54 protein-coding genes, 3 tRNA genes and 1 pseudogene (2 of these 58 running past the window's edge) are annotated in these 56,425 nt (G+C 72.4%); 28 read left to right on the forward strand and 30 right to left on the reverse strand.

The features are described 5' to 3' along the window. Positions 1–811: pseudogene (locus AB0C04_RS01895) on the reverse strand (hypothetical protein) (it extends 1,339 nt beyond the left edge of the window). Positions 812–913: 102 nt separating this feature from the next. Between AB0C04_RS01895 and AB0C04_RS01900 the strand changes: the two are divergent. From AB0C04_RS01900 to amcA, 5 genes are all read left to right on the forward strand, one after another. Then, on the forward strand, positions 914–1,267 hold the full coding sequence (locus tag AB0C04_RS01900) for a sterol carrier family protein (RefSeq protein WP_357046953.1): 354 nt from the start codon (positions 914–916) through the stop codon (positions 1,265–1,267). Between the two features lie 168 nt (positions 1,268–1,435). Then, on the forward strand, positions 1,436–2,977 hold the full coding sequence (gene purF, locus AB0C04_RS01905; RefSeq protein WP_357046955.1) for an amidophosphoribosyltransferase: 1,542 nt from the start codon (positions 1,436–1,438) through the stop codon (positions 2,975–2,977). Positions 2,978–3,038: 61 nt separating this feature from the next. Beyond that, on the forward strand, positions 3,039–4,193 hold the full coding sequence (purM, locus tag AB0C04_RS01910; protein ID WP_357046957.1) for a phosphoribosylformylglycinamidine cyclo-ligase: 1,155 nt from the start codon (positions 3,039–3,041) through the stop codon (positions 4,191–4,193). 130 nt (positions 4,194–4,323) lie between these two features. Further along, entirely contained in the window at positions 4,324–5,427 is a 1,104-nt protein-coding gene (amcB, locus tag AB0C04_RS01915; protein WP_357049044.1) for a cyclophane-forming radical SAM peptide maturase AmcB, read from the forward strand. Further along, positions 5,396–5,632, forward strand: a complete 237-nt coding sequence (amcA, locus tag AB0C04_RS01920) for a multiple cyclophane-containing RiPP AmcA (protein WP_357046959.1) — start codon at positions 5,396–5,398, stop codon at positions 5,630–5,632. Before amcB ends, amcA begins: the two co-directional genes overlap by 32 nt. 134 nt (positions 5,633–5,766) lie before the next feature. Here the strand turns inward: amcA and AB0C04_RS01925 are convergent, their stop codons facing one another. Together AB0C04_RS01925 and AB0C04_RS01930 are read right to left on the reverse strand one after the other, a co-directional pair. Beyond that, positions 5,767–5,982 (reverse strand): DUF3073 domain-containing protein, encoded by a 216-nt coding sequence (locus tag AB0C04_RS01925; RefSeq protein ID WP_357046961.1) that lies wholly within the window; start codon positions 5,980–5,982, stop codon positions 5,767–5,769. Between the two features lie 303 nt (positions 5,983–6,285). Next, complete coding sequence (locus AB0C04_RS01930; protein WP_357046963.1) at positions 6,286–7,368, reverse strand: Glu/Leu/Phe/Val dehydrogenase; 1,083 nt, start codon at positions 7,366–7,368, stop codon at positions 6,286–6,288. Between the two features lie 173 nt (positions 7,369–7,541). On the opposite strand from AB0C04_RS01930, the gene AB0C04_RS01935 reads away from it, so the two are divergent. Together AB0C04_RS01935 and AB0C04_RS01940 are read left to right on the forward strand one after the other, a co-directional pair. Then, entirely contained in the window at positions 7,542–8,381 is an 840-nt protein-coding gene (locus tag AB0C04_RS01935; RefSeq protein ID WP_357046965.1) for a hypothetical protein, read from the forward strand. Between the two features lie 251 nt (positions 8,382–8,632). After that, positions 8,633–8,842: a BldC family transcriptional regulator gene (locus AB0C04_RS01940; protein ID WP_007073996.1), complete on the forward strand. Its 210-nt coding sequence runs from the start codon at positions 8,633–8,635 to the stop codon at positions 8,840–8,842. A gap of 56 nt (positions 8,843–8,898) precedes the next feature. On the opposite strand, the gene AB0C04_RS01945 is transcribed toward AB0C04_RS01940, so the two are convergent. Further along, entirely contained in the window at positions 8,899–9,288 is a 390-nt protein-coding gene (locus tag AB0C04_RS01945; RefSeq protein WP_350868345.1) for a PPOX class F420-dependent oxidoreductase, read from the reverse strand. 53 nt (positions 9,289–9,341) lie between these two features. On the opposite strand from AB0C04_RS01945, the gene AB0C04_RS01950 reads away from it, so the two are divergent. After that, positions 9,342–10,121, forward strand: a complete 780-nt coding sequence (locus AB0C04_RS01950; RefSeq protein WP_357046967.1) for a methyltransferase domain-containing protein — start codon at positions 9,342–9,344, stop codon at positions 10,119–10,121. A 69-nt stretch (positions 10,122–10,190) separates the two neighbouring features. Here AB0C04_RS01950 and AB0C04_RS01955 read toward each other — a convergent pair whose 3' ends face one another. Next, on the reverse strand, positions 10,191–10,487 hold the full coding sequence (locus AB0C04_RS01955) for a hypothetical protein (protein ID WP_357046969.1): 297 nt from the start codon (positions 10,485–10,487) through the stop codon (positions 10,191–10,193). Positions 10,488–10,732: 245 nt separating this feature from the next. Between AB0C04_RS01955 and AB0C04_RS01960 the strand changes: the two genes are divergently transcribed. Further along, positions 10,733–11,590, forward strand: a complete 858-nt coding sequence (locus tag AB0C04_RS01960) for a 3-hydroxyacyl-CoA dehydrogenase family protein (RefSeq protein ID WP_357046970.1) — start codon at positions 10,733–10,735, stop codon at positions 11,588–11,590. 52 nt (positions 11,591–11,642) lie between these two features. Next, positions 11,643–12,386, forward strand: coding sequence for an enoyl-CoA hydratase/isomerase family protein (locus tag AB0C04_RS01965; protein ID WP_357046972.1), 744 nt, complete (start codon positions 11,643–11,645; stop codon positions 12,384–12,386). Positions 12,387–12,459: 73 nt separating this feature from the next. Here the strand turns inward: AB0C04_RS01965 and AB0C04_RS01970 are convergent, their stop codons facing one another. Further along, positions 12,460–13,809 carry an ABC transporter substrate-binding protein gene (locus AB0C04_RS01970; RefSeq protein ID WP_357046974.1) on the reverse strand — a complete coding sequence of 450 codons (1,350 nt, stop codon included), beginning with the start codon at positions 13,807–13,809 and terminating at the stop codon, positions 12,460–12,462. A gap of 165 nt (positions 13,810–13,974) precedes the next feature. Here AB0C04_RS01970 and AB0C04_RS01975 point away from each other — a divergent pair, with 165 nt between their 5' ends. Together AB0C04_RS01975 and AB0C04_RS01980 are read left to right on the forward strand one after the other, a co-directional pair. After that, complete coding sequence (locus AB0C04_RS01975; RefSeq protein WP_350868334.1) at positions 13,975–14,364, forward strand: hypothetical protein; 390 nt, start codon at positions 13,975–13,977, stop codon at positions 14,362–14,364. Between the two features lie 52 nt (positions 14,365–14,416). After that, positions 14,417–15,124, forward strand: coding sequence for a DUF2786 domain-containing protein (locus tag AB0C04_RS01980; RefSeq protein ID WP_357046976.1), 708 nt, complete (start codon positions 14,417–14,419; stop codon positions 15,122–15,124). Between the two features lie 25 nt (positions 15,125–15,149). On the opposite strand, the gene AB0C04_RS01985 is transcribed toward AB0C04_RS01980, so the two are convergent. Beyond that, on the reverse strand, positions 15,150–15,674 hold the full coding sequence (locus AB0C04_RS01985; protein ID WP_357046978.1) for an SRPBCC family protein: 525 nt from the start codon (positions 15,672–15,674) through the stop codon (positions 15,150–15,152). A 188-nt stretch (positions 15,675–15,862) separates the two neighbouring features. Here AB0C04_RS01985 and AB0C04_RS01990 point away from each other — a divergent pair, with 188 nt between their 5' ends. Both AB0C04_RS01990 and AB0C04_RS01995 read left to right on the forward strand, forming a co-directional pair. After that, on the forward strand, positions 15,863–16,993 hold the full coding sequence (locus AB0C04_RS01990) for a hypothetical protein (protein WP_357046980.1): 1,131 nt from the start codon (positions 15,863–15,865) through the stop codon (positions 16,991–16,993). Between the two features lie 112 nt (positions 16,994–17,105). Then, the gene (locus AB0C04_RS01995) at positions 17,106–17,432 is read left to right on the forward strand and encodes a hypothetical protein (RefSeq protein ID WP_357046982.1); all 327 of its coding nucleotides are present in this window, start codon (positions 17,106–17,108) and stop codon (positions 17,430–17,432) included. Positions 17,433–17,484: 52 nt separating this feature from the next. Here AB0C04_RS01995 and AB0C04_RS02000 read toward each other — a convergent pair whose 3' ends face one another. Further along, positions 17,485–18,483 carry a DUF5937 family protein gene (locus tag AB0C04_RS02000; RefSeq protein WP_357046985.1) on the reverse strand — a complete coding sequence of 333 codons (999 nt, stop codon included), beginning with the start codon at positions 18,481–18,483 and terminating at the stop codon, positions 17,485–17,487. A 113-nt stretch (positions 18,484–18,596) separates the two neighbouring features. Between AB0C04_RS02000 and AB0C04_RS02005 the strand changes: the two genes are divergently transcribed. From AB0C04_RS02005 to AB0C04_RS02015, 3 genes are all read left to right on the forward strand, one after another. Further along, positions 18,597–19,103: a tetratricopeptide repeat protein gene (locus AB0C04_RS02005; protein WP_357046987.1), complete on the forward strand. Its 507-nt coding sequence runs from the start codon at positions 18,597–18,599 to the stop codon at positions 19,101–19,103. A gap of 65 nt (positions 19,104–19,168) precedes the next feature. Beyond that, positions 19,169–19,867 (forward strand): hypothetical protein, encoded by a 699-nt coding sequence (locus AB0C04_RS02010; RefSeq protein ID WP_357046989.1) that lies wholly within the window; start codon positions 19,169–19,171, stop codon positions 19,865–19,867. Continuing rightward, positions 19,864–20,226 (forward strand): transcriptional regulator, encoded by a 363-nt coding sequence (locus tag AB0C04_RS02015; protein ID WP_357046991.1) that lies wholly within the window; start codon positions 19,864–19,866, stop codon positions 20,224–20,226. The genes AB0C04_RS02010 and AB0C04_RS02015 overlap by 4 nt, the downstream gene beginning before the upstream one ends. Positions 20,227–20,343: 117 nt before the next feature. Here AB0C04_RS02015 and AB0C04_RS02020 read toward each other — a convergent pair. The 8 genes from AB0C04_RS02020 to AB0C04_RS02055 all read right to left on the reverse strand — a co-directional run bounded on the left by AB0C04_RS02020 (position 20,344) and on the right by AB0C04_RS02055 (position 25,909). Next, positions 20,344–20,417 (reverse strand) — tRNA-Phe (locus AB0C04_RS02020). Positions 20,418–20,519: 102 nt separating this feature from the next. Then, positions 20,520–20,593 (reverse strand) — tRNA-Asp (locus AB0C04_RS02025). 31 nt (positions 20,594–20,624) lie between these two features. Then, positions 20,625–20,697 (reverse strand) — tRNA-Glu (locus tag AB0C04_RS02030). 153 nt (positions 20,698–20,850) lie between these two features. Further along, positions 20,851–21,645 carry a polysaccharide deacetylase family protein gene (locus AB0C04_RS02035; RefSeq protein WP_357046993.1) on the reverse strand — a complete coding sequence of 265 codons (795 nt, stop codon included), beginning with the start codon at positions 21,643–21,645 and terminating at the stop codon, positions 20,851–20,853. Positions 21,646–21,722: 77 nt separating this feature from the next. Next, positions 21,723–22,652 (reverse strand): MerR family transcriptional regulator, encoded by a 930-nt coding sequence (locus AB0C04_RS02040; protein WP_357046995.1) that lies wholly within the window; start codon positions 22,650–22,652, stop codon positions 21,723–21,725. Further along, positions 22,642–23,250 carry an isopentenyl-diphosphate Delta-isomerase gene (gene idi, locus AB0C04_RS02045; RefSeq protein WP_357046997.1) on the reverse strand — a complete coding sequence of 203 codons (609 nt, stop codon included), beginning with the start codon at positions 23,248–23,250 and terminating at the stop codon, positions 22,642–22,644. Before idi ends, AB0C04_RS02040 begins: the two co-directional genes overlap by 11 nt. After that, positions 23,247–24,758: a phytoene desaturase family protein gene (gene crtI / locus AB0C04_RS02050; RefSeq protein ID WP_357049047.1), complete on the reverse strand. Its 1,512-nt coding sequence runs from the start codon at positions 24,756–24,758 to the stop codon at positions 23,247–23,249. Before crtI ends, idi begins: the two co-directional genes overlap by 4 nt. After that, positions 24,758–25,909: a polyprenyl synthetase family protein gene (locus AB0C04_RS02055; RefSeq protein WP_357046999.1), complete on the reverse strand. Its 1,152-nt coding sequence runs from the start codon at positions 25,907–25,909 to the stop codon at positions 24,758–24,760. The genes crtI and AB0C04_RS02055 overlap by 1 nt, the downstream gene beginning before the upstream one ends. 67 nt (positions 25,910–25,976) lie before the next feature. Here AB0C04_RS02055 and AB0C04_RS02060 point away from each other — a divergent pair, with 67 nt between their 5' ends. Beyond that, a complete protein-coding gene (locus AB0C04_RS02060; protein ID WP_357047001.1) occupies positions 25,977–26,897 on the forward strand; it encodes a phytoene/squalene synthase family protein in 921 nt (306 codons plus the stop codon). A 60-nt stretch (positions 26,898–26,957) separates the two neighbouring features. Here AB0C04_RS02060 and AB0C04_RS02065 read toward each other — a convergent pair whose 3' ends face one another. Next, the gene (locus AB0C04_RS02065; protein WP_357047003.1) at positions 26,958–28,034 is read right to left on the reverse strand and encodes a serine hydrolase domain-containing protein; all 1,077 of its coding nucleotides are present in this window, start codon (positions 28,032–28,034) and stop codon (positions 26,958–26,960) included. A 90-nt stretch (positions 28,035–28,124) separates the two neighbouring features. Between AB0C04_RS02065 and AB0C04_RS02070 the strand changes: the two genes are divergently transcribed. The 8 genes from AB0C04_RS02070 (at position 28,125) to AB0C04_RS02105 (ending at position 43,825) form a co-directional block, all read left to right on the forward strand. Then, complete coding sequence (locus AB0C04_RS02070; RefSeq protein WP_357047005.1) at positions 28,125–29,597, forward strand: NAD(P)/FAD-dependent oxidoreductase; 1,473 nt, start codon at positions 28,125–28,127, stop codon at positions 29,595–29,597. 82 nt (positions 29,598–29,679) lie between these two features. After that, positions 29,680–30,681: a LacI family DNA-binding transcriptional regulator gene (locus tag AB0C04_RS02075; RefSeq protein WP_357047007.1), complete on the forward strand. Its 1,002-nt coding sequence runs from the start codon at positions 29,680–29,682 to the stop codon at positions 30,679–30,681. Between the two features lie 606 nt (positions 30,682–31,287). Next, a complete protein-coding gene (locus tag AB0C04_RS02080) occupies positions 31,288–32,667 on the forward strand; it encodes an extracellular solute-binding protein (protein ID WP_357047009.1) in 1,380 nt (459 codons plus the stop codon). An 81-nt stretch (positions 32,668–32,748) separates the two neighbouring features. Continuing rightward, on the forward strand, positions 32,749–33,693 hold the full coding sequence (locus tag AB0C04_RS02085) for a sugar ABC transporter permease (RefSeq protein ID WP_357047011.1): 945 nt from the start codon (positions 32,749–32,751) through the stop codon (positions 33,691–33,693). Between the two features lie 12 nt (positions 33,694–33,705). Beyond that, on the forward strand, positions 33,706–34,593 hold the full coding sequence (locus tag AB0C04_RS02090) for a carbohydrate ABC transporter permease (protein ID WP_357047013.1): 888 nt from the start codon (positions 33,706–33,708) through the stop codon (positions 34,591–34,593). A gap of 169 nt (positions 34,594–34,762) precedes the next feature. Beyond that, entirely contained in the window at positions 34,763–36,415 is a 1,653-nt protein-coding gene (locus AB0C04_RS02095; protein WP_357047015.1) for a glycoside hydrolase family 13 protein, read from the forward strand. A 157-nt stretch (positions 36,416–36,572) separates the two neighbouring features. After that, positions 36,573–39,422, forward strand: a complete 2,850-nt coding sequence (locus tag AB0C04_RS02100; RefSeq protein ID WP_357047017.1) for a discoidin domain-containing protein — start codon at positions 36,573–36,575, stop codon at positions 39,420–39,422. Positions 39,423–39,535: 113 nt separating this feature from the next. Beyond that, positions 39,536–43,825 (forward strand): discoidin domain-containing protein, encoded by a 4,290-nt coding sequence (locus AB0C04_RS02105; protein ID WP_357047019.1) that lies wholly within the window; start codon positions 39,536–39,538, stop codon positions 43,823–43,825. A gap of 93 nt (positions 43,826–43,918) precedes the next feature. Here AB0C04_RS02105 and AB0C04_RS02110 read toward each other — a convergent pair whose 3' ends face one another. Further along, entirely contained in the window at positions 43,919–44,683 is a 765-nt protein-coding gene (locus AB0C04_RS02110) for a crotonase/enoyl-CoA hydratase family protein (protein ID WP_357047021.1), read from the reverse strand. Positions 44,684–45,272: 589 nt separating this feature from the next. On the opposite strand from AB0C04_RS02110, the gene AB0C04_RS02115 reads away from it, so the two are divergent. After that, positions 45,273–46,124, forward strand: a complete 852-nt coding sequence (locus AB0C04_RS02115; protein ID WP_357047023.1) for a Rieske 2Fe-2S domain-containing protein — start codon at positions 45,273–45,275, stop codon at positions 46,122–46,124. Positions 46,125–46,158: 34 nt separating this feature from the next. Here AB0C04_RS02115 and AB0C04_RS02120 read toward each other — a convergent pair whose 3' ends face one another. From AB0C04_RS02120 to AB0C04_RS02175, 12 genes are all read right to left on the reverse strand, one after another. Then, positions 46,159–47,391 (reverse strand): LysM domain-containing protein, encoded by a 1,233-nt coding sequence (locus tag AB0C04_RS02120; RefSeq protein ID WP_357047025.1) that lies wholly within the window; start codon positions 47,389–47,391, stop codon positions 46,159–46,161. A gap of 14 nt (positions 47,392–47,405) precedes the next feature. After that, positions 47,406–47,840, reverse strand: a complete 435-nt coding sequence (locus AB0C04_RS02125) for a hypothetical protein (RefSeq protein ID WP_357047027.1) — start codon at positions 47,838–47,840, stop codon at positions 47,406–47,408. Next, positions 47,837–48,316, reverse strand: a complete 480-nt coding sequence (locus AB0C04_RS02130; protein WP_357047029.1) for a TadE/TadG family type IV pilus assembly protein — start codon at positions 48,314–48,316, stop codon at positions 47,837–47,839. Before AB0C04_RS02130 ends, AB0C04_RS02125 begins: the two co-directional genes overlap by 4 nt. After that, positions 48,301–48,720: a TadE family protein gene (locus tag AB0C04_RS02135; RefSeq protein WP_357049050.1), complete on the reverse strand. Its 420-nt coding sequence runs from the start codon at positions 48,718–48,720 to the stop codon at positions 48,301–48,303. The genes AB0C04_RS02130 and AB0C04_RS02135 overlap by 16 nt, the downstream gene beginning before the upstream one ends. Before the next feature lie 134 nt (positions 48,721–48,854). Continuing rightward, the gene (locus AB0C04_RS02140) at positions 48,855–49,058 is read right to left on the reverse strand and encodes a hypothetical protein (protein ID WP_350868280.1); all 204 of its coding nucleotides are present in this window, start codon (positions 49,056–49,058) and stop codon (positions 48,855–48,857) included. A gap of 24 nt (positions 49,059–49,082) precedes the next feature. After that, a complete protein-coding gene (locus tag AB0C04_RS02145) occupies positions 49,083–49,952 on the reverse strand; it encodes a type II secretion system F family protein (RefSeq protein ID WP_357049053.1) in 870 nt (289 codons plus the stop codon). 112 nt (positions 49,953–50,064) lie between these two features. Further along, on the reverse strand, positions 50,065–50,967 hold the full coding sequence (locus tag AB0C04_RS02150; RefSeq protein WP_357047031.1) for a type II secretion system F family protein: 903 nt from the start codon (positions 50,965–50,967) through the stop codon (positions 50,065–50,067). A gap of 4 nt (positions 50,968–50,971) precedes the next feature. Further along, on the reverse strand, positions 50,972–52,513 hold the full coding sequence (locus AB0C04_RS02155; RefSeq protein WP_357047033.1) for an ATPase, T2SS/T4P/T4SS family: 1,542 nt from the start codon (positions 52,511–52,513) through the stop codon (positions 50,972–50,974). After that, positions 52,503–53,303, reverse strand: a complete 801-nt coding sequence (locus tag AB0C04_RS02160) for a ParA family protein (protein ID WP_357047035.1) — start codon at positions 53,301–53,303, stop codon at positions 52,503–52,505. Before AB0C04_RS02160 ends, AB0C04_RS02155 begins: the two co-directional genes overlap by 11 nt. Before the next feature lie 2 nt (positions 53,304–53,305). After that, positions 53,306–53,965, reverse strand: coding sequence for an SAF domain-containing protein (locus AB0C04_RS02165; protein WP_357047037.1), 660 nt, complete (start codon positions 53,963–53,965; stop codon positions 53,306–53,308). A gap of 37 nt (positions 53,966–54,002) precedes the next feature. After that, a complete protein-coding gene (locus tag AB0C04_RS02170; protein ID WP_357049056.1) occupies positions 54,003–54,899 on the reverse strand; it encodes a hypothetical protein in 897 nt (298 codons plus the stop codon). A gap of 89 nt (positions 54,900–54,988) precedes the next feature. Then, positions 54,989–55,555, reverse strand: coding sequence for a hypothetical protein (locus AB0C04_RS02175; protein ID WP_357047039.1), 567 nt, complete (start codon positions 55,553–55,555; stop codon positions 54,989–54,991). A gap of 591 nt (positions 55,556–56,146) precedes the next feature. Between AB0C04_RS02175 and AB0C04_RS02180 the strand changes: the two genes are divergently transcribed. Continuing rightward, positions 56,147–56,425: the 5' portion of an A24 family peptidase gene (locus AB0C04_RS02180; RefSeq protein ID WP_357047041.1), read on the forward strand. Its footprint extends 537 nt past the window's final position; 279 of the gene's 816 nt are visible here — the first part of the coding sequence; it begins with the start codon at positions 56,147–56,149; the stop codon falls past the right edge of the window.

Raw genomic sequence — 56,425 nt, forward strand, 5'->3', positions numbered from 1 at the left:
GGCAGCGCCTCCTCGGTGGCCGACGGGGTGGCACTCGGCGTCACCTCGACCTTGATCGCCAGATTGATCCGCTGGCCGGTGATCGACTGGCCGGCGGAGGCGTTGAAGCTCTTGACCGCCCGGATGTCGTCCTTGCTCGCGCCGAGGTCGAGCCGACCCGGGGCGATCGGGTTGTCGGTGCTCCCGTTGAACCGGAAGTTGCCGCTGCCGTCGCTGGTGGTGTCGAACTGCTTGCCCTTGCTGTCCCGAAGGATCACGATCGCGTTCGGTACCGCGCTGCCGTCGGCCTGGGCCACGACCTTGCCGGAGACCGACTTCACGGTCTGCACCTGCGGCGGCGGCGGTGCCGCCTTGGCCGTGAGGTTGACCGTCGTCGAACCCTGCCCGCTACCGAGCCCAGCGCTGGCCTTGACGGTGATGCGGGCGGACCCGTTCGACGCGTCGTCTGCCAGTTTGAACTTCGCGGTGTAGGTGCGGCTCTCGGTCACGTTCCCCTGCGAGCAGCCGTCGATGCACTGAAGCTTGGAGTTGTTGGAGCTGACGGTGACGTCGGCAGGCACCACCGGGTCGTCGAAGTCGAGCGTGTAGCTCACTGTCGTCTCGCCGCCCGCCTGGACGGTGCCTGGGGAGGCTGAGACGTTTGTGACGTTGGGTGCAGCCATTGCTGGTGTGGCGGGGAGGGCGAAGAGGGCGCCGGCAACCAGCGCTACGACCACACCGGCCCGCTGCTTCCAGGCACGTCGGTGTGTTGACACGTCCACCGCCTTCCGGGCTGACTTCCCTCACCGGCGGGCGCCGGGCCGGGGATCATCACGGTACGAATACGCCGTCGGCAACTATGCCTTGTCCGGCTGTCTCGGCGCGACCCAGGGCCAGCGTCGAGTCGCGCCGGCTCGGGTCGTATCGTCCCGTCGTGTCCTCTCCGCACATTAAGTCCGCCGCGGTAGCGGCGGCGTTGTCGGCGCTCGATGAGGGGCGTACGCCCGAACGGCCGGTCCTCCGGGAGGCGGTCCGGACGCTGTTGGTCGTCCTCGCGGAGCGCGCCCCCGGCCGATCGGTGGAGGTGCGGGTTCCACCATACGGCGCTGTGCAGTGTGTTCCGGGTCCTCGACACACCCGTGGTACCCCACCGAACGTGGTGGAAATGGACCCGGCGACCTGGCTGGCGGTGGCCACCGGCCGCCTCGACTGGGCGGAAGCGGTTACCGAGGGTCGTGTACGGGTGAGTGGCCCTCGGGGTGATCTCTCCGCCCATCTGCCGCTCTAGCTGCCTGGACGGGCCAGGAGATGTAACTGGCCGGAGGCAGATCGTGACTTTCTGTATCGACGGCGATTCGCGTACACTGTCAGGCGACGACAGCGGTCCCGGCCGAGGGTACGGATCTTGACCCGTGATCCCGCCCGGCCATTCAGACCCAGCATGAGGGAGCGGCAGGTGCCTCGAGGCGACGGCCGGCTGAGCCACGACCTTGATCCCCAACGACCCGGCCCCCAGGACGAGTGCGGCGTCTTCGGCGTCTGGGCTCCCGGGGAAGAGGTCGCCAATCTGACCTACTTCGGTCTCTACGCGTTGCAACACCGGGGCCAGGAGGCGGCGGGCATCGCGGTGAGCGACGGCTCGGGCGTGGTGGTCTACAAGGACCTCGGCCTGGTCGCCCAGGTCTTCGACGAGCCGACGCTGGCCAGCCTGCGCGGGCACCTCGCCATCGGGCACGCCCGCTACTCCACGACCGGCGGCTCGACCTGGGAGAACGCCCAGCCGACCATCCGCTCGACCACCGCCGGCACCACGATCGCCCTGGCGCACAACGGCAACCTGGTCAACACCGCCGACCTCCAGCGTGAGGTCGCCGAGCGGGGCCTGGTCGACGACGGCTCGACCAACGACACCTCTCTGGTGACCATGCTGCTGGCCAGCCGCCCGGATCTCTCGGTCGAGGCGGCCGCGCTGGAGGTGCTGCCGCAGCTGCGCGGCGCGTTCAGCTTCGTCTTCATGGACGAGTCGACGCTCTACGCGGCCCGCGACGCGCACGGCGTACGGCCGCTGGTGCTCGGCCGGCTGGAGCGCGGCTGGGTGGTGGCCAGTGAGACCGCGGCGCTCGACATCGTCGGCGCGAGCGTGGTCCGCGAGGTCGAGCCGGGTGAGCTGATCGCGATCGACGAGAACGGCCTGCGCTCCACCCGGTTCGCCGTGCCGGAGCCGAAGGGCTGCCTCTTCGAGTACGTCTACATCGCCCGTCCGGACGCCACCATCGCCGGGCGCAACGTGCACTCCGCCCGGGTGCAGATCGGCCGCCAGCTGGCCAAGGAGCACCCGGTCGAGGCCGACCTGGTCATCCCGGTGCCCGAGTCCGGCACCCCGGCCGCGATCGGCTACGCCGAGGAGTCCGGGATCACCTACGGCGCCGGCCTGATGAAGAACCCGTACGTCGGGCGCACCTTCATCCAGCCGTCGCAGACCCTGCGCCAGCTCGGCATCCGGCTCAAGCTCAACCCGCTGCGGGAGAACGTGCGGGGCAAGCGGCTGGTGGTGGTCGACGACTCGATCGTGCGCGGCAACACCCAGCGGGCCATCGTGCGGATGCTGCGCGAGGCGGGTGCGCTCGAGGTGCACGTGCGGATCTCGTCGCCGCCGGTGCAGTGGCCGTGCTTCTACGGCATCGACTTCGCCACCCGGGCCGAACTGCTCGCCAACGGGCTGGACAACGAGGGCATCCGGCGCTCGATCGGCGCCGACACGCTGGGCTACGTATCGCTGTCCGGCCTCATCGCCGCGACCGAGCAGCCGAAGACCCGGCTCTGCCGGGCGTGTTTCGATGGGGAGTACCCCATCGAGCTGCCGGCGGGAAACCTGATCGGCAAGCACGTGCTCGAAGGGGTGGGCCGGCGGGTCGCCAACGGCGGCCCGGACGCCCCGGAGCGCAGCACTCCTCCGCTCGTCGCCACTTCGGGCGGCTCAACCGTCCACCGCCCGTAGCACCGCCCGGCGCGGGCCGGCCACCTCCGGCGCCGCACCGAGAACCACAAAGGGGAGAACCGTGACGCACGTTTCCGAGCGCAGCGGCGCAGGAACCAGCCCGACGGGCGCCGGTGGCGACCGTCAGCCCTGGACGGCCGGCAGCGGTCGCCAGGCGCGCAAACGGGCGGTCTCGTACGCGGACGCCGGCGTGTCCATCGAGGCGGGCGACCGCGCGGTCGAGCTGCTGAAGTCCAAGGTGCGGCAGACCCGGCGCCCGGAGGTGCTCGGCGACCTGGGCGGGTTCGCCGGTCTCTTCCGGCTCGACACCCAGAAGTACAAGAACCCGATCCTGGCCTCCTCCACCGACGGTGTGGGCACCAAGCTGGTGATCGCCCAGCAGATGGACATCCACGACACCGTCGGCATCGACCTGGTCGCGATGGTCGTCGACGACCTGGTCGCCTGCGGCGCGGAGCCGCTCTTCCTGCTGGACTACATCGCGACCGGCGAGGTGGTGCCGGACAAGGTCGCCGAGATCGGCGCGGGTATCGCCGACGGCTGCCGCTACGCCGGCTGCGCGCTGCTCGGCGGCGAGACGGCCGAGCACCCGGGCGTGCTGCGCCCCGACGAGTACGACATCTCGGCCACCGGCGTGGGCGTGGTGGAGGAGAGCGACATCCTCAGCCCGGAGCGGGTCGAGGTGGGCGACGTGGTGATCGCCATGCGCTCCTCGGGCCTGCACTCCAACGGCTACTCCCTGGTCCGGCACGTGCTGCTCGGCGCGGGCCGGATGCGGCTCGACGTGGTGATCGACGACTTCGGCCGGCAGCGGACCCTCGGCGAGGAGCTGCTCACCCCGACCAAGATCTACGCCCAGGACTGCCTCAAGCTGATCGCCGAGGCCGAGGTGCGGGCGTTCGCCCACGTCACCGGCGGTGGCATCCCGGGGAACCTGGTGCGGGTCCTGCCCGAGCACGTCGACGCGGTGGTCAACCGCTCCACCTGGCGGCCGCAGCCGGTCTTCGACCTGATCCAGTCCAAGGGACGGATCGAGGACCCGGAGATGGAGGCGACGTTCAACATGGGCGTCGGCATGTTCGCGATCGTCTCCGCCGAGGACGCCGACCGCGCGCTGGCCACCCTCACCGGGCGGGGCGTCGAGGCGTGGCAGGCCGGCGAGATCATCGAGGGCTCCGGCAACGTTCAGATGATCGGGCAGCACACCCGCGGCTGATCACGCTCTGCTGATCATACGAGCACCTGATCAGGGGTTCACCCGAGTGGCCAATGCCGCCTAGCCTGAAGGGCACCCTCAGGCTAGGCAAGGGAGGGCAATGGCTGCTCGGGGACAGTCGTTCAGCGGGATGCGCGGTGTCGCCGCCGTTCCGTCGTACGTCGTGATGCAGCCGACCACCCTCTGCAACCTGGACTGCGCATACTGCTATCTGCCGTTCCGGGCCGCCGACCGGCGGATGCCGGTGCCGGTGGCCGAGGCGGTGGCGGTGGCGGTCAACCCGTGGGCGACCGCCGGCCGGTTCTCCGTGGTGTGGCACGGCGGCGAGCCGCTGGCGGCCGGCCGGGAACACCTGGCGGCCCTGCTCGCGCCGTTCGGCCCCGAGGTCGAGCACCACGTGCAGACCAACGCCACGCTCATCGACGACGCCTGGTGCCGGTTCTTCGCCGAGCACCGGGTCCGGGTGAGCGTGAGCGTGGACGGGCCCCGGGAGCGCAACGGCGACCGGGTGAGCCGGGCCGGCTCCCCGGCGTACGACCGGATCCTGCGCGGTGTCGGCGCACTGCGCGCGCACGGGCTGCCCTTCTCCGCGCTCGCGGTGGTCTCCCGGCCCGAGCCGGGGCTCGCCACCGAGCTGTACGACTACTTCCTCGATCTCGGCTGCGACGTGCTGGGGATCAACATCGAGGAGACCGAGGGGGTCAACACCCGCGACAACTCGCACGACCCGGCGGACGTGACCGCCTTCTGGGCCGAGCTGGTCGCGGCGTGGCGGCGGGATCCCCGGATCCACCTGCGCGAGGTCGAGTGGTCGCTGCGGTACGCCGCGGCGGTCCTGGACGGCGTGGCGGACGACGTGCTGCCCCGCCGGCTGGACCCGATCCCCACGATCGGGCACGACGGCTCGGTCACCGTGCTCTCCCCGGAGCTGGCCGGCTTCACCGACCCGAGGTACGGCGACTTCAGCAGCGGCAACGTGCTGGACACCCCGTTGGCCGAGATCCTGGCCGGCGCGGAGCGCACGCCGTGGGTGGGCGAGTTTCTCGCCGGCGTCGAGGCGTGCCGGTCCAGCTGCCCCTACTTCGGCTTCTGTGGCGGCGGTCACGCCGCCAACCGTTACTTCGAGCTGGGGCGTTTTGACGGTACGGAGACCGAGCACTGCCGCAACAGCAAGATCCGCCTATTGGAGGGAGTGTTGGAGCATGCCCGAGACCACCAGTCACCGGCAGTCTGAGCGGGTGGCGGACGCCGCCCCGGTCGGAGTCGCCGAGCGGGTGCTGGACGCCGCCCCGGGGCTCATCGCACTGCTGCGTGAGGCGGAGGCCGCGCGACGGCTCCGGTCGGAGGTGGCGGGCGGAAACGGCGAGGGCGCGGTCTGCGCCTGGAACCACTTCGAGAACATCCCGACGTTCTACAACTGGAACAACCGACCGCGCTGAGGGTGCGGTACCGGGATCAGGGACCTGTCTGGCGATTCTGCAGGGCAGGTCCCTGATCGTCGGTCGCTACGCCGCTGCGGCGGGCACATGCGTGAGCACGCGGGGGCTACCGCGTGCTCAGCTGCGTCGAGAGGTCAGCGGGTCGGACGGACCCAGGTGTCTGGGTCCTCGTCCGCGTGATCCTCATCATCGTCGTCGACGAACTCTTTGTAGTCGTCGTCGAAGTTGTGCTCAGACTTACCAGCACTCGCCAGTTCACGCTGCAAGGCGGTGAGGTCGGTGTTCGGGGAGTGGTACTTCAACTCCCGGGCCACCTTCGTCTGCTTGGCCTTAGCACGGCCGCGCCCCATGGCTCGACCCCCTCGCACAGAATGCGGGGCAGCCCGAAGGCGGGCCCCGATGACGTCAGGCATCTCTCGTGGCTCTTACGGTACATGGGGATGCCACCGTTCGGCACCTCGGGTTACCGTCAGCCGGCCCTGCGCGTCGCAGTGATCCGGCCGTCACCCAGTGTACCCGGTAAGGGGTGGAGCCATGAGCACCCGTGACACCGGACGAAACGGCACGAACCTGTCCCATCCCCAGCTTAGAACGCGGCCGGGGTCGGGATGGCCCCGGGAGCGGATCCGGACGGTCCGCTCCCGGGGACGGGGTCACCGGAGGTGGATGGTGCGCAACCGGCCGACGTCGGCCATCCGCCGCTCGGCCAGCCGGTCCGCCGCGACCGCCGGCGGGACGCCCTCGGCGTCGGCGAGCTGGAGGATCTCCCGGGTGGTGTCGTAGATCCGGGTGGCCCGCAGCTTGGCCCGCTCGAAGTTGAAGCCCTCGATCTCGTCCGCGACCTGGATGACGCCACCCGCGTTGACCACGTAGTCGGGGGCGTAGAGGATGCCCCGGTCGGCCAGCAGCTTCTCGATGCCGGGGTGGGCGAGCTGGTTGTTCGCCGCACCGGCGACCACCTTGGCGCGCAGCGCCGGCACCGTGTCGTCGTTCAGCGCGCCGCCGAGGGCGCACGGCGCGTACACGTCGATGTCGCCGGCGACCATCATGCTGGCGTCGTCGACCAGGGTGACCTGCGGGTGGTTGGTGCGCGCCCACTCCAGGGCCCGCGGGTTGACGTCGGTCGCCACCACCTCGGCCCCGTCGTCGAGCAGGTGGCGGACGAGGTACTTGCCGACCTTGCCCAGCCCGGCCACGCCGACCCGCCGGCCGGAGAGCGACGGGGTGCCCCAGACGTGCTCGGCGGCCGCGCGCATCCCCTGGAAGACGCCCCAGGCGGTGAGGATCGAGGAGTCGCCGGCGCCGCCGTGCTCGACGCTGCGGCCGGTGACGTAGCTGGTCTCCCGGGCGATCACGTCCATGTCGGCGACGTAGGTGCCGACGTCGCAGGCGGTGTAGTAGCGCCCGGCCAGCGATTCCACGAACCGGCCGTACGCGCGCAGCAGGGCCTCGCTCTTGATCTGCTCCGGGTCACCCCAGATGACCGCCTTGCCGCCGCCGAGATCCAGCCCGGCGAGAGCGTTCTTGTACGCCATGCCGCGGGAGAGGTCCAGCACGTCGGCGAGGGCGGCCTCCTCGCTGTCGTACGGGTAGAAGCGGGTGCCGCCGAGCGCGGGCCCCAGCGCGGTGGAGTAGATCCCGATGATCGCCTTGAGGCCGCTCTGCTTGTCCTGGCAGAACACGACCTGTTCGTGGCCGGTAGATCCCGGGTCGTCGGTGCTGGCGAATACGCCCATGACTGGCTCCTGGTGTCGGTGCGTCCTTGTGGGACGCGTGCCTGGTGGACGCCGGCGGGGATGCTGCCGGTGAGCTTGAGCCTAATATCGGCCGCCGGCTGCCCGTCGAGCGCGGCACGCGTGGTGGGCGGGCGCTGACGGCGACGGGGCGAGGTTCGTGGGAGGATCGCGCCGTGCCGTCGCTCTTCGCTTCTTACCTGCGCGTGTACGAGCCGCTGACCGCTTTCGACCGGGACCGCCAGTCGTACTGGCGGCGCTACGTGTCGGAGGGGCGGGCGGTCGCCCCGGTGGAGGGGCCCGGCCGGCAGCGGACGGCGGTGATCGAGGCGCTCGGCGCCGGCTGGACCCGCCTGCCCGACCTGCCCGAGGAGGCGTACGTCCTGGAGACGGACGACACGCTGCTGGTCTGCCCGTGGAACCTGCGGATCCGGGTGGCCGAGGCGGCGCTGAGCGCCCGCGACGGCGTGCCCTCGGTGCTCGCCGACGCCTTCGTGCCCCCGGTCCTCGCCGGTCAGGCCAAAGCCGTGGTGGACGACTGGCGCAGCGGCGCCCGGGTGCTGGAGCACGGCGTGCCGCGGGTGCACGAGCAGATCGCCACCTGGGGCGTGCCGCTGCGTTGGTTCGTGCTCTTCGACCCGGCGGAGCGGGACCTGGTCACCGAGTCCGATCGGCGGTCGCTGCGCTACCGCACCGAGATCTCCAAGGCCCGGCGCCGGTCGTCGCGGGCGCTCTCGGTGCTGCGCAAGTCGGTCGGCGAGGCTCCGATCACCGAGGCGGTCGAGGAGGCCGCCCGCTGGTTGGAGGAGTTCCACCCGCGCTCGGTGGTGGAACTCGACTACGGCGGCCTGGTCGAGCTGCTGCCCGACGAGACGCTCACCGCGGACGACTCGCCCGAGCTGGTCGCGGCGGGGCTGGCGGGGCTCTCCCGCGGTGAGGCGGAGGAGGCCTCGGCCGCGTACGACAAGCTGGTCGCGCGGTGGCGAGCGGTGCAGCTGCTCGAGCGGTGCAACTAGGGGCATATCGCCCGAGAAGCGCTCCCAAGGCGAGGGGTGCTCGTAGTTGACGCTTCACGAACCGTGATCATGAGTCCGAATAAGGTACTTTCTGCCGTGTAAAAGTCGCATAAATCGGGCATGGTTCATCCGTCCGTCTAGGGACGTTCGGCCGTTCGGCCCATGTCGGACATCGGGGACTAGCCGGACCATGGGAGACGCGTCGGCCGGCGGGACCCCGGCCGATGTCTATACATGTGGAGGAGTGACCGATGGCATCGCGAACGCATGAACCAGAGCCGCTACTCACGCCGGCCGAGGTGGCGTCGATGTTCCGTGTCGACCCGAAGACGGTGACCCGGTGGGCCAAGGCGGGCAAGCTCTCCGCCATCCGCACCCTCGGCGGCCACCGCCGCTACCGCGAGTCGGAGGTCAGGGCCCTGCTGCAGGGGCAGATTCCCCAGCAGCGCCAGGGGGACTGAACCGGCACCCACGTTCGTGGATCAGGGGCGGAGGACTTCGGTCCGCCGCCCCTTTTTCATGCCCGCTCCTCGGTCAGCTCGATCCGGATGCCGACCGTGCCACCCTCGCCCCGGCGCAGCCGGCTGCCGAGCAGGGTGAGTCGACCGAGGACCCGGTACTTGTGCTTGAGCAGACCACGGATCCGCCGGCTGCCGGCCGAGTCGTAGAGGCTCGCGTGGGCCGGCACCGGCACGCCGTGCGGGTGCCCCCGCACGTCGCACGGGCCCACCGTGACGGTGCCGTTGTTACGGATCCGCTTCACCTTGCCGGAGTCGGCCGCCGTCCAGACCGCCAGACCGTTGCCGTCCCGCACCGCCCAGACCGGAGTCGGCACCGGCTGACCGTCCTTGCGGAAGGTCGTCAGCAGGATGTACTTCTCCGCCGACAGGCGGTCCAAGGTGGTCACGTGGCCAGGATACGGCCGCGCGGCTGACTGACCGGCCGGATAGCGTGAAGCTCGTGACGAGTGGACCGCAGATCGGCGATGTGGTGGGTGAGCTGCTGCGGGACACCCTCGCCGTCGCCACCGGGGTCGGTCCCCGACCGATGGTCGGCGGGCGGCTGCCCCGGCCGGTCATCGAGATCATTGAGCGTGACGACGGGCTGATCAACGGCGCGCCGGCCGCGCACTACCTCGACGGGCCGGCGGACTGGCAGCCGTACGACCACCGGGCGGTGGAGCGGGCCCGGGGCGAGACGCTCGACATCGGGGTCGGCGCCGGCCGGATCGCGCTGCGACTCCAGGAACTCGGCGTACCGGTCACCGGGCTGGACACCTCGCTCGGCGCGCTGAAGGTGTGCCGCTACCGGGGCGTGCACCGGCTGGTGCACGGGACGGTGGACGACCACGTCGCCGACGGCCACCGGTACGACACCTTCCTGCTGCTCGGCAACAACCTGGGTCTCTTCGAGGGGCGGGAGCGGGCGCCGGAGCTGCTGGCCGCGCTCGCCGCGCTGGCCCGGCCGGGAGCGCAGATCATCGCGCACGGCACCGACCCGTACGGCACCCGGGATCCGGTGCACACCGGCTACCACGAGTTGAACCGGCGACGGGGCCGGCTCGGCGGTCAGCTCCGGCTCCGGCTGCGCTACCGCGAACTGGCCACCGACTGGTTCGACTACCTGGTCTGCTCGCCGACGGAGTTCGCCGAGCTGGTGCAGGGCAGCGCGTGGCGGTTGACCGATGTGGACGACCGCGACGCGCCGTACTACCTGGCCACCCTCCGACTGGCCGGCTGACGAGCGCGGGCCCCCGCGGAGCGGCAGCGGGCCCCCGCGCCGACTCGGCGGCGGCAGGGGCCCGGGCGCTCAGACCTGGACGGTCGGCGGCAGCGGCTCGGGCGGCAGGCCCCCGTCGCCGTCGACCACCTCGTCCGGGGTGCCGTCCTCGTCGAGGTCGACCATGGTGACGTCCACCTTGCCGTCGCCGTCCGTGTCGAACTGGAACAGGTCAGCCTTGCCGTCGCCGTCGGTGTCCACCACCCAGACGTCGGTGCGGCCGTCGTTGTTGGTGTCCGCGCGCAGCAGGTCGACCCGCTCCTCCCCGCGGGTCTCCACCGTCTCGGTGGTCTCCGCGCCCGCGACGCCTTCCGGTGCCTGGCTCATGTCGACTGGTCCTTCCCTCGGTTGACCGCCGTCTGTACCCGATCCGCCGCGCCCCCACGCATGCCCCCGCGATCCGGACTCATAGGGTCGCAGCATGAGCGAGTGGAGCGCATCGTCGGCCGCGGGTGACCTCCGTGCCGCCGGCGGACGCGGCGGGGAGGCGCAATGAGCGAGCGCAGCGAGCGAATCATCAGGTGCAGTGCGGCTGAGCCTCATGGCGGCACGGAGCGCAGCGGAGTGCCGGTATGAGCGATCGGTTCGTGGTGGTCGGGGCCGGCACGATGGGGCTCGGCATCGCGTACGTGGCGGCGGGCGCCGGGCACGCCGTCGAGCTGGTGGAGGTCGACCCCGCCCAGGGCGCCGCGGCTGTGGCCCGGCTCGGTGAGCTCTGGGACCGGGCGGTGGAACGCGGCAAGCTGACCGCCGACCAGGCCGGCGCGAACCGGGGCCGGGTGACGCTACGCGCCGCCCTGAGCGAGGTCGCCGAGGAGCCGGACGTGGTGGTGGAGGCGGTGCCGGAACGGCTCGACCTCAAGCGGGCCGTCCTGCACGACGCGGAGGCGCTGCGCCCCGCGCTGCTGGGCAGCAACACCTCCAGCATCGCCATCGGCGACCTGGCCGCCGGACTGGCCCGGCCGGAGCGCTTCCTCGGGCTGCACTTCTTCAACCCGGTCTGGGCGATGGCGCTGCTGGAGATCGTGGTGGGCCCGGCCACCGCCGAGCAGACCACCGCGGCGGGTGTCGCACTCGCCGGCCGGCTGGGCAAGGACCCCGTCGTGGTACGCGACCTGCCCGGCTTCGCCACCTCGCGGCTCGGCGTCACGCTCGGCCTCGAGGCGATCCGGATGGTCGCCGACCAGGTCGCCAGCCCCGCCGACATCGACAAGGCGATGGTGCTCGGCTACCGGCATCCGATCGGCCCGCTGGAGCTGACCGACCTGGTCGGGCTGGACGTCCGGCTCGACATCGCCCGCACCCTCCAGGCCGCGTACGGCGACCGCTTCGCGCCGCCGCCGCTGCTGGAGGAGATGGTGGCCGCCGGCCGGCTGGGCAAGAAGTCGGGCCAGGGCTTCTATCGCTGGAAAGGCGGCGTGAAGCAGTGAGCGCGAGGAGTGAGCTTGCGAGCCCCGCAGTCGCGAACGAAGGGCGAGCCGAGTGAGCGGGCTGCGGATCGAGGAACAGCCGGACCGGCTGGTGGTCACCCTGGACCGGCCGGAGAAGCGCAACGCGATCGACGCTGACCTGATCGCCGAGCTGCACGCGGTCTGCGCCGAGTTGGAGGCCCACCCCCGGCTGCTGCTGCTCACCGGCGGCACGGACGGCATCTTCGCCGGCGGCGCCGACATCGGGCAGCTACGCGAGCGGGGCCGGCTGGATGCCCTCGCCGCGATCAACTCGGCCGCGTTCGCCCGGGTCCGGGCGCTGCCCATGCCGACCGTGGCCGCCGTCGACGGTCCGGCGCTGGGCGGCGGCGCCGAGCTGGCGTACGCCTGCGATCTGCGGGTGTGCACCGAGCGGGCGGTCTTCGGTCAACCGGAGGTGCGGCTGGGCATCCTGGCCGGCGCGGGCGCCACCCACCGGCTGCCCGCGCTGATCGGCGAGGCCCGGGCCAAGGAGCTGCTCTTCACCGGCCGGCGGGTGGACGCCGCGGAGGCGCTGCGGATCGGGCTGGTCAACCGGGTGGTGGCCGAGCCGGGCGAGCTGCTGCCGGCCGCGCACGGGCTGCTCGACGAGATGGCCACGGGCTCGGCGCTGGCGCTGCGGCTCACCAAGCTCGCCGTGGACGCCCCGGCGGCCGCCCATCCCCAGGTCGACCTGATCAGTCAGGCGGTGCTCTTCGAGGACGAGGAGAAGCACCGCCGGATGACGGAGTTCCTGGACCGGCGGCGCAGCCGCTGACCCCCCGCGGGCACGGAAACGGCCGCACCGGTTTCCCGGTGCGGCCGTCGTCGTTCGTCGGGCTGGGGCCCGCTCAGTGCCGGATCTGCACGCCGGCGTCGGCCAGCGCCCGGATCACCTGCGCCGACTCGCCGAAGCCGATCACCAGCACGGCGTCCGCGCCGAAGTCCTTGATCTCCTTCGCGCCGCCGCCGAAGTCCACCGGCGGGGCGTCCTCGCCCTCCGGCGGCTGGTAGGTCAGCAGCTTGAGCCGGTCCGCGCTGATCCCGGCCTGCTCCAGTTCCTTCTTGACCACGGCCTGCAGGCCCTCGCCGTAGGAGTCCTTCCGGGCGACGATCGCGATCCGCTGCGAGCCGTCCCGCAGGATCACGTCCGCCAGCGCGCGGCCCTGGAGGCTGTCCGGCGGCGCGGTACGGAAGTAGAGGCCCTTGTCGTCGACCGTGGTCAGACCATCGTCGGTGTTGGACGGGGAGAAGAGGATCCGGCCGGCCTGCACCACGTCCGGCAGCACCTCAAGGGAGATGCCCGAACCGCCGGCCCCGATGATGACGTCGACACCGGCCGCGATGTGCTGCGCCACGGTCGCCTTCGCCACGGTCGGGCTGGTGCCGTCGTCGCCATCGATCCAGGTCACCGGGTCGCCGAGCACCCCGCCGGCGGCGTTGATCTGCTGGATGGCGAGTGTCGCGCCAGCGGCCATCGGCGGGTACGCGAGCGCCAGGTCACCGGTCTTCGGCAGCAGGCCACCGATCACCAGCGGCGAGCCGTCGTTGGCGTCCGCGGCGCCGGTACGCTGCTTCTTCGGCTTGGGCGGCGTCTTGGTGCTCGCCGCCGACTCGCTGCCGGCACCGACGAACTCGGTCTTGCCGTCGTTGAGCTGCTGACCGTCGAAGTGCAGCGTCGCGTAGCTGGCGGTGGCCGGCTCTCCGGCGTCGGTGAAGCCGGCGCGGGTCAGCGAGACGCTGCGGTACTCGATGTCCTGGCCGTTGCGGGCCAGGCTCAGGCAGGTCGCGATGTCCTCGCAGCGCTCGCCCCCGTTGGTCACGGCGACGATCTGCTTGGCGATCGCGGCGGGCTCCGTGCTGCCGGCCAGCTGCGCGGCGAGCGCGCTGATCATCACCGCGTCGTACGTCTCCGCGGCGTAGAGGTAGTCGGTCAGCTTGGGGTCTACGGACCGTAGCCGACTCTTGAAGTCCTCCGGCAACGGCGTCAGCGGCGTGGTGCCCTTCATGCCATCGACGAGGTCTGCCCGTTCCTTCAACTCAGCGGGGAAGGAGTTGAGCATGTTGCCGTCGGTCCCGTAGAGGCGCGCCTGTTGGGTCGTCGCCTCTTCGGGGCTGTCAGTCCCGCAGGCGCTTGTGGCGAGCAGGAACGTGGCGCAGGCAGCCAGTGTGGCCGCACGCGAGCCGCGCGATACGAGCATGATCGTCCTTCCTCCGGCGAAGGTCCGCTGCGCACATTAGCGTGCCGACGCTGGGCGCGGGACCGTGGAGCCGGCTTACTCCGCAGGTCGTCCGCGGTGAGCACGGAGAGTAGCAGTCGGCCGGGTGGCGATGGTCCCTTGACCCGTCCGCCTACTGTGCGGTGCGTGACGGAGCTACCACAGCAGCTGCTCGACGACGCGACCGCCGTGCTCCGCTCGGCGCTGGCCGGAGACGGCGACGCGGTGGTGGGCACGTTCGACGCGGTCGTCGACCGGTCCGGGCTGGCCGGGGCGTACGGGGTGGCCTGGTGCCTCGCCGCCACCATGGTCGGCGACCCCGGGCCGCCCGGCTTGTGCGCCCTGGACTTCCCCGGCATCGACGAGGCCGGCTACGACACCCGCTGGGTGGCCCGCTTCGTCAGCGCGTACGCCAACCGGGACGTGGACACGGGTGAGGCGCTCTTCGGCGCGGCGGCGGCCGACGGGCAGTTGCCCGACTGCCTGCTCACCCTCGCCGGCTCGACGGTGGCCACGCTGCGCAGCCGCGCGGACTGACCCGGCCGGCGGGCCGGGCCTCGACAGCAGCCGGTGTGATAGCTCTGGTGGCATGTCCGAGGCCATGCTCAGCAAGGTCCGCAAACTGCTGGCCCAGGCCGAAGACCCGGCCTGCACCCCCGCCGAGTCGGCGGCGTTCACCGCCAAGGCGACGGAGTTGATCGCCCGCTACGGGGTGGACCGGGCGCTGCTCGCCGCCCGGGAACCGGCGACCGACCCGGTCGGCGATCGGGTGGTCGAGGTGGTCGCCCCGTACGCCCGGGACAAGGTCGGCCTGCTCGCCGCGGTCGCCGACCCATTGCGCTGTCGCTGCGTACGGCGACCGCACGGCAGCGGCTTCGCGATGCACCTCTTCGGTTTCGCCAGTGACCTGGAACGGGTCGACCTGCTCTTCACCTCACTGCTGGTACAGGCCGCCCACGGTCTCGCCGGGACGCTCGTCCCCGCCGGCGAGCAGCCAGCCGCCTTCCGCCGCTCCTGGTTGGCCGGGTTCGCCCAGGTGATCGGTGCGCGGCTGCGCGAGGCCGAGGCCGAGGCGGCGAGCGGGTCGGCAGCGCCCGGGGTGGCGCTGGTTCTGGCGGACCGCTCCGACCGGGTGCGGCAGCGCCTCGCCGAGGTCTATCCGCGACTGCGTACCGCCCCGCGGCGCCGGCTCGCCGGCGGTGGATTCGGTCCGGGGGCCGAGGCGGGCCGTCGGGCCGACCTCGGCGGTCCGGAGGTGGACGCCGGCCCGGGCGCGGACCGCGGCATCGGGCGGTGACCTGACGCCCGCGCGGGCCTGGGTTTCAGGTGAGCGGCGGGCGGTGGCCGTCGACCGTGGCGACATAGCGGGAGAGCAGCTCGTGCCAGCCGACGGTGAGCGCCTTCCGGTAGCCCTCGGCCGCCTCGCCGTGCCGGTCGAAATGGCGGTGTTCCAGCTCGAGCCGGGTCTGCTCCGGCTCCTCGGCGAGGAAGAGCACCTCGACCTCGCTCGCGTGGGCCGGGTCCGGCACCGGCGACCGGTCCGGGCCGATCTGCCAGGTGAAGACCAGCCGTCGGGGTGGATCCCAGGTGAGCACCCGGCCCCAGTCCGCCCGGAAGCCGTAGGGGCCGATCTCGTAGAGCATGCCGCCGGCGCGCGGCTCCATCCCCAGCTCGGCCAGCGCCTGTGGCCCCGACCAGGTGTATTCGCTGACCCACCAGTCGGTCAGCGCCTCGGTGAAGACGGCGAACGCCCGCTCCGCGGGGACGGGGACGGACAGGCCGCAGCGCAACGAGAACTGGTCGACGTCCTGCCGGATGGCGGCCGGATCAGCCATCTCCTGTCCCATAGGCCCGGACAATACCGGCTGATACCCGAGTGTGCACCGGCGCGCGGTTGCCTGGTTCCGGACACCACGCCGGATCGGCCGGTGGTCCGCACCAGACGGCCAAAACGGGGATGGGACGCGGCATTTCGGGTAAGCGCGGCCGGTTGGGCCCGGGCCGTCCCGGGGCAGCCGAGCCGGGAGCGGGGCAGATGAGCGAGACCGAGTCGGGCCAGCGCGGGAAGCCGCGGCCGGGCCAGCCGGATGCCGAGCCGGGGCGGACAGGTCAGGGCCTGGCGCAGCCGGGTCAGGGTGCGCGGGGCCGCCAGCAGGTCCCGCCGGAGCGGCACCTGCGGGAGGGCCGTTGGCCCGCCGAGGAGGAGCCGCGATCGGGCGAGCCGGATGTCCTGCTGGACGTGCCGGAGCTGCGGGTGGGTTCGATCCGGCTCGCCGTGGACGGGCTGGACGCCGATCTGTCCCTCCGGGCACGACTGGCCAACCTGCTCCAGTTGGACGCCGGAGTCCGGGTGCGTCTGGACGCCGTCGAACTCGACATCACCGACGTCCGGGCCGAGGCGCTGCTCAAGGTCCGGTTGGAGCGGCTGATGCGGATCCTCGACCGGGCCCTGGACACCATCGACCAGAATCCCCAGATCATCGACGCGCTGGCGGGTGGCGCCCGGACCGCGCTCGACGACGCGGACCGGGCGGCCCAGCAGCTGACCGGCAACACCGAGCAGCTCGGCAACGTGGTGGACCGGCTCGGGCGGCAGGTCGGGTCGGTCGCCGCACGGGCCGAGTGGACCGGAGCGGGCCCACTGGCCAAGGGCGAGCCGAAGCAGCCGTCGGGCGGGCCGGGCCAGCCGTCGGGCGGTGCGGGCCAGCCGACGGGCGGTGCGGGCCAGCCGACGGGCGGTGCGGGTCAGCCGACGGGCGGTGCGCGTCAGCCCCAGCCGGCGGGCGGTGCGGGCCAGCCTGCGGGCGGAGCAGGCCAGCCGGCAGCCAAGGGCCAGCAGCGGCCCGGCCAGGGTGCGGCGGGCCAGCCGCCGGCCGCGGGCCAACAGCCGGGCCCGAGCGAGGGTAAGAAGCCAGGTTCGAGCGAGGGTGAGAAGCCGGGCCCGGGCGAGGCGCGGCCGGGTACGGCCGAGGCCGGACACGGGTGGCAGCCGGGCCGGGGACGGCCGGGTCAGCCCAGCCAGCCGGGCGGCGAGCAGGGGCGGATGGTGCCGAGTCCGACCGATCTCGCCGAGCAGGCCAGCGAAGCGCTGCGGCAGGCTGGCCGGAGTGTGTGGGAGGCGATCAGGTCCGGCATGGCCCAGCACGGACAGCCGCCCCAGCGCTGAGACCGCTGTCCCGCCGGCCCGCGGCTCACACCCGCCGAGCCCTGGACGGTCCGGACCGACCAGCACGCGGCGCGACAGCGTAGGGATCTTGGCGCCCGGGAACTGAGGCCGCATGAGCCTGAGCGACACGGAGCCGGTGTTGGTCGCCATCCGCCTGGTGGTGGCGGTCGTCAGCCTGGCGCTGCTCGTGTTCGGTCTGCGTGCCGCCGTCACCCGCCGGTTGCCCCGAAGGCGGCTCAGCTTCGGGCGCCTGTCCGAGGAGCAGCGTGCCCAGCCGGTCCGCATCGGTGGCGGGGTCGCGCTGGTGGCTGCTGGTCTACTCGTCCAGCAGGTCGCATCGCTTGTCGCCCTGCCCTTCGCGATCAAACTCTGCCTGTTCGGGGTGGCGCTGGTGCTTTTCGTGACGGCGGTGGGCTGGTTCGCCCTACGGCAGGACTAGCCACCCCTGCTCACTGATGGTGACGGGCCGGGGGGCGATCGCCACGGATCGGTCACGGTCGCGGTCGACCAGACGAATCGTTCCGACGGAGCACGGCTTCGCCGAGGGGCGTACGTCGATAGCGGATCTCGTGCCGGTGTCGCTCTCCGGCGACGAACCCGGCGTCGCGCAGCACCGACAGGTGCTCGGAGACCGTCCCGGCCGCCAGCGCGTGGCGGTGAGCGAGCGTCGTCGTGCTGGCCGGCTCGTCGAGGCCGAGCAGCAGCACCGTCCGGGTTCTACCGATCAACCGGCCCAGAGCCCTATGCCGGTCGGCGGAAAGGGGCTGCCAGAGCGCGCCGAGCCCGCGCGCCGGATAGATCACGGTGGGCTGCCACGGCTGGTCCACGATGACGACGACCTGATCCCACTTGAATGCGCTGGGCACCAGGACAAGTCCCTCGCCGCGCAGATCGCGACGCTCGTCGCCGCCGTACTCACGGGTCAGCACGCCGTTGTTCCAGCGCAGGCGGGGGTGCAGCTCGGCGAACAACCGGTCCAGGCCGCCTTCGGCGAGACGTCGGGTCTGAAAGCCCACATCGGCGTCGAGCAGCCCGCGTACCTGCGGCCAGACCGGTTCGACCAGGACCCGCCACACATGCTCCACGAGTGAGACCAGCGTCTGAAGGACAAGAGCCGGCTCGCCCAGCAGGAGTCGTCCGGTCGCGGACCCGGCCGCCCCCGGGTTGTCCGCCAAGGACCGTCGCACCTCTGCGCGTACCCGATCATGGTCTGTGGCCGCGAGGGCCGCGAGTTCGTCCTCGAACCGGGTGTGCGGGCCGGCCGGCGGCGGCGAGAGGAAATCGGGGGTGTAGCCGCGACGCGGCTGGAGCAGGGCGATCGGCCGCAGGTCGAGTTCCCGCGTGTCGATGGTGTCGAGCCAGCGCTGGTGCGGGCCGACGCCTTCGCGGGGGGAGAGCAGGCGCACCGCGGACAGCGTCTCCAGCATGGGTGAGACGGCGAAGCGGCAGCGCAGCAGATCAGCAGGGCCGAATCGCAGCATGATCGCCATCCGCACCACCCGTGGAAGGAGAAGGAGACTCGGCAAGGGCCGAATCTCTGGCGGGCACGGTACCAACCCCCGCAGAGTTCCGGTCCGAACCGACGATCATGAGGAGAACGAGGATGAGCCCGAACACCGACTGGGAGCAGCGCAGCGCGGACCTGTGGGCGGCCTTCAACGCGGCGCCCGACGACTGGGACGGAGAGGCGTTCCGTGAGCGGGTTGGCGCCCTCGCCGACGAGTTGGGACCGGATCATCCGGTGGCGGCGTTCGAGCGGGCCTGCGCCTGGGACTCGACCGGTCACTCGGACAGGGCGGTCCCGCTCTACCGCACGGCGCTGGAGTTGGGCCTCGACGGCATCCGGCGGCGGCGGTCAGTGATCCAGATGTCCAGCTCGCTGCGGAACGTGGGGCAGGCCGAGGAGAGCGTCCGGCTGCTGACCGAGGAGCGCGAGCGCGGCTCCGACGAACTCGACGATGCGGTCTGCGCGACGCTCGCGCTGGCCCTGACCAACGTCGGCCGGGAGCGGGAGGCAGTGTCGATCGCGGTCGGGGCGCTCGCCAGGCACCTGCCGCGCTACCAACGGTCGATGGCCAACTACGCCCGGCTCCTGGTCGAGACCGCCTGACTTCGCCGCCGGCAAAGTTGGGGCGGTCACTAGCGCCAATAGGTTTGTTATGGAAACCTGTTGGCATGACTAGTGAGTCGATCCCCGCCGGCGGCGATCCCCGCCGGCTCCTGGCCGATGCGCGCGACCTCGCGCGCCGGGTTCGTCTGGCCCAGCGGGTGACGTGGTTGCCGCTGCTGGTGCTGGCCCTGGTGACGTTCGGGGCGATCCTGGTGTACCGCTTCAGCCAACCGGTCCTCAGCGACTGCCAGCCGGTGGCGGACGGCCAGGTCTGCAAGGCCTGGTACCGGGCCGCGCAGTTCTACTGGTGGGCGGCGCTGGTGCTGGCGTACGTGGTGATCGCCGGCGGGTACCTGCGGGTCGCCCGGGCCCGGGGACTGGGCACCCGGGTGCTGCCGTACGTGCTCACCGGCGTCGCGCTCGTCGTGCTGTCCGCCGCCGTCTCGGGGGCGTGGAGCATCCTCGACCATCCGTACTACCCCGACGAGCCGCCCGCCTTCGTCCAGTTCCTGTTCCGGCTGCTCGATCCGACCGGCGCGATCGGCTTGGCCCTGCTGGTGCTGGCCTGGCTGGAGCGACGCGTCGCGCTGGCGCTGTTCGCCCTCGGGTACCTTGCGGTGGTGCTGGTGCCGATCAACTTCGGGTGGGGGATCGGCTGGGGGCCCCGGTGGGCATTCGCCCCACAGCTGGTCATCAACGGCGGCCTGCTGCTGCTGGGCAGCGCCGGCTTCGCGCTGGCGCAACGGCTGCGGGGGTCCCGGTGACCGGCCCCGCCGACCCCCCGGCACCCGACGAGACCGAATCACCACATCCGGTCACCGGCCTGGACGACGTGGTGCACCAGCGGGTCCGGCTGGGCATCCTCACCATCGCGCACGAGGCCCGTCGGGTGGAGTTCGGCTACCTGCGCACCCAGTTGGAGCTGACCGCCGGCAACCTCTCCCAGCACCTGGGCGTGCTGGAGACGGCCGGCCTGGTCGGGGTCGAGAAGGGGTACGCCGGGCGGCGCGGCCGCACCTGGATCACGCTCACCGCCGCGGGCAGCGCCGCGCTCGCCGAAGAGATCGGGCGGCTGAAGCTGCTCATCGCGCGGGTCGAGACCACCGAGACCCCGGACCGATGAGCACCGGACCGACCGGTCGCGACGAGTTCCAGCCGCCGATTAGCGACGGCCGACACAGCAAGATCCCCACCTGCGTTTCCGCTGGTGGGGATCTCTGTAGCCCGGCGAAAGGCTATGTGGCCAGGGGCGGGGTCGAACCGCCGACCTTCCGATTTTCAGTCGGACGCTCGTACCAACTGAGCTACCTGGCCGGGCCGCTCGGACCATGCTACCCAAGTGGCGGACATCCCGCCGGAGGGCCACACGCTCCGATACGCAGAACGCCGCGCATGTTTCGCGCGGCGTAAGCGCTGCGGTCCTGACGGGACTTGAACCCGCGACCTCCGCCTTGACAGGGCGGCGAGCACTCCAACTGCTCCACAGGACCTAGCTTTTGTTGCTCCGGCTTGCGCCGGTCGTGCCCCCAACGGGATTCGAACCCGTGCTACCGCCTTGAAAGGGCGGCGTCCTGGGCCGCTAGACGATGAGGGCGGCCCCGCCATCATTGCACATTGGCAACGTCAAGCGGACTTGCTCCCATCCGGCCCCGCCGGAGGCTTGGAAAGCATACGTGATGTCCCTGCGGTCGACAAAACCGGTATGGCTCGGGCCCGCCGAGCCCGGAAAACCGCAGGTCGGAGGGGTCTAGCGGAGCCGAGTGACGCCGAAGCGCCGCTTCAGGTCGGCGATCACCGCGGGGCAGGCGGCGAAGGTCGCGGCCCGGTCGCCGCCCCCGTCGTGCAGCAGCACGATGGAGCCGGGCCGGACCGCGGCCAGCACCCGGTGCTTGATCGTCGTGGCCGGCGGCTTGGCCCAGTCCTGCGGGTCGACGCTCCAGTGCAGCGAGCGCATGCCGAGCTGCTTGGCGACCGCCACCACCTCGGGCGTCCACCGCCCGCCGGGCTGCCGGTAGAAGGCGATCGGCGCGCCGGGGGCGGCCGTCTGGATCGCCTTGTTCGTCCGGACCAGGTCGGCCCGGATCTCCGCGACCGGCAGCCGGCCGAGGTCGATGTTGTGCTTCCAGCTGTGGTTGCAGAGCTGGTGCCCCTCGCGGACGATCCGCCGGACCAGCTCGGGATGGCGCTGCGCCTCCCGTCCCACCAGGCAGAAGGTGGCCGTGACCTTGGCTGCCCGCAGCCGGTCGAGGATCTTCGGCGTCCACGTCGGGCTCGGCCCGTCGTCGAAGGTGAGCGCGACCGGGCGTACGCCGGTGGTGCGTCGCAGCCCGGCCGGCAGTTTGGCCGGCAGGGGGCGGACCGGTTTGCCGGTGGTGGGAGGACGGGTCGGCCGCGGCGAGACCGTCGGTTTGGGACTGGGCGCCGGGGTGGTGGAGGGGCTGGGGGCGGGGCCGCCGACGGCGACGACGCGGCCCGGCTGGGCGCAGCCGCCGAGGACCAGGACCAGACCCAGGGCGTACGCCAGCAGGGCGCGGGATCTCATCTGTTCGCTCCCGAAGGGGGTCGGGGTACGCGGACCACCCGACGCTAGTGGACGCCGTCAGACCCCGACACCCCCGGTCACCGCTCCAGTGAGTCCCGTACCGCCACGACCAGTGCGACCGCCTCGGCGAGCTGTGTGGGGTGGACCACCCCGGCGGGCAGCGTCTCGGTCGACCAGCCGGGGCCGGCGGCGAGCACCAGCAGTGGCCGCCGGGGCGCGGCGAGCAGCGCGTCGAGCTGGGCCGGGTCGGCGGTGGCCCGGCTGTGTGACCAGAGCACCACGGCGGCCGGCCCGGTCCGGTTGACCGCCTCCAGCAGGGCTGGCACGGGCACCCGGGCGCCGAGCATCCGGTAGCCGACGCCGGCTTCGGCGAGCGCGGCGGCGAGCGCCTCCAGCGGCAGCGTGTGCTGCTCCTCGTCGGCGCAGGAGAGCAGGATCCGCGCCGGCCCACCCGGGGTGGCCGTCCGGCTGGCCGCGGCGAACGCCTCGGAGACGCAGCGGGACATCAGGTGTTCCACCTCGATCAGTCCGCCGGTCGCGGCGTGCCGCTCGCCGATGCCGGCCAGCACCGGCCGGAGCAGCCGCTCCCAGGTGGCGACGACCCCGTCGGCGGCCAGGGCGCGGGCGGCCGCCTCGCCGATCGCCGCGGAGTCCAGCCGCATCGCCGCGCGAGCCAGCCCTCGGGCGGCCGGTCCGGCCCGGCCGACCGGAATGGTCGGGCCGCCGTCCCGGACGCCGGCCGGCCGCGGCCGGCCCAGGTCCTCGGCGCGTACCGGATCGGGTGCCTGGCGGGCCCAGCGGGCCGCCTCGGCCGGGCTGACCCCGTCGGCGGTGAGCCGCCGCATGATCTCCAGACGGGCCAGGTCGGTCGCCGTGTAACGGCGGTGCTGACCCGCCTCGTGCTGACTGGGCCCGAGCCCGTAGCGCTGGTGCCACGTGCGCAGGGTGGTCACCGCGACCCCGAGCCGACGGGCCACCGCACCCGCGCTCAGCGCCTCATCGGCCACCCGACCGCTCCGGCGCCTCATCGGTCGGTAGGCCGGACGGTGCCACGGTGGGCTTACTCGGGTCGGCGGGGTGCAGCAGCCGGTCGACCACCCCGCCCAGCCAGGGTGAATAGGCCCGGGGATCGGCCTCGAGGTCGGCCGCCACCGCGGCCGGCTCGGCCCAGCGCAACTCGGCCACCTCGGCCGGGTCCGGCAACAGCGGCGCGCCGGGGCGGAACTCGCCCCGCAGGACGTGGTCGTACTCGAACTCGACCCGGCCGGTGGCCGGGTCCTCGGCGTAGTAGACGTACACCCCGACCTCGGTCAGCTCGACCGGGCCGGTGCCCAACTCCTCGCGCAGCCGCCGGTTGGCGGCCTCGCTCAGGGACTCACCCGGCCCCGGGTGGCCGCAGCAGGAGTTGGCCCAGCGCAGCGGGAAGCGGGTCTTCACGGCGGCCCGGCGCTGGAGCAGCACCTGCCCGTCCGGGTCCACCAGCATCACCGAGAAGGCCCGGTGCAGCTGGCCCGGCGGTTGGTGCGCGGCCGCGACCGTGGTCTCCCCGTGTGCCCGCCCCTCCTCGTCGACCAGCTCGACGAGGTGCTCCTCGCGTTGGCTCATCGATTGCCTCCCGTGATGCGGCCGGCCGCCAGCTTGCCGGAGATGAGCACCATCGGCACGCCCACGCCGGGCTGGGTGCCCGAGCCGACGAAGACCACGTTGGAGAGCGTCCGGTGCAGGTTGTTCGGGCGGAACGGGCCGGTCTGGCGGAAGGTGTGCGCGGCCGCGAAGGGGGTCCCGGCGGCCATGCCCTGGGCGGCCCACTCCGCCGGCGTGATCGTGCGCAGCACCTCGACGCCGGCGCCGAAGCCGACGTAGCCGCGCTCCTCGAGGGTGCCGATGAGCCGGTCGGCGTAGCGGCGCGGCAGGTCGCCGTGCCAGTCGAACGGGGCCCTGTCGAGGTTCGGCACCGGGGCGAGCACGTAGTACGTGTGCCGGTCCGGTGGCGCCACCGTGGGGTCGGTCCGGCTCGGGTTGGTGACCAGCAGCGACGGGTCGGACATCAGCTCGCCCCGCCGGATGACCTCATCGAAGGTGCCCTTCCAGGACCGTCCGAAGTGGATGTTGTGGTGGGCGATCTTCGCATACTCCTGGCGCGAGCCCACGTGCAGCACCACACAGGACGGCGAGTAGGCGAGCCGGCGCTGGCGGCCCGGGGGCAGCAGGTCACGGTAGGCGACCGGCAGGTCGGGGTTGAGCACCACCACGTCGGCCGGGACCAGTTCGCCGTCGGCGGTCAGCACCCCGGTGGCCCGGCCGTTCGCGGTGCGTACCTCGGTCACCGTGGTGTCGTAGCGGATCTGCACGCCGTGCTTCTCGGCGGCGCCGGCCATACCCCGGGAGACCGCGTGCACGCCGCCGCGCGGGAACCAGACCCCGGCCACCGAGTCGAGGTACGCGATCACCGCGTAGATGGCCAGCGCGTCGTGCGGGGCGAGCCCGGCGTACATGGCCTGGAAGGAGAAGATGCGCTGGGTGCGCGGATCGCGGAAGAACTGGCCGATCTTGGTGTGCAGCCGGCGGAAGGCGCCACCGGCGAGCAGCTTGAGCAGGTTGCCGGTGAGCAGGTCGACCGGGCTGTCCAGGTTGCGTTCGATGAAGTCGGCCCGCTCCAGCTGCCACAGCCGGCGGGCGTAGTCGACGAAGCGCAGGTAGCCGTCCGCCTCCCGGGGGCCGCACACGCGGGCGATCTCGGCGGCCATCCGGGTGGTGTCGGTGATGACGTCGAGCGTCGAGCCGTCCGGGTAGTAGGCCCGGTAGGCCGGGTCGAGCGGGGTCAGGTCGAGCCAGTCGTCCAGCTCCTCGCCGACCGCGCCGAGCGCCTCGGCGATCAGCTCCGGCATGGTGAGCACGGTCGGGCCGGTGTCGAACTCGTAGCCGTCGACGCCCAGCCGGCCGGCCCGGCCGCCGGGCACCGACTCGCGTTCCAGCACCGTCACCTGTCGGCCGCTGCCGGCCAGGTGCAGCGCACAGGCCAGGCCACCGAGGCCGGCACCGACGACCACCACCCGGTCCGTTCGTCCGCCCACCGTCCGCACGCGACCACCTCCTCCCGGGAAACCGCCCATCATGCCCGCCGGTCCGTGGCCGCGACGGCCAGCCGTGCCAGCGCACGGCGCGCGCCCACGTCGATCGCCGCGCCGTCCAGCGCCGCCAGCGCCTCGGCCACCCGGTCGGAGATCATCCGCCGTACCCGGGCGACCGCGCCGGTCAGCTCGACCAGCTCGGCCAGCCTGGCGACCTCCCGCTGCCCCGCAGGCGCGCCGGCGGGCTCCAACGCCCGGCGCTGTGCCGGGGTGGCGAGCTGTCGGGCGAGCATCATCAGCACCGTCGGCTTGCCGGTGCGCAGGTCGTCGCCGGCCGGTTTGCCGGTGGTCACCGGGTCGCCGTAGACGCTGAGCAGGTCGTCGCAGAGCTGGAACGCCTCGCCGACGGCGAGGCCGTAGCGGGTGTACGCGGCGACCTGCGGCGCGTCGGCGGTGACACCGGCCAGGGCGGCGCCGAAGTGCAGTGGCCGCTGAACCGTGTAGCTCGCGGTCTTGTAGCGGACCACCCGCAGTGCCCGGTCGACCGACCAGCCCGCCGCCTCGCTCTCGCCGAACACGTCGAGGTACTGCCCGGCGATGGTTTCCACCCGCATCTGGTCGTAGCAGCGGCGCACCTCGAGCAGCCGGTGCGGCGGCACGACGGCGTGCGCCAGCAGCCGGTCGGCCCAGACCATGCAGAGGTCACCGACGAGCACCGCGACCGACTCGCCGAACCGCCCCGGGTCGCCCCGCCGGCCGGCGGCGGCATGCTGCGCGGCCACCGCCACATGCGTGGTGAGCCGACCGCGCCGGGTGGTGGAGGCGTCCATCACGTCGTCGTGCACCAGGGCGAAGGTGTGCAGCAGCTCCAGCGCGGCGAACGCCGGCACGACCGGTGGCAGGGGCGCCGCGTCGCCGACCAGCCCGCGCCAGCCCCAGTAGGCGAACGTGGGGCGGATCCGTTTGCCCCCGGCGAGAACGGCGTCCCGGGCGGTGGCCGCGAAGTCGCCGATCGCCGGGTCGATCTCGGTGAGCGAGTCGACCTCGGCGGTCAGGAAGGCGGCGAGCGTGTCGTCGACGGCGTCGACCAGGTCGCCGGTGTGGTCGGCCAGGACGGTGCGGGCCGGCTCGCTCCGGCGGGCCGGCTGCACCGGCACGCGGAGCACATCGTCCGCAACCGCGTCGTTGGCCATGCGGCCGAGGGTACCCTAGAGTTACGAGTTGCGTCGATTGGTGCGTCGATATTGGAGGAGGAGGCCGGTGGACACGGATCTCACCGCTGCCTACGACCGCTGCCGTGAGCTGCACCGACGCCACGGCCGCACCTACTATCTCGCCACCCGGCTGCTCCCCGGGTGGAAACGCCGACATGTGCACGCCCTCTACGGCTTCACCCGGTACGCCGACGAGATCGTGGACCGCACCGACGACCTGCCGCCGACGGAGCGCGCCGCCCGGCTCGACGACTGGGGCGGCCGGTTCATGGCCGGCCTGCACGGCGAGCCGATCGACGATCCGCTGCTCCCGGCGGTGCTGCACACCATCGCCGTCTTCGACCTGGACCGGGACGACTTCGCCGCGTTCCTCAAGAGCATGGCGATGGACCTGACCGTCAGCTCCTACCGGACCTACCCCCACCTGCTCGACTACATGGAGGGCTCGGCCGCGGTCATCGGCACGATGATGCTGCCGATCCTGGGCAGCGGCGACCCGATCGCGGCCCGGGAACCTGCCCGGCAGCTCGGCTTCGCCTTCCAGCTCACCAACTTCATCCGCGACGTGGCCGAGGACCTGGACCGGGGGCGGACCTACCTGCCGGAGGAGGACCTGACGCGGTTCGGGGTGACCCGGCGGGACCTCGTCGACGCCCGTCGGCACGGCCGGGCCACCCCGGCGATCCGCGAGCTGATCGCCTACGAGGTGACCCGGGCCCAACAGCACTATGCGGCGGCGGCACCCGGGATCACCATGCTCGCGCCCGCGTCACAGTCCTGCATGCGGACGGCGTACGCGCTCTACGGCGGGATCCTCGACGAGGTGGCCGCGCAGGACTACGACGTCTTCGCCCGCCGGGCCGTGGTCCCGCAGCGGCGGCGGCTCAGCGTGGCGGCCCGCGCGCTGCTCGCCCCGACGGGCACCCCGGTGGTCGTACCCGGGCCGCCGGGTCCGGCCGCTCGGTGACCGCGCGCACCGCTCGGTGACCGCCGCCCGCACCGCGACCCCTGCTGCCGGCGCGGGCGGTCAGAGGCAGCTGTGCAGCGCCTCGGCCAGCTCCTCCACCCGGTCGAAGTCGGCCAGCCGGGCGGTGGCGTAGGCGAAGGCGTAGCCACGCTGCGGGTCGGCCCAGCCGCAGCTCCCGCCGAGCCCGCCCATGCCCCAGCTGCCGTCCTCCTCCCACTGCATGCCCAACGTCCACCGGGTCCGCCGGTCCAGCACCAGGTCCGGCCCGTCGTACTGGACCCGGGTCGCCTCGGCGACCAGTTCGGGGCTGAACAGCCGGACGCCGTCCAGCGTGCCGCCGGCGAGCAGCCCGGCGTAGAGCCGGGCCAGCCCGGTCGCGGTGGCGTGCAGGTTCACCGCGGGCATCTCGGCGCCGCGCCAGAGCGGGCTGTTCAGCACCGCGACGTCCAACCCGCCGGCCGGATTGGAGACGGCCCGGGCCCGCAGCGAGCCCGGTTCGCCGACCATCCGGACCGGCCAGTCCGCGTCGCCGTAGGAGAGGTCGGCGCAGCGCCGCTGGTCCGCCGGGCTCAACCCGAAGCCCAGGTCCAGCCGCCACGGGCCGGCGATCTCGTCGGCCAGGAACCGGCCCACCGACCGGCCGTCCACCCGCCGTACCAACTCGCCCACCAGGTGCCCGTACGTCCAGGCGTGCTCGCCGGCGGCGGTGCCCGGCGTCCACTCCGGCTCGGCGGTGGCGAGGTCACCGGCGAGCAGGTCCCAGTCCGCCACGGCGGTCGCCGGCCGGGGCGCCGGGAAGGCCGGCAGGCCGGCGGTGTGGCTGAGCACCTGTCGGACGGTGGCCGGGGCCCGGAAGTCCGGCCAGTACGCGGCGACCGGATCGTCCAGCCCGAGCCGGCCCCGGTCGACGAGCAGCAGCAGGCAGAGCGCGGCCACCGGCTTGCCGACCGAGTAGACGTTGACCAGGGTGTCCGGCCGCCACCCGGCGGCGTCCAGGCCGGCCGCGGTGACCCCGCCGACCAGGTCCACCACCGGTCGGCCGTCGTACCAGATGGCCAGCGACGCCCCGGTCTCCCGACCGGTGGCCAGCAGGTCGTGGAAACAGTCGTGTACGGCGGCGAAGCGGACGTCGGGCATCCGGCCACGGTAGGCGATCGACCTGTCCCGGGTGGTCGACTTTTCGGGGCCTGGCTGGCTCGGCGCGGTCGGCTGGGGGATGCTGTCCGGGTGGCGGAGCCGGAGCAGGTGGACGTGGTCGTGGTCGGGCTCGGCGTCGGCGGCGAGGAGGTGGCCGGGCGGCTCGCCGAGTCCGGCCTGACCGTCGTCGGCATCGAGCGGGACCTGGTCGGTGGGGAGTGCCCGTACTGGGGCTGCATCCCGAGCAAGATGATGATCAGGGCGGCGAACGCGCTCGCCGAGGCGCGCCGCGTCGACGGGCTCGCCGGCACCGCCGAGGTGCGGCCGGACTGGGCGCCGGTGGCGAAGCGGATCCGTGCGGAGGCCACCGACAACTGGGACGACCGGGTCGCGGTCGAGCGGTTGGTCAACCGGGGTGGCCGGTTCGTCCGGGGCAGTGGCCGGCTGGACGGGCCCGGCCGGGTCCGCGTCGGCGACCAGGTGTTCCAGGCCCGGTACGGCATCGTGCTGGGCACCGGCACCCGGCCGTCGGTGCCGCCGATCGAGGGCCTGGCCGACACCCCGTACTGGACGAACCATCAGGCGATCGAGGTCGAGGAGCTACCGGAGTCGCTGCTGGTGCTCGGCGGCGGAGCGATCGGGCTGGAACTCTCCCAGGTCTTCGCCCGGTTCGGGGTCCGGGTCACCGTCGTCGAGGCGCTGGACCGGGTGCTCGCCGTCGAGGAGCCGGAGGCCTCCGAGGTGGCCGCCGCGGCGCTCCGGGCCGACGGGGTGGAGATCCGGACCGGCTTGCGGGCCGAGCGGGTCGAACACGACGGGCAGCGGTTCACCCTGCACGCCGGTGGCGCCGAGTTCACCGCCGAGCGGCTGCTGGTGGTCACCGGCCGCCGTGCCCACCTGGAAGAGTTGGGGCTGGACACCGTCGGGGTGGACCCCGGCCAGCGCTACCTGCGGGTCGACGACCGGATGTCCGCCACGGACGGCATCTGGGCGGTCGGCGACGTGACCGGCGAGGGCGCGTTCACCCACATCGCGATGTACCAGGCGGGGATCGTGGTCGCCGACCTGCTCGACCGGACCCGGCATGAGAAGGCCGGTGCGGACCCCAGCGGTACCGCGAGCGTGGTCGGCGGCGCCATGGGCGCGGCCAGCCGGCTCGGCGCCAGCGGGTCGAGCGGATCGGCGGGCACCGTGCCGCGCGCCGACTACCGGGCGCTGCCCCGGGTCACCTTCACCGACCCGGAGGTCGGCGCGGTGGGGCTGACCGAGCAGCAGGCCCGGGACCGGGGGATCAACGTCCAGGTGGGCTTCACCAAGCTGGGCAGCTCGACCCGGGGCTGGATCCACCAGGTCGGCGACGAGGGCTTCATCAAGCTCGTCGCGGACGCCGACCAGGGGGTGCTGATCGGGGCGACCTCGGCCGGTCCGGCCGGCGGCGAGGTGCTCTCCGGGCTGGTGGTCGCGGTGCACGCCGCGGTGCCGCTGAGCCAGCTGCGGCACATGATCTACGCGTACCCGACCTTCCACCGGGCCATCGAGGAAGCGTTGCGCAACCTCAAGTGACGGTCGAGTGGTGACCGGAAGTGGTCGAGCCGGGACTTTTTGCTGTCCAGTTCTTGCACCAGCTTGACGTAGGATTGCGGCCGTGACGAAACGGCTCACCGAGGTAGCGAAGAAGGCCGGCGTCAGCGAGGCCACCGTCAGCCGGGTGCTCAACGGTCGGGGCGGGGTCTCCGAGGCGACCCGGACGGCGGTGCTGACCGCGCTGGACGTGCTCGGCTACGAGCGGCCCACCAAGCTGCGCGGCGAGCGCGCCCGACTGGTCGGGCTGGTGCTGCCCGAGCTGCAGAACCCGATCTTCCCGGCGCTGGCCGAGGTGGTCACCGGGTCGCTCGCCCAGCGCGGCTACACCCCGGCGCTCTGCGCCCGGACCATCGGCGGAGTGTCCGAGTCGGACTACGTCGAGATGCTGCTCGACCACCAGGTCTCCGGGGTGATCTTCGCCGGTGGCTCGTACGCGCTGGCCGACGCCACCCACGAGCACTACCGGCGGTTGACCGACCGCGGTCTGCCGGTGGTCCTGGTCAACGCGGGCGTGGACGAGTTGGGGTTTCCCCGGGTCTCCACCGACGACGCGGTGGCGGTGGAGCAGGCGTACGGCCATCTGCGCTCGCTCGGCCACGAGCGGATCGGCATGGTGCTCGGCCCCGAGGACCACGTTCCGTCCCAGCGGAAGCTGGCCGCGATGATCCAGGTGGCGGGCTGGGCCGACGGGGACGAGTGCGTCGAGCGCTCCAGCTTCTCCATGGAGGGCGCCCGGGTCGCCGCCACCAAGCTGGTCGACCGGGGGGTCACCGGCGTCATCTGCGCCAGCGACGTGTTGGCCCTCGGGACGATCCGGGCGGCCCGCCGGTTGGGTCGTTCGGTGCCGGCCGACATCTCGGTGGTCGGCTTCGACGACTCCGCGTTCATGACCTGCACCGACCCGCCGCTGACCACCGTCCGCCAGCCGATCGAGACGATGGGGCAGGCGGCGGTGAACCTGCTGGTCACCCAGATCGAAGGGGTCGGCGTGCTGCACGACGAGCTGCTCTTCGAGCCCGAGTTGGTGGTACGCGGCTCGACCGCTCCCGCTCCCGCCCGCTGACCGACCCACCGAACAGGGACCGAGCGGCCCGGTTGGACACACCGGGCGACAGGCCCGTGGCCTCCTGAACGACACGCTGGCCGTCGACCGCTTCCCGCGGCCGGCGGCCAGGTTTCGTCGCGCGTCGATCACGTGGGTCAAACCGCTTGATCCACCTGGTTGGCCAGCCGAACGCGGCCCAGCCCTCGAACGCGGCCTACCCCCCCGACCGCGGCCCGCCCCCGAACGCGGCCCGGTCGGCTCAACGCAGCCACGCCCGCCGGGCGCGGCCGTCGGGTTGCCCGTTGGGCGTGCTCACCAGCTTGGATGCGTGCTGCCGGGGGTGGCGTGGTGCCCGAGCCGGCCGTTCAGGTCTCCCGGCAGTTTCGTCGTAGTCTTTCGAATTCCAGTCCAGTTCTTGCGGCAGCCGATTCGACTTTGTATCGTCATCGCCACGAAACATCCCGAGCAAGAGAGCTAGATCACCATCCCGCGCTGGCCCCGACGCGGCTCCAGGGGTCAGGTCCAGACGGCGGAGACAGATCAGTTGCAGGGCATCGCCGCGGTGACGACCACCGCGGGTCAGCGAAGGTCATGGACACACCCGTTCGGAGAAGGGATGGACAGATGTCCGTACCGCAATACCGAAAGGCTGCGGCGATAGCGCTCGTGGCCGGCCTGGGGTTCAGCCTCACGGCATGCTCCACGAAGAGCGACGACAAGGACACGAACGCAGGCGGCAAGGTCACCATCACGGTCGACTGCCAGCCGGTCGGCTCCCAGAAAGAGCTGTTGCAGAACTGGAACGACGATGTCGCCGAGTTCCAGCGGCAGAACCCGGACATCGTCATCAAGAGCGTGAGCGTCGGCGAGCAGTGCAACAACCCGCCGGACTTCACCGCCCGCCTCGCCGGCGGCACCGTGACCGACGTGTTCTACGGGTACATGACCGACCTCCAGCAGGTGCTCGACTCCGGTCAGGCGATGGACATCACCGAGTACGCCAACAAGGACAACGTCCCGACCTGGGACAGCGTCGACCCGGCGCTCAAGGAGGTGTTCACCGACGGCGGCAAGCTCTACGCCGTCCCGGTGAAGAACTACTCGATGGGCCTGGTCTACAACAAGGTCCTGTTCCAGCAGGCGGGGCTCGACGTCAACAACCCGCCCAAGACCTGGGCCGAGGTCCGGGCCGCCGCGAAGAAGATCTCCGCGCTCGGCAACGGTGTCGCCGGCTACTCCGAGTACAGCGCGGGCAACACCGGTGGCTGGCACTTCACCTCCCTGCTCTACTCGCAGGGCGGCCAGGTGCTGACCCCGGACGGCAAGAAGGCCGACTTCAACAACGCGATGGGCAAGCAGGTCCTGCAGAACCTCAAGGACATGCGGTACGGCGACAACAGCATGGGCGCCCGCCAGCTGCTGCAGTGGGGTGACCTGCTGACGAACGCCGGTGCGGGCAAGGTCGGCATGTTCATCGGTGCGCCGGACGCCACCCAGGCGATCGTCAGCCAGTTCCAGGGCAAGTTCCAGGACTGGGCGATGGCCCCGCTGCCCGGCCAGGACGGGCCGGCTAAGGGAACGCTCGGTGGTGGCGAGGGCTACTTCTTCAAGAAGGGCCTGACCCCCGAGCAGGTCGAGGCCGGTCTGAAGTGGATCGCGTACCAGAAGCTGACGCCGGGCAAGGGCCAGTTCGACTACGCCCGGGCCAAGCCGCAGAACTACCCGGTGGGTCTGCCCCAGCCGCTGCTCTTCGCCAACGGCAGCGAGGCGCAGAAGCAGGAGCTGGAACTGCGTAAGGCGAACGCGAACGTCGACACGGCGAACTTCGCGATCTTCGAGGCGACGCCGGTGCCGATCAAGGGTGAGCCGCGCAACGCGCAGGCGGTCTACGCGGTGCTCGACGCCGCGATGTCCGGGGTGCTGACGAACCCGAACTCGAACATCGACGCGCTGCTCAAGACGGCCGAGGAGAAGGTCAACCAGCTCCTCGCCGCCGAGAGCTGATCCGACGGTGTGGGGGCCGGCCCGCCGGCCCCCACACCATCCGCGCCGAACCGTCCGGTCACCGACTCACCAGGAGTTGCCTTGGCGATCACCACCGCCCCGGGGACCATCAGCGCAACCGGTCGCCCCCCGTCGCCGTCCCCGGCCGGGCGTACGAGCCGCAAGGTACGCGACAACCTCACCGGACACGCGTTCCTGATCGGGGCGGTGATCTGCTTCGCCGTCTTCTCCTGGTACCCGATGATCCGCGGCATCGTGATGAGCTTCCAGCGCACCCGGCGGGGCGAGACCACCTGGGTCGGCTGGGACAACTACGCCCGCATCATCGCCGACCCGAGCTTCTGGCCCGCGTGGCAGAACACGTTCTACTTCACCGTCCTCGCGCTCGTCCTCGGGTACGCGGTGCCGTTCTTCGTGGCGATCCTGCTCAACGAGTTCCGGCACGCCAAGGGGTATCTGCGGATCCTGGTCTACCTGCCGGTGATGCTGCCGCCGGCCTCGGCGCTCTTCCTCTTCAAGTTCTACGCGTACGACCCCAGCGAGGCGGGACTCTTCAACGCGATCCTCAAGGCGCTGCACCTGCCGACCTCCCAGTGGATGCAGTCCCCCGAGATGACGATGCCGGCGATGGTGCTCGCGTCGACCTGGATGAACATGGGCAGCGCCGTACTGATCTATCTGGCCGCGCTGCAGAACATCCCCGGCGAGCTCTACGAGGCGGCCGAGCTCGACGGCGCGGGGATCTGGCGGCGGATCCTCAACGTGACCATCCCGCAGACCCGGCTGATCCTCGCGCTCCTGGCGATGCTCCAGATCGTCGCCACGATGCAGCTCTTCATCGAGCCGCTGATCCTGGCGAACGGTGCCGGCGCGGAGGACTCGGCGACCTCGGTGGCGTACCTCATCTATCAGCACGGGTTCTTCCAGAACGACCTCAACGGCGCGGCGGCACTCGGCGTGATCATGCTGGTGGTGCTGGCCGGGTTCTCCGCCGTCTACGTGCGACTGACCGCGAAACAGGACTAGGACGGGCGAGAAATGGCACAGGACTCCGGGACCCGGACCCTCATCTCCCACGCCCAGCTGAGGCGGGGGCGCGGCAGGGCGATCTACTGGACGCTGCTCGCCGTCGTCGTCGTGGGCTTCACGCTCGTCTTCCTCGGGCCGCTCTACTGGATGGTCACCGGCGCGCTCAAGTCCGGCCAGGAGATCGCGCAGACCCCGCCGTCGCTGTTCCCCGAGGATCCGCAGCCGCAGAACTACATCGACGCGTGGAACAACCTCGACCTCGCCAAGCTGCTCTTCAACACCTTCTACTACGCGACCGGCGCGGTGGTGTTCCAACTCGTCTTCGACACCGCCGCGGCGTACGCCCTGTCGAAGCTTCGACCGATCTTCGGCAACGTGATCCTCGGCCTGATGCTGGCGACGCTGATGATCCCGGCGATGGTCCTCATCGTTCCGCAGTACGTGACCGTGATCGACCTGCCGATCCTGCACATCAACCTGCTCGACTCCCCGTTCGCGATCTGGCTGCCGCTGGTCGCGAACGCGTTCAACATCTTCCTGCTGAAGCGGTTCTTCGACTCGATTCCGGAGGACTTGATGTCGGCGGCCCTGATGGACGGGGCGACGCCGCTGCGCACGCTCTGGTCGATCATCCTGCCGATGTCGCGCCCGATCCTCGGGGTGGTCTCGATCTTCGCGGTGACCGCGGTCTGGAAGGACTTCCTCTGGCCGAAGCTGGTCATGCCGTCGCCCGAGACCCGGACGGTCAGCGTCGGCATCTACGCCTTCTCCGGCGGTACGCCGATGAACGTGGTGATCGCCGCGTCGGTCATCGCCGCGATCCCGACCGTCATCATCTTCCTGATCTTCCAGCGGAACATCATGTCCGGCCTGACCACCGGCAGCCTCAAGGGATAGCCCCCGACGATGGCAAAGGTTGATCATGGCAGCCTTCAGGCGGGCTCGATGAAGAGCTGACCCCTACACCCCACCAGCGCGACCCCCGGCAGCGAACAACGACGGTTCGCCGCAGAGACATCCAGGTCCGGCGAACCCGCCGACGTACCGACGCAGAAAGCAGGTGCTCGTGTCCACAGCAGACGACAGTCCGTGGTGGCGTGGAGCGGTGATCTACCAGGTGTACCCGCGTAGCTTCGCCGACGGCAACGGCGACGGCATCGGCGACATCGCCGGCATTCGGTCCCGGCTGGATCACCTGTCCGCGCTCGGCGTCGACGCGATCTGGTTCAGCCCCTGGTACCCCAGCCCGATGGCGGACGCCGGCTACGACGTGGCCGACTACCGCGACATCGACCCGGTCTTCGGCACCCTGGCCGAGGCGGAGGCGCTGATCGCGGAGGCCCACGCGCTCGGCATCCGGACCATCGTCGACGTGGTGCCGAACCACTGCTCCGACGCACACCCGTGGTTCCAGGCGGCGCTCGCGGGCGGACCGGACGCACCCGAGCGGGAGCTGTTCTGGTTCCGTCCCGGCCGGGGCCCGAACGGCGACCAGCGGCCCACCGACTGGGTCGGCGAGTTCGGCGGCGAGACCTGGACCCGGACCACCAACCCGGACGGCACGCCCGGCGACTGGTACCTGCACCTGTTCGCCCCGCAGCAGCCGGACTTCAACTGGGACCACCCCCGGGTACGCGCCGAGTTCGAGGACGTCCTGCGGTTCTGGTTCGACCGGGGCGTGGACGGCATCCGGATCGACTCGGCCGGGCTCCTGGTCAAGGACGGGACGCTGCCCGAGGTCCGACCGGACCAGCCGCACCCGTTCCACGACCTCGACGGCGTGCACGACATCTACCGTGGTTGGCGGCGGGTCGCCGACGAGTACCCCGGCGACCGGGCGCTGATCGGTGAGGTGTGGCTGCCGGATCGGCAGCGGTTCGCCAACTACCTGCGCCCGGACGAGCTGCACGCCGCGTTCAACTTCGACTTCCTCGGCTGCGCCTGGGACGCCTCGGCGCTGCGGGAGAGCATCGACGGGACGCTGAGCGCGCACGCGCCGGTCGGCGCGCCGGCCACCTGGGTGCTCTCCAACCACGATGTCACCCGGCACGTCACCCGGTACGGCCGGGAGGACACCACCTTCAGTTTCGCCAAGAAGCGGGAGGGGATCTTCTCCGACCTCGAACTCGGCACCACCCGGGCCCGCGCGGCGGCGCTGCTCTCGCTCTCGTTGCCCGGTGCCGCCTACGTCTACCAGGGTGAGGAACTCGGGCTCGCGGAGGTCGAGGACATTCCCCCGGAGCTGCGCACCGACCCGATGTGGCCGCGCTCCGGCTACGTCGACCCAGGCCGGGACGGCTGCCGGGTGCCGTTGCCCTGGTCCGGCGACGAGCCCCCGTTCGGTTTCAGCCCGGACGGGGCCGCGTCGCCCTGGCTGCCGCAGCCGACCGACTGGAAGGACCGCACGGCACGGGCGCAGACCGGTGACCAGCGCTCGATGCTGGAGCTGTACCGGTCCGCGATCGCCATCCGCCGATCCGACCCGGCGCTCGGCGACGGCGAGATGACCTGGCTCCCCGCCCCGGACCGGGTGCTCGCCTACCGCCGTCGGCCCGGCTTCACCTGCCTGGTCAACCTCTCCGACACAGCCGTCCCGCTGCCGCCGCACGACGAGGTGCTGCTGGCCAGCGGACCGCTCGACGACGATCTGTTGCCGCCGGACACCGCCGTCTGGCTGCGTACCACCGAACCGACCGCGGCCGGAGCAGAACCGGCCTGATCCGCACCTCGCGGTGCCGGCGGCCCCGTCCCGGCCGCCGGCACCGCGCCACCCCGCCGGCCCCGCCGGTCCCGAGCCTGAGAGGAGGTGTCCACCCCAAGCGCAGCCGCAACGCACGGGGGGACCTGCACCATCCATGAAAGGGAGAGCGCCGCTCATGCCCGACCACACCACCGCCGCCCCGCACCCGCCCCGAGGAGCCCGCACCCGCGCGGGGGTCGCCGCCCTCGCCGGCGCCGCGCTCGCCGCCACCTCGCTCACCGTCATCGCGTTGACCAGCACCGCCACCCCGGCCCAGGCGGCCGGGCTCTCCCCGTTCGACATCCCCGGCCGGGGCGCGACCGTCCCCTTCGTCGAGCACGAGGCGGAGGAGGTCGCGCACACCGGCACGAAGATCGGCCCGGACCGGTACTACGGCACGCTCCCGTCGGAGGCGTCCGGCCGGGAGGCCGTCACCCTCGACGCCGTCGGCGAGTACGTCGAGTTCACCCTGACCGCGCCCGCCAACGCGGTGACCTTCCGTTACAGCCTGCCGGACAACGCCGCCGGCACCGGCCGGGACGCCGCCATCGACCTGCGGGCCAACGGAACCCTGCTGAAGTCGGTCCCGGTCACCTCGAGGTACGGCTGGTACTACGGCGGCTACCCGTTCAACAACAACCCGGGCGACACCAATCCGCACCACTTCTACGACGAGACCCGGGCGCTGTTCGGCACCACCTACCCGGCCGGTACGAAGATCCGGTTGCAGGTCGCCTCGACCGCCCAGACGCCCACCTTCACCATCGACCTGGCCGACTTCGAGCTGGTCGCGCCGATCGCCAAGCCCGCCGGTGTCCTCGACGTGGTCACCGACTTCGGCGCCGACCCGAGCGGCGGCACCGACTCGACCGCCAAGTTCCAGGCGGCGGTGGACGCCGGAAAGGCCCAGGGGAAGGCGGTCTGGATCCCGATCGGCACCTTCACCCTCTGGGACCACGTCGTGGTCGACGGGGTGACCCTGCGTGGCGCCGGCCCGTGGTACTCGGTGCTCGGCGGCCGGCACCCTACCGACCGCAAGCGCGCCGCCGGCATCTACGGCAAGTACGTCCCGGGCGGCGGCTACAGCGGCGGGATCCGGCCGCACGAGGCCGGCGGCCCGAGCCGCAACGTCACCCTGCGCGACTTCGCCATCATCGGCGACATCCGCGAGCGGGTGGACGACGACCAGGTGAACGCGCTGGGCGGGGCGATGTCCAACTCGGTGGTGGACAACCTCTGGCTGGAGAACACCAAGGTCGGCGCCTGGATGGACGGCCCGATGGACAACTTCACCATCCGCAACAGCCGGATCCTGGACCAGACGGCCGACGGGGTGAACTTTCACTGGGGCGTCACCAACTCGACGGTGACCAACACCTTCGTCCGCAACACCGGCGACGACGCGCTGGCCATGTGGGCGCAGAGCGTGCCGAACGTCAACAACTCCTTCACGCACAACACCATCGGCGTGACCCTGCTGGCGAACCACCTGGTGAGTTACGGCGGCCGGGACATCAAGATCACCGACAACGTGACCGCCGACTCGCTGACCAACGGCGGCGGCATCCACGTCGCCAACCGCTACCCCGGCGTGCAGGGCGCCACGGGCGTCCAGGGCACCTGGACGATCGCCCGGAACACCCTGATCCGCAACGGCAACTCCGACTACAACTGGCGCTTCGGGGTCGGCGCGATCTGGTTCTCCGCGCTCAACGAGCCGTTCCAGAACCCGACCATCAACATCACCGACACCGACATCCTGGACAGCTCCTACGCGGCGCTGCACTGGATCGAGGGCCAGACCAACGGGATCAACCTCAACAACGTCCGGATCGACGGCGCGGGCACGTACGCCCTCCAGGTGCAGGCCCCCAGCCAGGTTTCGTTCACCAACGTGCGGGCCACCGGCATCGCCCAGTCCAACCCGATGCACAACTGCGTCGGCGGCGGCTTCCAGATCACTCAGGGCGCCGGCAACTCGGGCTGGTACACGCCGACCCCGTACTGCGGGCCGTGGCCGGAGCCGCAGTGGGGCGGCGGCCCGACCAACCCGCCGCCCACCACGCCACCGCCCACCACCCCGCCGCCGACCGGCGGCAACCTGGCCCAGGGGCGGCCGGTCACCGCGACCAGCGTCAACCAGAACTACGTTCCGGCCAACGCGGTCGACGGCAACACCGCCAGCTACTGGGAGAGCGCGAACAACGCCTTCCCGCAGTCGCTCACCGTCGACCTGGGCACCGCGCGCGCGGTCGACCGGGTGGTGTTGAAGCTGCCGGCCGGCTGGGAGCGGCGCACCCAGACGATCTCTGTGCTCGGCTCGACCGACGGGTCGTCCTGGTCGACGCTCGCCGGCTCGGCCGGCCGGGTCTTCGACCCGGGCAGCGGCAACACCGTGTCGATCGCGCTGCCGGCCGGTGACCGCCGGTTCGTCCGGCTCACGCTCACCGGCAACAGCGGCTGGCCGGCCGGCCAGCTCTCCGAGTTCGAGGTGTACGGCGACGGCAGCACCCCGCCACCGACCACGCCGCCGCCGACGACCCCGCCACCCACCACGCCGCCACCCACCGGCAACCTGGCGGCCGGGCGGCCGATCGCGGAGACCAGCCACGCCGACGTGTACGTCGCCGGCAACGCGGTCGACGGCAACCCGAACACCTACTGGGAGAGCACCAACAACGCCTTCCCCCAGTCGGTGACCGTCGACCTGGGCAGTAACCGGCCGGTGTCCCGGGTGTTGCTGAAGTTGCCGCCGGCCTCGGCCTGGCAGACCCGCACCCAGACGGTGACCGTGCTCGGCTCGACCGACGGCTCGACGTTCAGCACGCTGAAGGCCGCCGCCGGCTACACCTTCAACCCGGCGACCGGCAACACCGTGTCGATCGCGCTGCCCGCGGGTGACCGCCGGTTCGTCCGGCTCACCGTCACCGGCAACAGCGGCTGGCCCGCCGGCCAGCTCTCCGAGTTCGAGGTCTACGCCACCTGAGACGTGTGCGGCGGGGCTCCGTACGCCGATCGGGGTCCCGCCGCACACCCGCTCCACCCCGCACCACCGCACACGCCTCTCCACGTCCCCCGGGAAGAAGGTGTACCCCCGCCATGTCCAGATTCCGTACCCGAATGATCGCGATGCTCGCCGCGGTCGGCCTGGTCGTCACCGTGGCCCCGGCCCTACCGGCCGTCGCCGCCGGTGGGCCGAACCTCGCCGCCGGACGCAGCACCTCGGCCAGCAGCACCAACGGATCGTTCGTCACCGCCAACCTGACCGACGGCAACCAGGGCAGCTACTGGGAGAGCAGCGGCGCTCTCCCGCAGTGGGCCCAGGTCGACCTCGGCGCCAGCACCTCCATCGACCAGGTGATCCTCAAGCTGCCCAGCGCCTGGGAGGCCCGCACCCAGACCCTCTCCCTGCAGGGCAGCCTGGACGGCAGCGGCTTCAGCACCATCGTCGCCTCCGCGGGCCGGTCGTTCAGCCCGGCCGCCGGCAACGCCGTGACCATCAACTTCCCGGCCACCAGCACGCGCTTCGTCCGGGTCGCGATCACCGCGAACACCGGCTGGAGCGCCGCCCAGCTCGCCGAGCTGGAGGTGTACGGCGCGGCCACCTCGTCGACCAACCTGGCCCTCGGCAAGGCGATGGCGGAGAGCAGCCACTCCGACGTCTACGGGGCCGGCAACGCCAACGACGGCAACGCCGCCAGCTACTGGGAGAGCGCCAACAACGCCTTCCCGCAGTGGATCCAGGCCGACCTGGCAGCCACGGTGAACGTCAACCGGCTGGTGCTCAAGCTGCCGGCCGGCTGGGGCGCCCGCAGCCAGACGCTGACCGTGCAGGGCAGCACCAACGGGTCGACGTTCAGCACCCTGGTCGCCTCGGCGTCGTACGCCTTCAACCCGGCCACCGGCAACACGGTCACCGTGACCGTGCCCACCGCGGCCACCCGCTACGTCCGGCTGCTCGTCACCGCGAACAGCGGCTGGCCCGCCGGACAGCTGTCGGAGCTGGAGATCTACGGCCCGGCCACCGGGGACACCCAGGCGCCGTCGGCGCCCGGGAACCTCGCCTTCACCGAGCCGGCGACCAATCAGGTCCGGCTGACCTGGTCCGCGTCCACCGACAACGTCGGGGTGACCGGCTACGACGTGTACGCCAACGGGGTGCTGCGGACCAGCCTCGGCGGCACCACCCTGACCTACACCGACACCCAGCCGGCCGGGTCGACCGTCTCGTACTACGTCCGGGCCAGGGACGCCGCCGGCAACCAGTCGGCGAACAGCAACACGGTGACCCGCACCGGCAACACCGGTGACACGGTGGCGCCGACCGCGCCGGGGAACCTCGCGTACACCCAGCCGGCGACCGGCCAGGTCCGGCTGACCTGGTCCGCGTCCACCGACAACGTCGGGGTTACCGGCTACGACGTCTACGCCAACGGCGCGCTGCGCGGCAGCGTGAACGGCTCGACGCTGACCTACACCGACAACCAGCCGGACACCGCGACGGTCTCCTACTACGTGCGCGCCAAGGACGCCGCCGGGAACGTGTCGTCGAACAGCAACACGGTCACCCGCAACGGCAGCACGCCTCCGGGCGGCACCAACCTGGCGGTCGGCAAGCCGATCACCGCGTCGTCGGTGGTGCACGTCTTCAACGCCGTGAACGCCAACGACAACGACGTCGCCACCTACTGGGAGGGCGCGCCCGGGGCGTACCCGAGCACGCTGACCGTGGCGCTGGGCGCGAACGCGAGCATCAGCTCCGTGGTGGTAAAGCTCAACCCCGATCCGTCGTGGGGCCCCCGTACCCAGACCTTCCAGGTGCTCGGCCGGGAGCAGTCCGGGTCCGGGTTCAGCACGCTGGTCGGCTCGGCGACGTACTCGTTCAGCCCGGGCAGCAGCAACACGGTGACCATCCCGGTCTCGGCGACGGCGGCCGACGTCCGGCTGCAGTTCACCGCGAACTCCGGCTCCTCCAACGGGCAGGTTGCGGAGTTCCAGGTGATCGGGGTCGCGGCGCCGAACCCGGACCTGACCGTCACCGGGCTCACGGCGTCGCCCGCCGCGCCGGTGGAGACCGACGCGATCACCCTCTCCGCCACGGTCCGCAACGCCGGCACCGCGGCCTCCGCCGCCACTGCCGTCGGCCTCTACCTGGGTACGACGAAGGTCGGCACGGCCAACGTCGGCGCCCTGGCCGCCGGCGCGTCGACCACCGTCTCGGCGAACATCGGCCCGCGCAACGCCGGCAGCTACCAGCTGATCGGCAAGGTCGACGAGGCGAACACGGTGATCGAGCAGAACGAGGCGAACAACACCTACACCAACCCGACCGCGCTGACCGTCAACCCGGTGGCCAGCTCCGACCTGGTCGCCTCGGCGGTGACCTGGTCGCCCGGCACGCCGACCGCGGGCGCCACGGTCAACTTCTCGGTGAGCATCCGCAACCAGGGCACCGTCGCCTCGGCGAGCGGTGCGCACGGCATCACGCTGACCGTGCTCAACGACTCGGGCAGCGTGGTCCGCACGTTGACCGGCTCGTACAGCGGCGCCATCGCGGCCGGGGCCACCGCCGGCCCGGTCAACCTCGGCACCTGGACCGCGGCGAACGGCCGGTACACGGTCCGGGTGGTGCTCGCCGACGACGCCAACGAACTGCCGGTGAAGCGGCAGAACAACACCAGCGACCGGTCGCTCTTCGTCGGTCGTGGGGCGAACCTGCCGTACGACATGTACGAGGCCGAGGAGGGCTCGGTCGGCGGCGGGGCGCAGGTGCTCGCGCCGAACCGGGACATCGGCGACCTGGCCGGTGAGGCCTCCGGCCGGCGGGCGGTGACCCTCAACAGCAACGGCGCGTACGTCGAGTGGACCACCAAGGCGCCGGCCAACGCCCTGGTGACCCGCTTCTCCATCCCGGACGCCCCGGGCGGTGGCGGGATCAACTCGACGCTGAACATCTACGTCAACGGGGTGCTGCACAAGCCGATCAACCTCACCTCGAAGCACATCTGGCTCTACGGCGCGGAGGCCAGCCCGAGCGACTCGCCCAGCGCGGGCCCGCCGCGGCACCTCTACGACGAGGCGAACGTGCTGCTGAACTCGACCATCCCGGCGGGCAGCCGGATCCGGCTCCAGAAGGACCCGGCGAACAGCACCACGTACGCGATCGACTTCATCAACCTGGAGCAGGTCGCGCCGCGGGCCAACCCGGATCCGGCGCGGTACCGGGTGCCGACCGGGTTCAGCCACCAGGACGTGCAGAATGCCCTGGACGCGGTCCGGATGGACACCACCGGCAACCTGGTCGGGGTCTACCTGCCGGCCGGCACGTACGAGACCGCGCAGAAGTTCCAGGTCTACGGCAAGGCGGTCAAGGTGGTGGGCGCCGGCATCTGGTACACCCGGTTCCAGACGCCGACCTCGCAGCAGAACACCGACGCCGGCTTCCGGGTGGAGTCCTCGGCGAGCGGGTCCTCCTTCGAACACCTCGCCTTCTTCGGCAACTACACCAACCGGATCGACGGGCCGGGGAAGGTCTGGGGTGAGCTGAAGGACGTCGACAACATGACCCTGGACAACGTCTGGGTCGAGCACACCGTCTGCGCGTACTGGGGGGTCAGCGTCAGCGGCCTCAAGATCACGAACAGCCGGTTCCGGAACACCTTCGCCGACGCGGTGAACATGACCAACGGCAGCACCAACAACCTGGTCGCCAACTCGGAGGGCCGGTCCAACGGGGACGACGCGTTCGCGCTCTTCTCCGCGACCGACCAGGGTGCGTCCACCGGCAACCACGGCAACGTCTTCGAGAACCTGAGTGCCACGCTGACCTGGCGGGCGGCCGGCATCGCGGTGTACGGCGGCTATGACAACGTGTTCCGCAATCTCTACATCGCGGACATGCTGACCTACTCCGGCATCACGATCAGTTCGCTGGACTTCGGCTACCCGTTCATCGGGTTCGGGGCCAGCCCACCCACCCGGTTCGAGAACATCTCCCTGATCCGGGCCGGTGGCCACTTCTGGGGCTCGCAGACCTTCCCGGCGATCTGGGTGTTCTCGGCGTCGAAGGAGTTCCGCGGCATCCGCGTCACGGATGTGGACATCGTGGACCCGACGTACTCCGGGATCATGTTCCAGACCAAGTACAACGGCAGCCAGCCGGAGAACCCGGTCACCGACACCGTCTTCACCAACGTCTCGATCTCCGGGGCGCGGCGTAGCGGTGACGCGTTCGACGCCAAGTCCGGCTTCGGTATCTGGGTCAACGAGATGCCGGAACCCGGTCAGGGCCCGGCCGTCGGCTCGGCCACCTTCAACAACCTGCGGCTGTCCGACAACTACCAGGACATCAAGAACACCACGTCGACCTTCACCATCGTCCGCAACTGACCACCTCGGATCCGGACGCCGTCGGGAGGACCCACCCTCCCGGCGGCGTCCGCCGTCGTCCGGCCCGGCCGGACCGTGACGGCGGCCGGCGGGTCAGGACGCCGGGGCGCCGTGCCGGCCGGCGCCGGCGGCGAACCGGGCCGCGCCGGCCGCCGCGTCCGTCGCCAGCGACTCCATCCCGTACGCCAGCTCGGTCGCCATCGCCGCCGGCTCGGGCAACCCACGGCCGATCAGGACCGCGGCCCGGTCGTTGCGCAGGCAGGTCTGCGGATGCCGGGCGATCTCCGCGGCCAGCTCCTCGGCCGTCGCCCGGGCCGTCCCCGGCGCGACGAGCCGGTTGACCAACCCCATGGCGTACGCCTCCTCGGCCGGCACCGGCCGGCCGGTGAGGATCAGGTCCATCGCCCGGCTCTCGCCGATCAGCCGAGGCAGCCGGACGGTGCCGCCGTCGATCAGCGGCACCCCCCAGCGGCGGCAGAACACCCCGAGCACCGAATTCGTCTCGGCGATCCGCAGGTCACACCAGAGCGCCAGCTCCAGGCCGCCGGCCACCGCGTACCCGGAGATCGCCGCGAGCACCGGCTTGCCGAGGACCATCCGGGTCGGGCCCATCGGGCCGTCCCCGTCCGGCTCGACCCGGTTGCCGCTCGGCGTGCCGATCGCCTTGAGGTCGGCACCGGCGCAGAACGTCCCGCCGGCACCCCAGAGCACGGCCACCGCCGCGTCCGGGTCAGCATCGAAGGCGCGGAACGCGTCGGCGAGGGCCCGGGCGGTCGGCCCGTCGACCGCGTTGCGCGCCGCCGGCCGGTCCAGGATCACCGTGGTCACCGGTCCGTCGCGTTCGACCCGTACGCCCATCGGCACAGCATGCCCCCGGCCCCGCCGGCACGCCAGGGCCCCGGCCGCGCTGGCGCGGGAGGCCCTTCGACTCACGGTTGCTCTGCTTCGCATGCCCCGGCCCCGCCGGCACGCCAGGGCCCCGGCCGTGACGGCGCAGAGACCCCTCGAGCCACCTTGCTCTGCTTCGCATGCCCCGGCCCCGCCGGCACGCCAGGGCCCCGGCCGCGCTGGCGCGGGAGACCCCTCGAGCCTCCTTTGCTCTGCTTCAGCCGAGGCAACGCTGAGGGCCCTTCAGTGTTGCCGGGAGTGAAGCAGAGCAAAGGAGGCGCGGCAGGCCTCCTGCCCCCGCCGCCCTGCCGCCCATGCCGTTCCGCCGGGCGCAGCCACCGCCTGCCGCCCATGCCGTTCCGCCGGGCGCAGCCACCGCCTGCCGCCCATGCCGTTCCGCCGGCCGCCGGCTGGCCGCAGCCGCCGCCTGTCGCCCGCCGCCCCCGCCGGGGCTGGCTGGGGTGCCGGGTTCCGGGGCTGCTGAGCCGTCGTCACGGCGCGCTGTGGATCCGTCACCCGAGGTCGGTTTGGGGGCGCGAATGCCGGGAAGTCGGTACCCGTGCGAGCACTCTTGACGAAGATCGAGCAGGCATCCGGCCTCGACCGGGTGGGTAACCGTTTGCAACGTGTCGTGCTGGCGACTCTGCGCCCGCAGCGGGTCAAGGACCTGCTGCACGGCGTGCCGCTGGGCCATCCGCTGCACCCGGCGATGGTGCAGGTGCCGGTGGGCGCCTGGATCAGCGCGGCGATCCTGGACTTCATGCCCGGGCAGCGCCGGGCCGCCACCACGCTGACCGCGGTGGGTACGGCGAGCGCCGTGCCGGCGGCGGTCGCCGGGCTCAACGACTGGGCGGCGCTCGCCCCCGACCAGCGGCGGGTGGGCCTGGCGCACGCCGCCGCCAACTCCATCGGGCTGGCCTTGTACGCGAGCTCGCTGGCGGCGCGCGTCAGCGGCCGGCACGGCCTCGGTCGGGCGCTCGGCATGGCGGGGCTCGGCGCGGTAAGCATGGGCGCCTACATCGGCGGGCACCTGGCGTACAAGCAGGGTGCGCAGGTCAACCAGAGCATCTCCGAGCTGCACCTGATGAGTGAGGGGTGGCACGAGCTGGGTGACATGGCGGCGCTGCCGCAGCGCCAGCTGATCACCCGGGAGATCGACGACGTGGCGGTCATCCTCTACCGGCACGGCGAGGACGTCACCGTCATGCTGGAGCGCTGCCCGCACCAGAGCGGACCGCTCGGCCAGGGCCAGGTGCAGGAGATCAACGGGCATGACTGTGTGGTCTGCCCGTGGCACGGCAGCACCTTCCGGCTCAACGGCGGCGAGGTCGTGCACGGCCCGTCCGGCAACGACCAGCAGATCCTGCCCACCCGGGTCCGCAACGGCGTACTCGAGGCCCGGCTGCCCTGACCGCGCAGCGCGACGGCCGCGGGCGGACCAGCGGTCAGTCGCGCCGGTGCCGGCCGGACGACGGCTCTTCGGCAGCGCTCGCGTGCGCGCGGGCCTGGCTGGCCGCCGCCGCGCCGCCCCGACCTCGCGTCGCCCCGCCACCGGCCGGGCCGCCGCGCGCGGTCGTGTTCCGCGTGGCGCCGCGCCCAGTCAGGCCGCCGCGCGCCGTCGTACCCGCCCGGGCCCGGCCCGGGACGCTGAGCCGCGCGCCGGCGGCGGCCGGCCGGCGGCGCAGCCCGAGCACCGCGCCGATCTGCGCGCCCACGATGCTGGCCACGGCGAGCACGGCGGAGACCGCGAGCGGGCGGTTCACCCGGTCCGGCTCGCCCACCCGGGCCGCGCCCACGGTCATGGCCGGGGCCTCGCCGCGGGGCGCCTCGGCCGCCGGCGGGGCCGGCGCCGCGGATGACGTCTCCTGCCCCGGGGTGGCCTGGCTCGGCGCGGCGGGCGGTGCCGGCCGGGCCGGCGCGGGGCGGGCGACGAGGTGACCGGTGGCGTGCGGTCGAGCACCCCGATCGGTGGCCTGTTCGGGAAGCTTCAGCAACTGCCCGGGGCGGATCCGGTCCGGGTCGCCGAGCCGGTTCAGCCGGGCCAGCTCCCGGTAGTCGGCGAACTCGTCCAGGTAGCGCTCGGCGACCGCGCCCAGATAGTCACCCTTCGCCACCCGGTAGACGGGCACCTCGGCGGACCGGGTGGCCCGGACCGGGGCGGTCGCGGTCGCCGCGACCGGCCCGGTGACCAGCGAGAGCCGCGGCGGGATCGCCGTCGTCGCCCCGGGGACCGCCTGGGCGACCGCGGCCGACGCCGCCGGCGCGGCGTACGACGGGGCGCCGGCCACTGCGGCGGCGCTGGCGGCCGGCGACGCGGCGACGATCAACGCGACCGAGCCGACCAGGGCGGCGGCGGCGCGCTGCTGCCGGCTCATCCCGGGCAGTCGGGGTGCCGGCCGGCGCAGCGCCTGGGCACCCAGCTCGACCAGCACCGAGAAGGCGAAGGTGGCCCAGCCGAACCAGCCGGCCAACGCCAGCGCCCGCAGAAAGAGCTGCCCGTCGTCGCGACTGGTCAGCACGGCGCCGACCTCGGTGATGGTGGGTACGTGGTCGGGAAGCGGATTGCCGGCGAAGGCGAGCAGCGCCACCGGGGCGCCGACCAGCACCGCGCAGAGCACGACGAGCGAGCCGAACCCGGTGAGGACCCGTCCGGTCCGGCGAGCGGCGGAGCGACCCATGGCTGCCTTCCTTCCTACGGCGCCCCGGTGAGGGCCCGAGCGGTCGCCTCACCGGTGACGGTGACGGTGTTGTCGAAACCGAAGAGGCCGAGCATCGACCGGCGGTAGGTGACGGTCACCCGGACGTTGATCAGCGTCTCCCCGCCGACCACCGGAAAGCTGACCGAGTGCCCGGCGGTGCCGGCGGCGGCGAGGTAGTCCGCCACGGCGGCGCGGGCCTGCTGCTGGTCGATGCGCTTCGGCCCGCCGGCGATGGCGGTGGCCCGGTCGATGGCCTGCCCACCGGTACGGGCCGCCTCGGCGGCGAGGTTGTCGGCGCGTTGCAGGGTGCGCAGCTGGCCGGCCCCGTCGAAGGAGAGCCCGATGACGGCGAGCACCCCGACCATCGCCACCGCGAGGAAGATGCTCACCCGGCCCGCGTCCCGCTGCTGGGCGGTTACGGCGGTCATCCCCGGCTCCGGTAGCGGTCGAGCGGCGAGGTGAAACTCGCCGAGATCCGGTTGCCGTCCGGCATCCCCGGCAGCACGGAGAGCCGCAGGTCCCGGTAGGAGACCGTGCAGCGGACCTGGACGGTGACCGCGGCCTCCTGCCCGACCGGGCTGCGGTAGGCCGCGGCGAAGCTGGTTGCCCGGCCGCCCACCGAGCCGCTGAAGGTGAGCGTCGGGGCGCCGTCGCAGGCCAACCCGCGCCAGTCCAGCTGACGGACGGCAGCCTGCCGAGCCGCCTGCCGGGCGGTGTCGGCATTCCGGGAGATCGAGGCGGCCCGCGCCGCGTCGTGCGCGGCGGCGTCGATCGCCTCGGTCGCCACCGCCGTACGCCCGGTCACCCCGGCCAGCACCATCAGCGCGATGAACGCCGGGGCGAGCACCGCCACCTCGATGGAGACCGAGCCACGCCCGGCGTCGCGACTCACGGCGTGGTCCACCGTTCCACCGTCCCGTGCGCGGTCTGTCGCACCGGGAAGCTCACCAGGGGTACGACCGAGAGCGACCTGCCCTGCACCGTGCAGGTGACCTCGGTGGTGGTGGTCCGGCAGCTCGGCCCCGGCCGGTCCCAGCCGACCAGCCAGTCACCGGAGGCGGCGAGGAAACGGTTGGCCCGTTGCGCGCCGGCTCCCTCGGGCGCCTGGTGCACCCGCTGCGCGTTCACCGCGCTCTGCGCGGCGTTCAGCGCGGTCGACCGGGCCACGAACCAGACGGCGACCTGGATAGAGCCGAAGAGCAGCAGCAGGATCAGCGGCATCACCACCGCCAGCTCGACCGGGTTCGCGCCCCGGTCCGTACCGCCTGCGCCCAGCCGCCGGCGTAGCAGCGCCCGAGCGGCCACCAGCCGTGCGGCCGGTGCTCCGCCGCCCGCCGTGCCGCCGGGCACGGCGCGGCACGGACGGCGAGGGACGCGCGGCGGCGCCGGGCGGCGGATGCCGTCCGGCGCCCCCACCGGTGAACGGTCCGGCGCATGGCGCCTTACTTCGGGTTGGTGTGGTTCGGGATGGCGTTCATCCAGTCCCTCGACTTCGTCAGGGCCAGACCGGTGACGATCGTCGCCACGAAGACCAGACCGAAGATGATCACGGCGGTGGGCACCGGGCTGTCACCGCGCTCGCCGTGGCGGCGCAGCTCGGCCAGGCGCGCGGTCAGCGCGACGTGCAGGTAGGTGACGAGGGACATGACGTGCTCCTTCTCTGGGCGGGGTCAGACACGGGCGATGAACGGATAGAGGACGAAGCCGAGCAGCACGAACACCAGCAGCGCACCCGGGATGTCCAGGCGACTGGTCACCCCTTCGGCGCGGGCCAGGTTGTCGGTACGGATCTGGTCGCGCAGCGAGTCGGCGCGGCTGCGCAGGGTCTCGTGGACCTGCGCGCCCTCGCTGCCGGAGGAGCGCATGATCGCCCCGACGTCGCCCAGCTCGGGAATGCCGATCCGGTCGGCCAGGTCGCGCAGCTCGTCCCAGGGCGAGTGCATCTGCATCTGGGCGATGCGCAGCGCCTCGGAGATCCGGTCGAAGACCCAGCCGTCGCAGACCGCGGCGGCCCGCTCCAGCGACTGCACCGGGCCGTGCGCGGCGGAGAGTTGCAACGCCACCAGGTCCAGGTAGGTGCAGACGGCCAGCCGGAACTCGTCGCGGGCGGCCGCGGCCTTGGTCAGCACCGACCGGTGTGCGAGCAGCGCGGCGAGCAGGGCCAGCCCGAGGCTGCCCACCACCGGTACCACCAGCGGCAGCTGGATGCCGAGCACGAAGCACGCAACGGTGAGCAGGGTCGGCGTGGCCAGCCCGATCAGCGCGGAGAGCAGCACCGACAGGGCGTACTGCTCGGGTGTCTGGTCGATCAGCGCGAGCTGCCGGTGCGGCGGTCGCAGCCACCGGGACAGCCCGGTGAGCCACTCCAGTCGACGGCCGCCGGGCCCGGCGGTTGAGCTGGTACCGGGGGGCTGGTGCAGTCGCCGCAGCGCCGGCCCGAGCGCCGGGGTCGCCGGCACCAGCTCGCGGAGCACCAGGAACACGCCGAACCCGACGGCCGCGCCGCTGCCCACCGCGATCCCGAGCTGCCAGTTGAGGATCATCGCGCCGGCCCTCCGTGTGCGACTGCGGGGCTCGCAAGCTCACTCCTCGCGCTCACGCGGGGCCGTCTTTCGTTCGCGACTGCGGGGCTCGCAAGCTCACTCCTCGCGCTCACGGGATGACCTCCTGCGGGTCGGGGGCGGGCAGGAAGCGGGCCGGGCGCTGCGGCTGGCTCATCGAGCGCACCCAGGCCAGCAGGCCGATGAACGCCGCGCCGAGCGCCGCCATCACCACCTGCCCGGTCGGCGTGCCGTACGGGCGGACGTACTCGGTGTTCAGCAGTCCGTAGACGAGGGTGGCCAGGGTCATCCCGGTGAGGAAGCGGACCGCGAACCGGGGTTGGGTGCGCTTGGCCTCGACCTCCCGACGGGTCGCGACCTCGGCTGCGGCGGCGCCGGCGATCGAGCCGAGTACGTCGCCGAGCCGCTCGCCCCGGTCGGTGAGGTGCAGGATCAGCGCGGCCACCACCTGGTCGCAGACCGGGTCGCCGATCTCGTCGGCGAAGGCCAGCAGGGCGGTACGGGCCAGCCAACCGGCCTGGAGTCGGGCGGCGAGCAGCCGTACCTCCTCCTCGATCTCCTCCGGTGCGGTGCCGACCGTGCCGATGATCGACTGTTGCAGCCCCTGCCCGGTGGCGGAGACGTCCTTGAGCCGGCGGGTCCACTCGCCGACCGCCTCGATCCGGGCGATGGCCCGCTGCTCGGCCCGGCCGACGTTGAACAGCCAGGGCGTGCCGGGCACCGCCACCGCGACCAGCAGGCCGACCACCGGAAGGCCGGTGAGCAGGAAGGCCAGCGCGCCGGTCGCCGCCGCGCCGAGCAGCAGCGCCTGGTGCGCCCGCCGCTCCCGGGGGGTGCTGCCCGAGCCGTACCAGAGCCGGCTCAGCCCGGGGCCGGCGCCCGGCTGCGGCCCGGGTGGCCGCCGGGTGCCGACCAGGGCGACGACCACCAGCAGCAGGCCGGCCACGCAGGCGGCCCCGGAGACCACCGCGATCAGTTCGATGTTGTCGCGCATGCCGTCACCGCCGGCCCAGTCGGGTCTGCCGGGACCGCCGCCAGGCACCGGTGCCGGCCTCGATCCACCGGGTCAGCAGCCGGGCGTCGTAGCCGACGCGGAGCAGCTGGTCGCGTACCCGTTCCGGCAGGTGCTGGGGGACCGCCCGGCCGTCCGGCCCGGGGGCGAAGACGGCGGTGGTGGTGATGCGGCCGTGCTCACCGGCCCCGATCACCTCCTCGACGTGCGAGACGAACCGGTGCTTGCGCCCGCCGATCGCGGTCTCGTCCTCGATCGTCACGTAGACGATCAGGTCGAGCGCGTTGCCGGCCATCCGGCGCGCCTGGTCGACGGTCATCTCCCGGCCGTGCGCCAGCGCCAGCTCGACGATCCGCTCGCTCACCCCGGCCGGGGTACGGGCGTGGATGGTGCACATGGAACCCCGGCTGGTGGTCATCGCCTGGAGCATCGGCACGATCTCCCGGGACCGGACCTCGCCGACGATGATCCGCAGCACGCCCATCCGCAGCGAGACCGGGATCAGGTCGGCGATGGTCACCTCGCCGGCCGGCCGGCCGTCCAGTCCGCGCTCGCCGTGCCCCTCCCGGGCCTCGAAGCTCATCACCGCCCGGTGCCGCAGCCGCCGGCGGGCCGGCAACAGCTCCCGGCTCTCCTCCAGCAGCACGTACGGCTCGTCGGGCGGGATCTCGTTCATCAGCGCCCGGATGACGGTGGTCTTACCGGCCCCGGCGAGGCCGGCGACCATGATGTTCAGCCCGGCGCGCATCGACGCGCGGAGGAAGTCGCGCAGCAGCGGGTCGATCATCTCGTCCAGGTCGGCCCGGGAACCGGCGATGTCGTCCAGGCTGACGTCCAGGGTGTTGTGCTTGCGGATCACCGCGTACGGGCGGTGGCTGACCAGGAACACCGCGGCCAGCCGGCTGCCGTCGGGCAGTTGCAGGTCCAGGGTGGGCTTGGAGGTGGAGAGCGACCGCTCGGTGGCCCCGGCCCGGCGGGCCGCCGCCTGGAGGATCTCCACCAGTTCGGCGTCGCTGTCGGCGATCGGCTCGGCCCAGTCGACGCCGCCGCCGTGCCGGGTGATGCGCACCTGGTCGCAGCCGAGGATGTGGACCTCCTCGATGGTGTCGTCGACCAGCAGGGTCTGCAGTCGGCCGAGGCCGATCAGCTCCGCGGTCACCTGGTCGAGCAGCAGCCGCTCCTCGCCGGCGGGCATCGGCGTGCCGGCCCGGCGGACCGAGTCGGCGTACTCGGCGACCACCGTCACGGCGAGCCGGGCCCGCTCGGTGTCCTCCTCGTCGACGGTGAACTCCCGGCCGCGTTGCCACAGGGTGAGCCGTTCGGTCAGCTCCCGGCGCAGCTCGCGGACCACCTGGAAGTCGACCCGGGGCCGGGGTGGCGACTCCGGTGGCGGCGCGGTGGCCGGCGTCGCGGGGGCGTCGGGCGGCGGGTGGTGCCGGCCGTTGGGTGGCGTCAGCGGTGGCGCGGTGGAGGTGGCGGCGCCGGGCGGCTGCCGACGCGGATCTCCGGAGAGCGGCTCAAATCGCATCCGGCACCCCCTGCTGGACGGGCCAGGCGAGCCGTGCCCGGCGCCGGTCCAGCAGCGCGCCGACCGGCACCTCCAGCCCGGCCGCCGCGCGCATCAGCGGCCGTCCGGCCCGCACCGTCCCGCCGAGGGCGAGCACTTTGGCGGTACGCGGGTCGTCAGGCAACCGCGCGATCACCGGCAGCCGCAGCGCCCGGCTGATCTCGCTGCGACTGTGTCCACCGCCGACCAGCAGCAGCCGCAGAGTGCCCGGCGGCACCCGGTGCTCGGCGAAGTCCCGCTGGATCGCCGTCACCGTCGCCCGGGCGGCGGAGAGGTCAGGCAGCTCGGAGCGGGTCACCACCAGCACCACCGAGGCGGCGCGCAGCAGCGGCCAGGGCGGGTTCGCCACGTGCAGCCGACCGCAGTCGACCAGCACGTCGTACGGGGGCGCCCCCCGGTCGAGACCGGTGAAGAAGTCGGCGAAGCGTTGCCACAGGGGGGTGACGCTGCCGGACTGGGTCGGGTCGACCACCCCGGGCAGCAGCAGCCGCTCGCGGTGCGGCGCGTCCAGGTCCACCAGCTGCGACCAGAACGCGGTGTCCAGGTTGCCGTCGCGCAGCTCGCCGACCGCCAGCTCGCCGATGCCGCGCGGCCCGTCGAGCGCGCCACCCAGGTAGCCGGCGAGGATCGAGCCTCCGGCCGGGTCGCACTCGGCGAGTACCAGCCGCCGATGCCAGGTCAGCGCGGCGGCCAGTGCCGAGGTGGTGACGCCCGGGGAGCCCTTCGCCGACACCAGCGCGATGATCGCCATGCTCAGGCCGCCTCGGTCAGCACGACGGCGATCCGTTCCTGCGCGTTCAACGCCACCACCGCCGGCACGTCCCGGACGGCGAGCGCCAGGTAGACCACCACTTCGTCGTCGTTCTCCGAGGTGCTGGTGTCGATCACGGTCGCCTCGAACCGGGTGCCGGCCGTGGCGCTCGACCCGGCGTTGTCGTCGGGGGTGCTGACCAGCAGGACCTTGTCACCGGGGTGCAGCTCCCGGGCGGGCACCTCGGCGAGGTCCAGGCCCAGCGCCACCTGCTGCTGCCCGGGACCGAGCAGCGGATCGTCGGTCAGCTGGGTCATGGTCAGCAGGGTGCCCGGGGTCAGCGACACCGCGGCCCGCTTGCCGACGACCTCGTCGAGCCGGTCGGCCGCTACCGGGGAGAGCCCCTGCCCGCCGGCCACCTGCACCGGCACCAGGTCGTCGGCGTTGAGCTGCCGACCGACCTCCACCGGGCGGGCCACCGCCAGGTAACTGCCGGTGGCCCGGACCGAGGTGACCGCGAAGGCGGCGCCGAGCCCACCGAGGGCGATCAGCAGCACGGCCAGGCCGAGCAGGCCGGGGCGCATCCGGCGTTGCCGGACCACCTTCGGCGGGCTCACCGGCGCCTCCACCGGTCCGGTTCCGTTGCGTGTCGCCAGGCTCATCGGGCCACCGCCGTCCAGATCTGCTCGTTCGTCGCGTTCATCGCGTCACCACCTGGAGTTCGTTGATCTGGATCGGCACGGTGCCGGTGGACCGGGTCACCGGGATGACCCCGCTCTGGCCGCCCCCGCGCCAGGTCACCGTCCAGTAGGTGGTGGCGCTCACCTCGTACCTGCCGGCCTTGGCGTAACCGCGGTGGTAGCCGCAGGTCGGGGAGCGTTTGCCGGCGTGCGGGCCGTTCACCTTGTACTCGGTGCCGGGGCCGTTGCAGGTGACGTGCTGGCCGTCGTCCATGTCCCAGACGATCCGGTCGAACCGGGCCTCGATCGTCACGGTGAGCCCGCGTTCGGTCTCCGACTCGCGGATCACCGGGCCGAAGTACTGCCGGCCCTTGCTGCCCCACATCCAGACCGGCAGCCCGACCAGGCCGGGGCCGGTGCTGCGGCGCGGGGCCACCGCGACCCGGGGCGGCGAGATGGTGATCCGGGCCAGCGCCCTGCGGGCCAGCTCCTCCGGGTCGGGCGGGGCGCCGTAGCCGGGCGGGGGACCGTCGAGCAGCTCGCTGTGCTGATCGCCGAGGTCGCCACCGTTGCAGGTGAGCAGGTACCACTGCTTGCCCTCGGGGGTGTCGGCCGGCTGCGGCTCCTCCAGCTTGTAGTAGCAACCGTTGCCGTTGTTGAACCAGCCGAGCACGTCGTCGTAGCAGCGCACGGTGCGGCCGGCCCACGAACACTTGCCGGTGCCGCCGCCGGAGTCGCCACCCCCGCCGTTGTCGCCACCGCCGCCGTTGTCGCCACCCCCGCCGTTGTCCCCGCCACCACCCGGCGTGCCGGGTTCGTCGTCCCAGACGCTGCAGTCGTGCTGCCCGGGTGGGCAATCGCCGCCCGGGTCGCCCCGGCGGGCGGCGGCCGGCGCGGTGCCGGCAGCGGCCAGCAGCAGAGCCACCCCGAGCACCAGCCCGAGCCGTGCTTGGCGGGGTGTCCCGGTCCGGGGTGGACGGACCGGGACACCCCTTCCTCCCCAGGTCAGCACGGCTGGTCCTGGTGAGCCGCGCCCGCGCTGATCAGCCAGCGGCCGTCGGGATAGCGGGTCGCGGTGGCGGTGGCCAGGTACCGTTTCGCGCCGCTGCCGGGCACCACCCGCTGGTCCTTGGCGTAGACCAGCCGGTATCCGGTCGCGTCGAGGCAGTCCTGGATCTCCACGGTGGCCGGCACCGAGTCGAGGCTGACGGCGGTCACCGTGGGGTCGGACTTCAGCGTCCCGGTACGCATCGCGCCGTGCTCCTTCGCCTCGCGAATTGCCATTCGGACCCGGGTCAACAGCGGATCCGCGAGGAACCGGGACAGTTCCGGCGCGTGCGGATCACTGCGCCGACCCGCCGTACGGGATGCGGCGAGGTAGCCGGAATACGCGTTCAGCGCGGCCTTTCCCGCGGCCTGTTCGTCGGCGTTCCGATCCTTTGCGTGTTCGGCTGCCGGGTGTGCCGGCGGCTGGACGACGGCCTCCCGGCCGGTGCCGCACGCCGGCGCCGATGCCAGCGCCGCGACCGTCAACAGGCAGATTGCCGTTCGGCTGTGCTGCCGTCCTTGCACCGCCGTGCCTCCTCGGTGGCGACCCGGCGGCCACCGCGTCGTCGGCCGCCGGGCATGCGGAAGCGCGCCCGAATGGTCACATCCGGAGCTGTGGATTCGCTGCCGCATTTACGTTTACGGATCTTTCATAAATGCAAAGTTTCGGTGTCTTCCTATCGGCTCGGTGAGGCTTGCGTCACACCCAAGGGGCGAGCATAGGCTGACGTTCGCCGATGCAACAGAGGCAATTCATTCGAACACTCTCCGTGATGACAGGTGGTGGTGAGGGGTGACGGTGGTCGAGTCCGAGCCGGACGTGCGCCAGCGGTACGCGACGAACTCCGGCACTCGGCGCGGTTCGCCCCCGGGCGGGCGGTGCGACCGCCCGGAGCAGGGCTCCGCGCGACCCGCTCGCGGCATCTGGCCCGATCCGTCCCCTGGCGCGGTGTCCCGGTCAACCAACGTGCGGGCCGGCGCGGCACGGCGTCCGGCGGCACCGGAGTGGGCGCCGCGCGAGGTCGCTTTCCGCGCCATCCGCTACACCCTAGCGATCGTTCAGTTACACGCCGTGTTCGTCTTCGGCCGCTCCGGCTGCCCGTCCGGACGGCCGTCATGGCGCTGACCGGCCCGTCGACGACCCCGTCCGGTGCCGGGTCGGCACCGAAATCGGCACCGTCCGAGGCGGTCGAGCCACCCGCCGTCGGCCGGTCGGCGGGGGTGTTGGCCACGCTGGCGTTGACCCCGCTGCTGCGACTGGCGGTGCTGCGGCACGCCGTGCCGCCGGGGGCCGCACCCGGGGCCGGCTGCGCCGCGTGCCGCACGCCGGTCGGCCTGCGGCACCCATGGCCGGCGCTCGGTCCGACCGCCCGCTGCGCGCGGTGCCGGTTCCGG

The organism is Micromonospora sp. NPDC048909 (assembly GCF_040649635.1).
GTDB lineage: Bacteria > Actinomycetota > Actinomycetes > Mycobacteriales > Micromonosporaceae > Micromonospora.

Coding starts and splice junctions, on each gene's coding strand:
- AB0C04_RS01970 (WP_357046974.1), bottom strand. CDS start 13,809: ATGCTCGTATCGCGCGGCTCGCGTGCGGCCACACTGGCTGCCTGCGCC.
- AB0C04_RS02155 (WP_357047033.1), bottom strand. CDS start 52,513: ATGCGATTTGAGCCGCTCTCCGGAGATCCGCGTCGGCAGCCGCCCGGC.
- AB0C04_RS02125 (WP_357047027.1), bottom strand. CDS start 47,840: ATGACCGCCGTAACCGCCCAGCAGCGGGACGCGGGCCGGGTGAGCATC.
- AB0C04_RS01995 (WP_357046982.1), top strand. CDS start 17,106: ATGAGCCTGAGCGACACGGAGCCGGTGTTGGTCGCCATCCGCCTGGTG.
- AB0C04_RS01930 (WP_357046963.1), bottom strand. CDS start 7,368: ATGGGCGTATTCGCCAGCACCGACGACCCGGGATCTACCGGCCACGAA.
- AB0C04_RS02035 (WP_357046993.1), bottom strand. CDS start 21,645: ATGAGATCCCGCGCCCTGCTGGCGTACGCCCTGGGTCTGGTCCTGGTC.
- AB0C04_RS01990 (WP_357046980.1), top strand. CDS start 15,863: ATGAGCGAGACCGAGTCGGGCCAGCGCGGGAAGCCGCGGCCGGGCCAG.
- AB0C04_RS01960 (WP_357046970.1), top strand. CDS start 10,733: ATGAGCGATCGGTTCGTGGTGGTCGGGGCCGGCACGATGGGGCTCGGC.
- amcB (WP_357049044.1), top strand. CDS start 4,324: ATGCGCGGTGTCGCCGCCGTTCCGTCGTACGTCGTGATGCAGCCGACC.
- AB0C04_RS01925 (WP_357046961.1), bottom strand. CDS start 5,982: ATGGGGCGCGGCCGTGCTAAGGCCAAGCAGACGAAGGTGGCCCGGGAG.
- AB0C04_RS02120 (WP_357047025.1), bottom strand. CDS start 47,391: ATGGGTCGCTCCGCCGCTCGCCGGACCGGACGGGTCCTCACCGGGTTC.
- AB0C04_RS02000 (WP_357046985.1), bottom strand. CDS start 18,483: ATGGCGATCATGCTGCGATTCGGCCCTGCTGATCTGCTGCGCTGCCGC.
- AB0C04_RS02065 (WP_357047003.1), bottom strand. CDS start 28,034: ATGCCCGACGTCCGCTTCGCCGCCGTACACGACTGTTTCCACGACCTG.
- AB0C04_RS02165 (WP_357047037.1), bottom strand. CDS start 53,965: ATGAGCCTGGCGACACGCAACGGAACCGGACCGGTGGAGGCGCCGGTG.
- AB0C04_RS02005 (WP_357046987.1), top strand. CDS start 18,597: ATGAGCCCGAACACCGACTGGGAGCAGCGCAGCGCGGACCTGTGGGCG.
- AB0C04_RS02110 (WP_357047021.1), bottom strand. CDS start 44,683: ATGGGCGTACGGGTCGAACGCGACGGACCGGTGACCACGGTGATCCTG.
- AB0C04_RS02100 (WP_357047017.1), top strand. CDS start 36,573: ATGCCCGACCACACCACCGCCGCCCCGCACCCGCCCCGAGGAGCCCGC.
- amcA (WP_357046959.1), top strand. CDS start 5,396: ATGCCCGAGACCACCAGTCACCGGCAGTCTGAGCGGGTGGCGGACGCC.
- AB0C04_RS02080 (WP_357047009.1), top strand. CDS start 31,288: ATGTCCGTACCGCAATACCGAAAGGCTGCGGCGATAGCGCTCGTGGCC.
- AB0C04_RS01940 (WP_007073996.1), top strand. CDS start 8,633: ATGGCATCGCGAACGCATGAACCAGAGCCGCTACTCACGCCGGCCGAG.
- AB0C04_RS02160 (WP_357047035.1), bottom strand. CDS start 53,303: ATGGCGATCATCGCGCTGGTGTCGGCGAAGGGCTCCCCGGGCGTCACC.
- AB0C04_RS02010 (WP_357046989.1), top strand. CDS start 19,169: ATGACTAGTGAGTCGATCCCCGCCGGCGGCGATCCCCGCCGGCTCCTG.
- AB0C04_RS01985 (WP_357046978.1), bottom strand. CDS start 15,674: ATGGGACAGGAGATGGCTGATCCGGCCGCCATCCGGCAGGACGTCGAC.
- idi (WP_357046997.1), bottom strand. CDS start 23,250: ATGAGCCAACGCGAGGAGCACCTCGTCGAGCTGGTCGACGAGGAGGGG.
- AB0C04_RS01980 (WP_357046976.1), top strand. CDS start 14,417: ATGTCCGAGGCCATGCTCAGCAAGGTCCGCAAACTGCTGGCCCAGGCC.
- AB0C04_RS01955 (WP_357046969.1), bottom strand. CDS start 10,487: ATGAGCCAGGCACCGGAAGGCGTCGCGGGCGCGGAGACCACCGAGACG.
- AB0C04_RS02090 (WP_357047013.1), top strand. CDS start 33,706: ATGGCACAGGACTCCGGGACCCGGACCCTCATCTCCCACGCCCAGCTG.
- AB0C04_RS02140 (WP_350868280.1), bottom strand. CDS start 49,058: ATGTCCCTCGTCACCTACCTGCACGTCGCGCTGACCGCGCGCCTGGCC.
- AB0C04_RS02055 (WP_357046999.1), bottom strand. CDS start 25,909: ATGGCCAACGACGCGGTTGCGGACGATGTGCTCCGCGTGCCGGTGCAG.
- AB0C04_RS02150 (WP_357047031.1), bottom strand. CDS start 50,967: ATGCGCGACAACATCGAACTGATCGCGGTGGTCTCCGGGGCCGCCTGC.
- AB0C04_RS02105 (WP_357047019.1), top strand. CDS start 39,536: ATGTCCAGATTCCGTACCCGAATGATCGCGATGCTCGCCGCGGTCGGC.
- crtI (WP_357049047.1), bottom strand. CDS start 24,758: ATGGGCGGTTTCCCGGGAGGAGGTGGTCGCGTGCGGACGGTGGGCGGA.